The 50,901-nt window shown below is 40.8% G+C and carries 55 protein-coding genes, 2 pseudogenes and 2 riboswitches; of the genes and pseudogenes, 13 read left to right on the plus strand and 44 right to left on the minus strand.

The features are described 5' to 3' along the window. Positions 1 to 106: 106 nt before the first annotated feature. Genes gcvPB through gcvT form a run of 3 tightly spaced genes read right to left on the minus strand, consistent with a single transcriptional unit; the run spans position 107 to position 4,036 of the window. Positions 107 to 1,582: an aminomethyl-transferring glycine dehydrogenase subunit GcvPB gene (gene gcvPB / locus KP77_RS11330; RefSeq protein ID WP_041122858.1), complete on the minus strand. Its 1,476-nt coding sequence runs from the start codon at positions 1,580 to 1,582 to the stop codon at positions 107 to 109. Further along, positions 1,575 to 2,918 carry an aminomethyl-transferring glycine dehydrogenase subunit GcvPA gene (gene gcvPA, locus KP77_RS11335; protein ID WP_041122859.1) on the minus strand — a complete coding sequence of 448 codons (1,344 nt, stop codon included), beginning with the start codon at positions 2,916 to 2,918 and terminating at the stop codon, positions 1,575 to 1,577. The genes gcvPB and gcvPA overlap by 8 nt, the downstream gene beginning before the upstream one ends. 20 nt (positions 2,919 to 2,938) lie before the next feature. Next, on the minus strand, positions 2,939 to 4,036 hold the full coding sequence (gene gcvT, locus KP77_RS11340) for a glycine cleavage system aminomethyltransferase GcvT (RefSeq protein WP_041122860.1): 1,098 nt from the start codon (positions 4,034 to 4,036) through the stop codon (positions 2,939 to 2,941). A gap of 71 nt (positions 4,037 to 4,107) precedes the next feature. Further along, a riboswitch (glycine riboswitch) is annotated at positions 4,108 to 4,183 on the minus strand. Positions 4,184 to 4,186: 3 nt separating this feature from the next. Continuing rightward, a riboswitch (glycine riboswitch) is annotated at positions 4,187 to 4,276 on the minus strand. Positions 4,277 to 4,416: 140 nt separating this feature from the next. Here gcvT and KP77_RS11345 point away from each other — a divergent pair. Beyond that, positions 4,417 to 6,054, plus strand: coding sequence for a DEAD/DEAH box helicase (locus KP77_RS11345; protein ID WP_052474119.1), 1,638 nt, complete (start codon positions 4,417 to 4,419; stop codon positions 6,052 to 6,054). Then, positions 6,023 to 6,676: a YqhG family protein gene (locus tag KP77_RS11350; RefSeq protein WP_041122861.1), complete on the plus strand. Its 654-nt coding sequence runs from the start codon at positions 6,023 to 6,025 to the stop codon at positions 6,674 to 6,676. Before KP77_RS11345 ends, KP77_RS11350 begins: the two co-directional genes overlap by 32 nt. Here KP77_RS11350 and KP77_RS11355 read toward each other — a convergent pair. The 8 genes from KP77_RS11355 to KP77_RS11390 form a co-directional block, all read right to left on the minus strand. After that, positions 6,660 to 7,151 (minus strand): shikimate kinase, encoded by a 492-nt coding sequence (locus KP77_RS11355; RefSeq protein WP_041122862.1) that lies wholly within the window; start codon positions 7,149 to 7,151, stop codon positions 6,660 to 6,662. The genes KP77_RS11350 and KP77_RS11355 overlap by 17 nt on opposite strands. Positions 7,152 to 7,363: 212 nt before the next feature. Beyond that, on the minus strand, positions 7,364 to 7,873 hold the full coding sequence (gene comGF, locus KP77_RS11360; RefSeq protein WP_327063118.1) for a competence type IV pilus minor pilin ComGF: 510 nt from the start codon (positions 7,871 to 7,873) through the stop codon (positions 7,364 to 7,366). After that, positions 7,773 to 8,069, minus strand: a complete 297-nt coding sequence (locus tag KP77_RS18150; protein ID WP_041122864.1) for a type II secretion system protein — start codon at positions 8,067 to 8,069, stop codon at positions 7,773 to 7,775. The genes comGF and KP77_RS18150 overlap by 101 nt, the downstream gene beginning before the upstream one ends. Beyond that, a complete protein-coding gene (locus tag KP77_RS11370) occupies positions 8,053 to 8,499 on the minus strand; it encodes a prepilin-type N-terminal cleavage/methylation domain-containing protein (RefSeq protein ID WP_407637926.1) in 447 nt (148 codons plus the stop codon). The genes KP77_RS18150 and KP77_RS11370 overlap by 17 nt, the downstream gene beginning before the upstream one ends. Next, positions 8,486 to 8,821: a competence type IV pilus major pilin ComGC gene (gene comGC, locus KP77_RS11375; RefSeq protein ID WP_041122866.1), complete on the minus strand. Its 336-nt coding sequence runs from the start codon at positions 8,819 to 8,821 to the stop codon at positions 8,486 to 8,488. Before comGC ends, KP77_RS11370 begins: the two co-directional genes overlap by 14 nt. Positions 8,822 to 8,838: 17 nt before the next feature. After that, positions 8,839 to 9,897, minus strand: coding sequence for a competence type IV pilus assembly protein ComGB (comGB, locus tag KP77_RS11380; RefSeq protein ID WP_235420712.1), 1,059 nt, complete (start codon positions 9,895 to 9,897; stop codon positions 8,839 to 8,841). Beyond that, on the minus strand, positions 9,806 to 10,873 hold the full coding sequence (gene comGA / locus KP77_RS11385; protein WP_052474122.1) for a competence type IV pilus ATPase ComGA: 1,068 nt from the start codon (positions 10,871 to 10,873) through the stop codon (positions 9,806 to 9,808). Before comGA ends, comGB begins: the two co-directional genes overlap by 92 nt. Before the next feature lie 159 nt (positions 10,874 to 11,032). Beyond that, on the minus strand, positions 11,033 to 11,413 hold the full coding sequence (locus KP77_RS11390; RefSeq protein ID WP_041122868.1) for a Spx/MgsR family RNA polymerase-binding regulatory protein: 381 nt from the start codon (positions 11,411 to 11,413) through the stop codon (positions 11,033 to 11,035). A gap of 366 nt (positions 11,414 to 11,779) precedes the next feature. On the opposite strand from KP77_RS11390, the gene KP77_RS11395 reads away from it, so the two are divergent. Then, positions 11,780 to 12,022: a DUF2626 domain-containing protein gene (locus tag KP77_RS11395; RefSeq protein WP_041122869.1), complete on the plus strand. Its 243-nt coding sequence runs from the start codon at positions 11,780 to 11,782 to the stop codon at positions 12,020 to 12,022. Positions 12,023 to 12,104: 82 nt separating this feature from the next. On the opposite strand, the gene KP77_RS11400 is transcribed toward KP77_RS11395, so the two are convergent. Beyond that, a complete protein-coding gene (locus KP77_RS11400) occupies positions 12,105 to 12,731 on the minus strand; it encodes an MBL fold metallo-hydrolase (RefSeq protein ID WP_041122870.1) in 627 nt (208 codons plus the stop codon). 178 nt (positions 12,732 to 12,909) lie between these two features. Between KP77_RS11400 and KP77_RS17855 the strand changes: the two genes are divergently transcribed. Then, the gene (locus KP77_RS17855; RefSeq protein ID WP_041122871.1) at positions 12,910 to 13,080 is read left to right on the plus strand and encodes a DUF2759 domain-containing protein; all 171 of its coding nucleotides are present in this window, start codon (positions 12,910 to 12,912) and stop codon (positions 13,078 to 13,080) included. 17 nt (positions 13,081 to 13,097) lie between these two features. Here the strand turns inward: KP77_RS17855 and KP77_RS11410 are convergent, their stop codons facing one another. From KP77_RS11410 to rpmG, 6 genes are all read right to left on the minus strand, one after another. Then, complete coding sequence (locus KP77_RS11410; protein WP_041122872.1) at positions 13,098 to 13,424, minus strand: MTH1187 family thiamine-binding protein; 327 nt, start codon at positions 13,422 to 13,424, stop codon at positions 13,098 to 13,100. A gap of 59 nt (positions 13,425 to 13,483) precedes the next feature. Then, entirely contained in the window at positions 13,484 to 15,391 is a 1,908-nt protein-coding gene (locus KP77_RS11415; protein WP_041122873.1) for an LTA synthase family protein, read from the minus strand. Between the two features lie 335 nt (positions 15,392 to 15,726). Further along, a complete protein-coding gene (locus KP77_RS11420; protein ID WP_041122874.1) occupies positions 15,727 to 16,695 on the minus strand; it encodes an ROK family glucokinase in 969 nt (322 codons plus the stop codon). Between the two features lie 4 nt (positions 16,696 to 16,699). Then, entirely contained in the window at positions 16,700 to 16,906 is a 207-nt protein-coding gene (locus KP77_RS11425; protein WP_041122875.1) for a YqgQ family protein, read from the minus strand. A gap of 32 nt (positions 16,907 to 16,938) precedes the next feature. Then, positions 16,939 to 17,481 carry a 5-formyltetrahydrofolate cyclo-ligase gene (locus KP77_RS11430; protein WP_160289519.1) on the minus strand — a complete coding sequence of 181 codons (543 nt, stop codon included), beginning with the start codon at positions 17,479 to 17,481 and terminating at the stop codon, positions 16,939 to 16,941. A 65-nt stretch (positions 17,482 to 17,546) separates the two neighbouring features. Next, a complete protein-coding gene (gene rpmG, locus KP77_RS11435; RefSeq protein ID WP_039809691.1) occupies positions 17,547 to 17,696 on the minus strand; it encodes a 50S ribosomal protein L33 in 150 nt (49 codons plus the stop codon). 167 nt (positions 17,697 to 17,863) lie between these two features. Here rpmG and KP77_RS11440 point away from each other — a divergent pair, with 167 nt between their 5' ends. Both KP77_RS11440 and KP77_RS11445 read left to right on the plus strand, forming a co-directional pair. After that, positions 17,864 to 18,208: a hypothetical protein gene (locus KP77_RS11440; protein ID WP_041122876.1), complete on the plus strand. Its 345-nt coding sequence runs from the start codon at positions 17,864 to 17,866 to the stop codon at positions 18,206 to 18,208. Positions 18,209 to 18,217: 9 nt separating this feature from the next. Beyond that, complete coding sequence (locus tag KP77_RS11445) at positions 18,218 to 18,682, plus strand: endolytic transglycosylase MltG (protein WP_041122877.1); 465 nt, start codon at positions 18,218 to 18,220, stop codon at positions 18,680 to 18,682. A gap of 244 nt (positions 18,683 to 18,926) precedes the next feature. On the opposite strand, the gene phoU is transcribed toward KP77_RS11445, so the two are convergent. The 9 genes from phoU to KP77_RS11490 all read right to left on the minus strand — a co-directional run bounded on the left by phoU (position 18,927) and on the right by KP77_RS11490 (position 28,745). Next, the gene (gene phoU, locus KP77_RS11450; protein ID WP_041122878.1) at positions 18,927 to 19,586 is read right to left on the minus strand and encodes a phosphate signaling complex protein PhoU; all 660 of its coding nucleotides are present in this window, start codon (positions 19,584 to 19,586) and stop codon (positions 18,927 to 18,929) included. Between the two features lie 12 nt (positions 19,587 to 19,598). Further along, positions 19,599 to 20,414, minus strand: a complete 816-nt coding sequence (gene pstB, locus KP77_RS11455; RefSeq protein ID WP_041122879.1) for a phosphate ABC transporter ATP-binding protein PstB — start codon at positions 20,412 to 20,414, stop codon at positions 19,599 to 19,601. Positions 20,415 to 20,441: 27 nt separating this feature from the next. Continuing rightward, entirely contained in the window at positions 20,442 to 21,320 is an 879-nt protein-coding gene (pstA, locus tag KP77_RS11460) for a phosphate ABC transporter permease PstA (RefSeq protein WP_041122880.1), read from the minus strand. Between the two features lies 1 nt (position 21,321). Continuing rightward, positions 21,322 to 22,266, minus strand: coding sequence for a phosphate ABC transporter permease subunit PstC (gene pstC / locus KP77_RS11465; protein ID WP_041122881.1), 945 nt, complete (start codon positions 22,264 to 22,266; stop codon positions 21,322 to 21,324). Between the two features lie 76 nt (positions 22,267 to 22,342). Continuing rightward, positions 22,343 to 23,311 (minus strand): PstS family phosphate ABC transporter substrate-binding protein, encoded by a 969-nt coding sequence (locus tag KP77_RS11470; RefSeq protein ID WP_041122882.1) that lies wholly within the window; start codon positions 23,309 to 23,311, stop codon positions 22,343 to 22,345. Between the two features lie 150 nt (positions 23,312 to 23,461). After that, positions 23,462 to 25,645, minus strand: a complete 2,184-nt coding sequence (locus KP77_RS11475; RefSeq protein ID WP_041122883.1) for a penicillin-binding transpeptidase domain-containing protein — start codon at positions 25,643 to 25,645, stop codon at positions 23,462 to 23,464. Between the two features lie 164 nt (positions 25,646 to 25,809). After that, complete coding sequence (locus tag KP77_RS11480) at positions 25,810 to 26,418, minus strand: superoxide dismutase (RefSeq protein WP_041122884.1); 609 nt, start codon at positions 26,416 to 26,418, stop codon at positions 25,810 to 25,812. A 132-nt stretch (positions 26,419 to 26,550) separates the two neighbouring features. Then, complete coding sequence (locus tag KP77_RS11485; RefSeq protein ID WP_041122912.1) at positions 26,551 to 27,030, minus strand: DUF456 domain-containing protein; 480 nt, start codon at positions 27,028 to 27,030, stop codon at positions 26,551 to 26,553. Between the two features lie 83 nt (positions 27,031 to 27,113). Continuing rightward, positions 27,114 to 28,745: a Na/Pi cotransporter family protein gene (locus KP77_RS11490; RefSeq protein WP_041122885.1), complete on the minus strand. Its 1,632-nt coding sequence runs from the start codon at positions 28,743 to 28,745 to the stop codon at positions 27,114 to 27,116. A 245-nt stretch (positions 28,746 to 28,990) separates the two neighbouring features. Here KP77_RS11490 and KP77_RS11495 point away from each other — a divergent pair, with 245 nt between their 5' ends. Next, positions 28,991 to 29,770, plus strand: a complete 780-nt coding sequence (locus KP77_RS11495; RefSeq protein ID WP_041122886.1) for a DUF1189 domain-containing protein — start codon at positions 28,991 to 28,993, stop codon at positions 29,768 to 29,770. 160 nt (positions 29,771 to 29,930) lie between these two features. Continuing rightward, positions 29,931 to 31,040: a flavodoxin-dependent (E)-4-hydroxy-3-methylbut-2-enyl-diphosphate synthase gene (gene ispG / locus KP77_RS11500; protein WP_041122887.1), complete on the plus strand. Its 1,110-nt coding sequence runs from the start codon at positions 29,931 to 29,933 to the stop codon at positions 31,038 to 31,040. A gap of 30 nt (positions 31,041 to 31,070) precedes the next feature. Here the strand turns inward: ispG and KP77_RS11505 are convergent, their stop codons facing one another. Next, the gene (locus tag KP77_RS11505) at positions 31,071 to 31,418 is read right to left on the minus strand and encodes a DUF4190 domain-containing protein (protein WP_041122888.1); all 348 of its coding nucleotides are present in this window, start codon (positions 31,416 to 31,418) and stop codon (positions 31,071 to 31,073) included. Between the two features lie 114 nt (positions 31,419 to 31,532). Between KP77_RS11505 and KP77_RS11510 the strand changes: the two genes are divergently transcribed. Continuing rightward, complete coding sequence (locus KP77_RS11510) at positions 31,533 to 32,111, plus strand: 5' nucleotidase, NT5C type (RefSeq protein WP_041122889.1); 579 nt, start codon at positions 31,533 to 31,535, stop codon at positions 32,109 to 32,111. Between the two features lie 14 nt (positions 32,112 to 32,125). Here KP77_RS11510 and KP77_RS11515 read toward each other — a convergent pair whose 3' ends face one another. Genes KP77_RS11515 through KP77_RS11525 form a run of 3 tightly spaced genes read right to left on the minus strand, consistent with a single transcriptional unit; the run spans position 32,126 to position 34,163 of the window. Then, the gene (locus KP77_RS11515) at positions 32,126 to 32,536 is read right to left on the minus strand and encodes a Fur family transcriptional regulator (protein WP_041122890.1); all 411 of its coding nucleotides are present in this window, start codon (positions 32,534 to 32,536) and stop codon (positions 32,126 to 32,128) included. Between the two features lie 13 nt (positions 32,537 to 32,549). Beyond that, complete coding sequence (locus KP77_RS11520; RefSeq protein ID WP_041122891.1) at positions 32,550 to 33,392, minus strand: metal ABC transporter permease; 843 nt, start codon at positions 33,390 to 33,392, stop codon at positions 32,550 to 32,552. Further along, positions 33,393 to 34,163, minus strand: coding sequence for a metal ABC transporter ATP-binding protein (locus KP77_RS11525; protein WP_041122892.1), 771 nt, complete (start codon positions 34,161 to 34,163; stop codon positions 33,393 to 33,395). 137 nt (positions 34,164 to 34,300) lie between these two features. On the opposite strand from KP77_RS11525, the gene KP77_RS11530 reads away from it, so the two are divergent. Next, positions 34,301 to 34,540: a hypothetical protein gene (locus KP77_RS11530; protein WP_041122893.1), complete on the plus strand. Its 240-nt coding sequence runs from the start codon at positions 34,301 to 34,303 to the stop codon at positions 34,538 to 34,540. Between the two features lie 571 nt (positions 34,541 to 35,111). On the opposite strand, the gene KP77_RS11535 is transcribed toward KP77_RS11530, so the two are convergent. Together KP77_RS11535 and KP77_RS11540 are read right to left on the minus strand one after the other, a co-directional pair. After that, positions 35,112 to 36,005 carry a deoxyribonuclease IV gene (locus tag KP77_RS11535; protein ID WP_041122894.1) on the minus strand — a complete coding sequence of 298 codons (894 nt, stop codon included), beginning with the start codon at positions 36,003 to 36,005 and terminating at the stop codon, positions 35,112 to 35,114. A gap of 16 nt (positions 36,006 to 36,021) precedes the next feature. Next, on the minus strand, positions 36,022 to 37,323 hold the full coding sequence (locus KP77_RS11540; RefSeq protein ID WP_041122895.1) for a DEAD/DEAH box helicase: 1,302 nt from the start codon (positions 37,321 to 37,323) through the stop codon (positions 36,022 to 36,024). 144 nt (positions 37,324 to 37,467) lie between these two features. Between KP77_RS11540 and vrrA the strand changes: the two genes are divergently transcribed. Beyond that, positions 37,468 to 37,794 carry a VrrA/YqfQ family protein gene (gene vrrA, locus KP77_RS11545; protein ID WP_041122896.1) on the plus strand — a complete coding sequence of 109 codons (327 nt, stop codon included), beginning with the start codon at positions 37,468 to 37,470 and terminating at the stop codon, positions 37,792 to 37,794. A gap of 70 nt (positions 37,795 to 37,864) precedes the next feature. Then, positions 37,865 to 38,839: a 4-hydroxy-3-methylbut-2-enyl diphosphate reductase gene (locus tag KP77_RS11550; RefSeq protein WP_041122897.1), complete on the plus strand. Its 975-nt coding sequence runs from the start codon at positions 37,865 to 37,867 to the stop codon at positions 38,837 to 38,839. A 26-nt stretch (positions 38,840 to 38,865) separates the two neighbouring features. Here KP77_RS11550 and KP77_RS11555 read toward each other — a convergent pair whose 3' ends face one another. The 10 genes and pseudogenes from KP77_RS11555 to KP77_RS11600 all read right to left on the minus strand — a co-directional run bounded on the left by KP77_RS11555 (position 38,866) and on the right by KP77_RS11600 (position 48,523). Then, a complete protein-coding gene (locus KP77_RS11555) occupies positions 38,866 to 39,984 on the minus strand; it encodes a Nif3-like dinuclear metal center hexameric protein (RefSeq protein WP_041122898.1) in 1,119 nt (372 codons plus the stop codon). Continuing rightward, positions 39,981 to 40,679, minus strand: a complete 699-nt coding sequence (locus KP77_RS11560) for a tRNA (adenine(22)-N(1))-methyltransferase (protein ID WP_041122899.1) — start codon at positions 40,677 to 40,679, stop codon at positions 39,981 to 39,983. Before KP77_RS11560 ends, KP77_RS11555 begins: the two co-directional genes overlap by 4 nt. A 269-nt stretch (positions 40,680 to 40,948) precedes the next feature. Then, positions 40,949 to 41,320 (minus strand): annotated as a pseudogene (gene cccA / locus KP77_RS11565) (cytochrome c550); the annotation flags it as partial. 156 nt (positions 41,321 to 41,476) lie between these two features. Beyond that, complete coding sequence (locus tag KP77_RS11570) at positions 41,477 to 42,619, minus strand: acyl-CoA dehydrogenase family protein (protein ID WP_041122900.1); 1,143 nt, start codon at positions 42,617 to 42,619, stop codon at positions 41,477 to 41,479. A gap of 85 nt (positions 42,620 to 42,704) precedes the next feature. Continuing rightward, positions 42,705 to 43,241: a hypothetical protein gene (locus KP77_RS11575; RefSeq protein ID WP_041122901.1), complete on the minus strand. Its 537-nt coding sequence runs from the start codon at positions 43,239 to 43,241 to the stop codon at positions 42,705 to 42,707. 90 nt (positions 43,242 to 43,331) lie between these two features. Then, positions 43,332 to 44,462 (minus strand): RNA polymerase sigma factor RpoD, encoded by a 1,131-nt coding sequence (rpoD, locus tag KP77_RS11580; RefSeq protein ID WP_041122902.1) that lies wholly within the window; start codon positions 44,460 to 44,462, stop codon positions 43,332 to 43,334. A gap of 22 nt (positions 44,463 to 44,484) precedes the next feature. Further along, the gene (gene dnaG, locus KP77_RS11585; protein ID WP_041122903.1) at positions 44,485 to 46,287 is read right to left on the minus strand and encodes a DNA primase; all 1,803 of its coding nucleotides are present in this window, start codon (positions 46,285 to 46,287) and stop codon (positions 44,485 to 44,487) included. A gap of 66 nt (positions 46,288 to 46,353) precedes the next feature. Then, positions 46,354 to 46,803 (minus strand): YaiI/YqxD family protein, encoded by a 450-nt coding sequence (locus KP77_RS11590; protein ID WP_041122904.1) that lies wholly within the window; start codon positions 46,801 to 46,803, stop codon positions 46,354 to 46,356. A 259-nt stretch (positions 46,804 to 47,062) separates the two neighbouring features. After that, entirely contained in the window at positions 47,063 to 47,872 is an 810-nt protein-coding gene (locus KP77_RS11595) for a pyruvate, water dikinase regulatory protein (RefSeq protein WP_041122905.1), read from the minus strand. A 12-nt stretch (positions 47,873 to 47,884) separates the two neighbouring features. Further along, positions 47,885 to 48,523, minus strand: a complete 639-nt coding sequence (locus KP77_RS11600; protein ID WP_041122906.1) for a helix-turn-helix transcriptional regulator — start codon at positions 48,521 to 48,523, stop codon at positions 47,885 to 47,887. Positions 48,524 to 48,909: 386 nt separating this feature from the next. Between KP77_RS11600 and KP77_RS11605 the strand changes: the two genes are divergently transcribed. Beyond that, entirely contained in the window at positions 48,910 to 50,277 is a 1,368-nt protein-coding gene (locus KP77_RS11605; protein ID WP_407637927.1) for a glycine--tRNA ligase, read from the plus strand. Positions 50,278 to 50,645: 368 nt separating this feature from the next. On the opposite strand, the pseudogene KP77_RS18410 reads toward KP77_RS11605, so the two are convergent. Further along, a pseudogene (locus tag KP77_RS18410) lies at positions 50,646 to 50,901 on the minus strand (IS30 family transposase); the annotation flags it as partial.

Genomic DNA, 50,901 nt, shown 5'->3' on the forward strand with positions numbered 1-50,901 from the left:
TACTAAAATTTACGTTCATTATAAAAAAATGTCCGTGGGAAGGTTGCACCTTCCCGCGGACATTTTCAATTATTCACTGGTTTTGTCCCAGCCTCTTTTCGCTGTTTTATACTTCCACAGCTTCTTTCTTTTGATATCTCAGCACAGGTTTTCTAGCTGCCTGTGTTTCATCAAGTCTGCTGATCACTGTCGTATGCGGTGCTTCCTGAACGATTTCAGGATTTTCTTCCGCTTCTTTTGCGATCTGGATCATCGCTTCAATGAACGAATCCAGTGTTTCTTTAGACTCTGTTTCCGTCGGTTCAATCATCATACATTCCTCAACATTAATCGGGAAGTAGATGGTTGGCGGGTGGAAGCCGAAATCTAGCAGGCGTTTTGCTATATCAAGCGTCCGGACGCCGAGCTTTTTCTGACGTTTGCCGCTGATAACAAATTCGTGCTTACAGTGTCTGTCATATGGCAGATCAAAATACTCAGCGAGTCTTCTCATCATATAATTCGCATTTATCACGGCATTTTCACTGACCGCTTTCAGCCCGTCAGGACCCATTGTTCTGATATAGGTATAAGCACGAACATTAATTCCGAAGTTACCGTAATAAGGCTTTACTCTTCCGATAGATTCCGGACGGTTATAATCAAATGTAAATCCTTCTTCAGTTTTTACTAATACTGGCTTAGGCAAATAAGGAATCAGGTCTTTTTTAACACCAACCGGACCGGATCCCGGACCACCGCCGCCGTGTGGACCTGTAAACGTTTTATGCAGGTTCAGGTGAACAACGTCAAATCCCATATCGCCAGGCCGTGCCTTTGCAAGTACTGCATTCAGGTTTGCACCATCATAGTAAAGTTTACCGCCAGCATCATGAATAATTGCAGCCATTTCGAGAATATCTTCTTCAAACAGCCCAAGTGTATTCGGATTTGTCAGCATAAGAGCAGCTGTCTGACCGTCCACTACTCTTTTTAAATCCTCTAAATCAACCAGTCCGTTTTCATTGGATTTTACTGTAACAGTTTCAAATCCTGCAACCGTTGCTGATGCGGGATTTGTACCATGAGCAGAATCAGGCACAATAACCTTTGTGCGGTTAAAATCACCATTAGCCTCATGAAAAGCTCTGATCATCATCAGACCCGTCCACTCTCCGTGTGCACCTGCAGCCGGCTGGAGTGTGACTTCATCCATTCCTGTAATCTCCACAAGGTGCTCCTGCAGATCATACATCATCTCCAAAGCTCCCTGAACTGTGCTCTCATCCTGAAGCGGATGGATATGAGCAAATCCTGCATAGCGGGCAACCGCTTCATTTACTTTAGGATTATACTTCATCGTACAGCTGCCAAGCGGATAGAATCCTGAGTCCACCCCATGGTTTCTTTTTGATAGAGCAGTATAATGACGCATAATATCCAGTTCTGAAACTTCCGGCAGTTCCGGAGCCTCCTGGCGGACAAATCCTGACGGGAGCAGCTCTTCAGTATCCATTTCCGGTACATCAAGTTCCGGCAGGCTGTATCCGATCCTTCCTTCACGTGACAATTCAAAGATTAACGGCTGGTTTTCATTACGCATATTGCTTCAGCTCCTCTGCGAGTAAGTCAATTTCTTCTTTTGTACGCTGTTCAGTCACTGCAATCAGCATTTGATTACTGCGACTTTCAAAGTCTCTGCCAAGATCATAACCGCCAATGATTTGTTTTTTCATCAGCTCTTTATTAACTTCAGATACCGGTTTATTCAGCTCTATTACAAATTCATTAAATGTATAGCCGCCGTTTATCACTTTTACACCTGCAGCCTGAAGCTGCTTTTTCGCATAAGCTGCTTTCTGGAGATTCTGATGTGCAATATCCTGGATGCCCTGCTTACCGAGTGCTGTCATTGTCACTGATGACGCTAATGCATTAAGCGCCTGATTGGAACAAATATTTGAAGTCGCTTTATCACGTCTGATATGCTGTTCACGCGCCTGCAGTGTCAGTACATACCCGCGCTGACCTTCTTCATCATTTGTTTCGCCTACAAGACGGCCCGGTACTTTACGCATCAGCTTCTTTGTAACAGCAAAATATCCGCAGTGCGGTCCACCAAAGGACTGAGGAAGGCCGAATGGCTGCGCGTCACCGACAACGATATCAGCACCAAATGCTCCTGGAGGTGTCAGTGCACCAAGTGACAACGGGTTAGAAGAAACGACAAACATTGCTTTATTTGCATGAGTCAGTTTTTCAATTTCATCGAGTCTTTCAATTTGACCGAAGAAGTTAGGATATTGCACCATAACAGCTGCAATCTCATCAGACATTAATGATGCTAACTGTTCAAGATCTGTTCTGCCGTCCTTTTCAGGAATCGTCACAACTTCAATATGCTGACCAGCTGCATAAGTCTTCAAAACGGCTTTAGATTCAGGATGAACAGCGCCGGATACTAATACTTTTTTGCGTTTTGTCTGACCTGCTGACAGCATTGCAGCTTCTGCAAATGAAGTCCCTCCGTCATACATGGATGAGTTTGCTACATCCATGCCAGTCAGCTCAGCAATCATCGTTTGAAATTCAAAGATTGCCTGAAGTTCACCCTGTGAAATTTCAGGCTGATACGGCGTATATGCTGTATAAAATTCAGATCTTGAAATGACATGGTCCATGATGACTGGTGAATAATGATCATATACACCTGCGCCAAGAAATGAAGTGTTTTTCTGTGTATCAGCATTTTTGCCGGCAAGTTGTGCAAGTTCCTTCATCAACGCTGACTCCGTTTTGGCAGGCTTAATATTCAGTTCGCCTTTAAAACGGACTTTTTCCGGAATATCTTCAAACAGTTCCTCAACTGAAGAAACTCCGATTGTTTTTAGCATTTCTTTCTGGTCCTGTTCTGTCATTGGTAAGTAACGATGCATCATTTTTGCTGCTCCCTTCTTAATTACCTTTTATAAAATGGAGATTTCACGACTTCAGCTTTTAGTTTCTTTTTACGTACTTCAACAAATACTTCCTGACCGATCGAAGAATAATCTTTATCAATCAGGATATAACCTACATTCTTTCCAAGCGTCGGTGATTGGGTACCGGTAGTGACAAATCCAATTTCTTTTTCATCAGCAAAAACTTTATAGCCGTGACGCGGGATGCCTTTATCAATCATTTCAATTCCGACCAGTTTACGCGGTGCACCATGGTCTTTTTGTTCTTTTAATACTTCCTGGCCAATAAATGCCGCTTCTTTATCCGGCTTCACAGCAAAACCGATACCTGCTTCAATCGGTGTAATATCAGCTGTCAATTCCTGACCGTAAAGTGCCAGTTTCGCTTCAAACCTTAATGTATCACGCGCTCCAAGCCCACATGGAAGCAGCCCTTCCTCTTTACCTGCTTCATGTAATTGACCCCATAATTTTTTGGCATCTTCAGGACTGCAGTACAGCTCAAACCCATCTTCTCCTGTATATCCTGTTCTAGATACAAGTACAGATGAACCGCTGATGTTTACATCATCTTTAAACTTGAAAAAAGTAATCTGGCTTAAATCTTCTTCTGTGCATTTTTGAAGAATTTCTTCAGCACGCGGTCCCTGTATTGCAAGCTGCGCTACCTGGTCAGAAATATTTACAATTTCCACACCATCCATTTGGTGACTTAAAAGCCATTCAGTATCTTTGTCATTATTTGAAGCATTAATCACTAATAAATAATCATTTTCATCTTTTTTGTACACGAGCAGATCATCAACCGTACCGCCATTCTCATAACACATAGCTGTATATTGAGCCTGACCGGTTTTAATTTTACTAATATCATTTGTCATCATCTTCTGAAGGTAAGCAAGACTTGAAGGTCCTTTAACAGTCACTTCACCCATATGGGAAACATCAAATAATCCTGCATGATTTCTGACTGCGTGATGTTCTTCTTTGATACTTGAAAACTGCACTGGTAATGCCCAGCCGCCAAAATCAATTACTTTTCCGCCTAACGCTTTGTAGCTGTCATAAAGCGGTGTTTTTTTCAAAGTGTCATTCATCAGGCTTTCCTCCTCATAATCGTCCATTTACACACAAAAAAGGACAGGGATACCCCTTTTTAAAAACGGGTCCCTGTCCTTTTCACCTGAAAGTTTACCTTACGGCTTTCCCCTTTGGTGGTTTCGTCATTGAAACACTCTCCAGAGTTGCGTCCAGCAGAAGTCTTTTTGCCTGAGAGATTCACAAATATGTTTGCTCCTTCGGCGCTCTTATAAAAGAGTCTCTCCCTCTGCTATCATTCGCTTATATTTGTTTAATAAATGGACACAATAACAATATGTTTACTATTTTCTATAAAGCTTGATTCTAAAATCACCTTTATCGTACCATCATCTTTGTTTTTCAACAATCATTAATTGTAGTGAAGGAGAGAATTGATGTGAAATTTTCAGTTACACCCGGGGAAGAGAATTGGAAAGAGAGATTTTTACAAACTCTTCACTCTGACTATTCTTCCTGCTTTCATATGAATCAGTATGTACAGCAATTACAGTCATGCTTTACTGCTTCACATAGAGAGCTGCTATCACTTAAAGCTCTTCCTTCATTTAAACCGCTGGCCCACCAGATCAAAGCAGTTGAAAAAGCAGTATTTGATATGAACTGCTCTGCGATACTTGCTGATGAAGTAGGACTTGGAAAAACGGCTGAAGCTGCAATGATAATGAAAGAACTTCAACTCAGACATCTGGCCCGTTCAATCCTGATACTGGTTCCATCTTCACTCGCAGGTCAATGGCAGACTGAGTTATTTCAACTAGGAATACCTTGTATTATTCATAGAGGAAAAAAAGAATGGAGAAATCACCCTGTTATCATTGCATCTATTGACCTTTTAAAGAGAGAACCATTGAAATCCCAGTTCAACAGCCTTTCATTTGATCTGGTCATTATTGATGAAGCACACAGACTCTCAAACCCGAAAACGTTGAACTATCAATTTGTTTCTTCGTTGGATAAAACTTATATACTTCTGCTGACTGCTACACCTGTTCAAAACAAACCGGAAGAACTGTATACACTATCTACATTGATTAATCCTGCATTATTTAAAGATAAAAGAGAATTTAAAAAGATGGTCAATGAAAACAGCCGGGAATTTCATGGTCGCATTGATGCAATCATGATCAGAACGAGAAAAAAAGAAACTGATATTAAGTGGACTAAACGAAATATCAGCGTCAGATGGCTTGATCAATCCGGTTATGAAAAGCAGCTGTATATATCTGTTGAAAAAGCTTTCAGAGAACTAAAAAGATTAAACACCCACCGCTTTACTCACCTGACACTATTAAAACAGGGCTGCAGTTCAAGTATCGCACTCTTAAAAGCACTGCGAAGGGAACAGCACAATGATATCTGTCATATTTTAGGACCGATGCTTGAAGTGAATCCACAACAGCTGGAGACGTCAAAAGGAAAAGAGATTTTGAAAATTATCAGAGAACGGAAAGATAAGGTGCTTATTTTCACACAATATCGTGCAACTCAGCTGTATCTGCAGTGGTATCTGAAGCAGCATAATGTCTCATCCGTTATGTTCAGAGGAGGCTTTAAAAAAGGAAAGAAAAAGTGGATGACAGATCTATTCAGGGATCATGCGGATGTAATGATCGCTACAGAAGCAGGATCAGAAGGCTTAAACCTTCAATTCTGCCACTGTATCGTACACGCGGATTTACCATGGAATCCTATGAAACTAGAACAGAGAATCGGGAGGGTACACAGGTTAGGTCAGAAAGAGGATGTAGAAATTATTTATCTGTTGAACCGGACAACGATCGAAGAAAGAATCTGGCAGCTGCTTGAGAGTAAAGTTCATTTATTTAAAACAATTATTGGAGAACATGAACAGGTGTTATCAACTGTAAAAGCTGAAACTGAAAAATATCTGAAAGACGCATTATTAAACTCTAAATCCGAAGAAGAAATGAAGATAAAATTGAATTTGCTCGAAGATTATCTGGAAAATGAGGGTGTTAACCATGATGAAGGAAGCGTACAAGCTGGTCATTGAGTATTTGAAATATAATGGAGCCGTTGTGACTGAGTCTGCAGATAAAGCATTAGTCCAGCTGACTGAACAGCTGGACAGAAAATTTATGAACAGACCATTTTACTGGCATTACAGGGACTCCGTGAATCAGTCCGGCGAGCCGATGCACCTCATCATCCAGGAAACACCCGGACAACTGAAGGCGAATGATTTGCTGTCAATTCATTATGACCATCACATATTTCAAAGTATATTGGGATCGGCACAGCAGGAAAATCAATTCTACACTGCATATGAGCAGTCTGAAACATCATGTATGCTTTATCCCTGGATTACAATTCAATTAACAGCGTCATTCAATCCTCCAGGTTTAGCGGATATCAGAATGAACAGCAGAATTTCATTAATATCAGGAATAAAGTATATTTCAGGCAGCCATACATGTGACAATCTGTCACTCTCCGGAACCCGGCCAAATGGGAGCATTATTCAATCTAACCGGCTTCCGTTTGCAACAGCGATATCAATTCTTTATAGCGGGATCGAACATTATGTTTCAGATCAAATAAATGACGACGAGACAGTGCAAGTCTGCTTTAAGCATATATCTGCCGGACTGATTTATCTCAGGAGTTTTGAATAATCGATATGATCTCTTTTACAGTTGATTCCGGCGTACGGTTAGAAACCGAAACCACGTGATGTGCAACTTCTTTATATGCTGTATTTCTCTTGTTAAAGAGTGCTTCGAGTTCCTTATAAGGTTTTGCAGCAACAGGTCTTGTCTGATCTCCTTTAATCCTGGCGTAGAGCTCTTTAAATGGAGCATGCAGATAAATGACGATTCCATTCTGCCTCATCCATTGACCTGTTTCATCAAAATATAAAATACCGCCGCCTGTTGAAATGATTGTAGCCTCTGCTGCTTTAAGTGTGGACACTTCAATTTCTCTGAAAGAAGCTTCCCCATCTTCCTGGAAAATCGTACTGATTTTTTTACCGGCTTTTTCTTCTATCCGACTGTCAAGATCGCTGTAAGGTTCACCGGTTTTACTGCTTAACAGCCTTGAAACTGTAGATTTACCCGCTCCCATGAATCCGATTAAATAAACTTTCATTGCAGATCCCCTCTTTTATGAATCATTTATTCCCATTCTACTCCTCGTCACGTATGATCGCGAGTGAAAACAGATCACTTGCTGCTCTTGAGTAATAATCGCTCATCATCTCAGCATGCCTTACCTTCTCAATTGAAAGCGTTGTGATAACAACAGCTGCAGAGGTGAGTAGGATAAAAAATAATATAATAGGTAATAGAATTGAACCCTTTTCATTTTGGAGATAATGTATAAAAGATTGCCTCTTTTTGAACCCCATCTAAAAACTTCACCTCCATTGAGATCAGATTTTCTTCGGCGGTAAACCTGATCGTATCTATTCCGGTCAGAAAAATCTCATACCCCTGCCCATCTACAGTTCTTCTAAGGAGTGAACTCTGTCTGGAAAATTTAATTGATGCTTCTCCATTTTTTAGAGTAACCGTTTCTGATGAGTAGGATTCAATCTTGAGCCGCTCAACTTCCTTTTGAAATTGTATCGTAAATAGATCCCACTCTCTTGATAAGTCCTGTTGATTCATCAATTGTCCAAAACTGAAAATCAGCATCGCAAATAAAGGAGCAATAATTGTTAGCACACTGATACTTACGATCACTTCAAGCATTGTAAATCCTCTTTGATTATGGTTCAACACAGACCCGGTCACTCTCTGCGTTAGACACACATAATCGATTCTCTGATAATTCAACTGAATATCTTCCCCCATCCTTTTGAATATCATGCTCAATTGTTTCTTTAGCATAGAACACCTTTACCTGATCATACGCAATACCATACATTCTGTAACGTTCTTCGGCTTCCTCTGCTTTTATCATAATTGTGACGGCTAAAGGCAGAATAAACAGACAGAAAATGATACAGACATATAACCCAATGATTGATTCTATCAGCGTGAATCCATTATGGTTTTTCAACATAAAATCTGCCCCTTGCCAGATAAAAATGAATATTTAATGGTTCATGATCGACTATAAATTTTACAACTCCGAACGTATTCGTATTCCCGGAGGGGTTATATCTGAATAATGTCAGTGAACTGGTACCCAGAAGTTCCACGTTTTCAGGGAGTTTTACTTCAGACAAGACCTTTTCATTAGGGACGTAACCTGAGACCATTGAGTAAGATTGATTTCCGGTATCAAAATAAACAGTTACCTGCTTATTACCTGATACTGCGGTTAACTGGGCATTGTGAAGATCCTGAATTAGCCGGGATTCGAAAGAGATTGAGGCTTCTTTTGAACGGGGAAAAAACGAAGCGGAAATGGCAATTAGAATACCAAGCACCAACAGTACCATGATCACTTCAATCATCGTAAATCCACTGTTATGTTTAAGGCTCTTCAATAATCGTCACATGCCCATCGGCGCCGATCGTCAGTTCTCTTCCATCTGGACAAGTCGTTTCATGCTGATTCAAATAACCACCCGTCTGCAATTCACTGATATCAGCCGGCAGCTTTTTCTCAGACATTCTGAATGACTCAACCTGGGCTTGGACCATCTGCTCAAATGCCTCACAGCCCTTACTGTTAATCTCTTTACTTTGTGAAGAAATATTCGGCAGACTGACAATCAGCAGTACTGATATAACCAATAATACGATGACCATTTCAATCAGTGTAAAAGCCTGATTGTTCTTAAGCGTCTTAAATAGTTTTTCTCTCATTTTAATTCCTCCATCATTTATATATTTTGCAGCAAATTAAAAACAGGTAATAGAATGATCAGATAAGCTCCGACTACTGCGAAACCAATAAAAGTAAAAATGACCGGCTGCAGAAAATTAAAATACCTGCCTGATTTCTCTTCTAAAGCTGTAAGACAATATTTACTGTAAAAACCCCACTCTTTTTCTAGGTTTCCATTCATTTCACCATGCTGAGTGATCCGCAGCATGTCTTCGGTAAAATAAGGTAATGAAAGCAGCGTATGATAAATACTTTGGCCTCTTTCAAGTTCGTCATTTAGAAACCGGCCAATTTCTTTAAAGAGTGGTCTATATGGCTGTTCAATAAAGGTCTGAAGCATTTGCTGAAAGGAACAACCGCTTTTCAGCAGCATAGAGGCTTCTCTTGAGAAAAGGTAACTGTGGTAGTGTCTGAAGTAAAAACCCGCACCAGGAAGGGCGGACAACACTTTCCACCTCTCTAGCGGCTGCTTTTTTATGAGGATAAAACCAGTGATGATGGTGATACTGAAAGTCACAGCGATGAGGATTAAACTTAAAACAGGTATGATCCTGAATGCAGATTGTGCAATTATGATCATCTCAGACTGCTCATTGCCGACCGCTTCATATAAACGCGTCATTCTTGGCAGCAGGTATAAGTTTAAGATCGCAGATACGAAAAGAAATAGAAGGATTAAAAAAAGTGGGTATTGAAGGATCGTCAATAATTTTTTCTTCTGGTTTTCCCGATGCTTCATCAAAGATGCTGTTTCAGAGAGGGCTTGTCCAATCTCGCCTGACTGCTCTGCAAAAAACAAATGCATACAGACGTATGAAGGATAACCGAGGCGTTTTAATGTTTCACTTAAAGTGGAGCCATTTATCAGGAGTTTGATGAGTTCTTCCCTTCCTGATAGTGATGGAAATTGAAGAAACAAGAAACTGAAGGATTGATCAAGCGGATAACCATTTTCACGCAATTCACTTAAGCGGTGAAGGAAAACGGGCTGATCTTTTTTGGGGATATAAAGTTGCCGGTGTGATCCACCTGTTATACTCCTGAGCAGATACATAACCAAGGGCCGCTCCTTTCCTGAATAGCTGTTCAAGCGTCTGGTACGGTTGCACAGGCAATTCATTCAGATAATCACATATCGCCTCAGAAGTCATAATTTCATAGATTGAGGTACGCGACTGCGCCTCACCGTTTATCTGTACTTTCACCAGCCTTTGACCGGTAGCACCAATTAACGATTGTTTTAAGTCTTCTTTTCGAATGCCCAGGTCTATCATCCTTCTGATCGCTCCTTTTGTATCTTTAGCGTGAAGCGTCGATAGGACAAGATGGCCGCTTAATGCAGCTTTTACTGCAATATCTGCTGTCTCTTCATCACGTATTTCCCCTATAATAATCATATCCGGGTCATGTCTGAGAACAGCTTTTAATCCTTGCGCATAGGTCACCCCGGCTTTTTCATTAATCTGAACCTGCAGCACGTGATCTTCATTTCTTTCGACAGGATCTTCAAGCGTGATAATGTTTCTATGAAGTTCAGTAGAGCAGTAATGAATGAGAGAATAGAGAGTGGTTGATTTGCCGCTTCCGGTTGGTCCTGAGAACAGAATCAGTCCCTGTGGCTGACGGACTAGTGATGATAATGTTTTTGCGGAGTTAGAAAATAGTGAGAGTTTTTCAATAGGTACTGCAAATGATTGTGGTAACAGTCTGATGACAAGACTTTCTTTACCTTCTGAAGAAGGAAGTGTGGATATTCTAAGGGAAATCTTCTCACCATCAATGATGGTCATTGTTGCGCCGCTTTGAGGTTTTCTTTTTTCACCGATATCAAGAGATGCCCTGTACTTAAAGTGCGATATCAGTCGTTCACCCTGATTTAAAGATATGGTTCTGAGTATAGACAGATCTCCGAGTGCTCTGATATGAACCACCATGTGCTGTGATTCAGGCAAAAAATGAATATCAGATCCTCTGCTTTCAAATGCTTCTTTTAGTAGATTTTGTGCTAATAATTCTGTGCCATATGGCATTTTTTCACATCCTTTCATAAAGTTATTTACACTATACAACATTTTTCCATCTATGTCTTTAAATATTTTCAATAATTTGAATCAATAAAAATGTCGGTTCAGCAATCATTACAACCTGTGTAATGATTGCTGAACCGACATGAGTATGATCGTTATTGCTCAGCCAGACATTTTGTACATCTGTTTTTTATTTGAAAGACTTCTAAGCCCTTCAGGATTGTATCCTACGATCAGTGACTTACCATCAGTCAGAATCGGGCGCTTTAACAGCTTTGGATCTTCAATAATCATCTTAACTACTTCAGATAGGGGCAGATCTTCAACGTCCTGATCCAGTGCTTTGAATGATTGGCTTCTTGTAGCAAGAAGTTCATCTAAACCTTCAGTTGTTAAAGACAGCAGATTCATTAACTCATCATAATCAGGTGTATCTCTGAAGATATGACGCTCATTCACATTTACTTCATTTTCTTTCAACCATTTTTTTGTCTTTCTGCAAGACGTACAACTTGGATAAGTGAAAAATGTGATCTGGTTCATGTTATTACCTCCACTTGTTTATATTTTGTATAACCTTTGGAATAGTTTCATTTAAGTTATATTCATTGTATACCACGTGTATAACAATTGTACACCTATAAAACTTATAAATATAAAATTATTTTTAATTGTTCACAATTTTGTTTCATAGTAGAGTAGTATCAGGGTATTTAACTATTGTAGAAAAATACATGAACTGTTTGATCACTCTATTTCACCTGGAAAACATGATCTGTTTACTACTTGTATAATCGTTATGACAAAAATCACTCAATCGTCACATTTAATCATATGGGATATTTACTTTATAATATGGTATCCTATATAATAGGTTCGATGGATTGTTTGCGTAAAGGAGGGATTCGGATGGATAAAATGTATCGCGTTATGGGGTTTTGGACTGGAATTTTTTCTGTATTATTTTACTTGGGACATATGCCAAAAACTTCATTGCTTTTCCTGGCCCAGACAGGCTTTTTCATCCTTTTAGGGTACATGAAATTATCTGAGCGCATGTATGTGTATGTATTCTTTGTATACTTAACTATTTTCTTTGCTGGATTTACTTACTGGACAACATTTATGATGCCGCTTAAAGGTCCGCTTTAAATCTCTTCTTTTCATCTGAAGAAATGACGAGCAGATACTGACAAAAGAGACGCTTTTCCTCCTGGGGAAAGCGTCTCTTTTGTTATTGTAAAAATGGATTCTGACGATTCTCATCAGCAAGTGTTGTAACTGGTCCGTGTCCCGGAAGCACATATGTATCAGCATCAAGCGTAAGTAACTTTTTAATGCTTTTCATAAGGATACCCATATCTCCACCAGGAAGATCTGTTCTCCCTATACTCCCCTGAAACAGTACATCACCGGATATCAGGAGTGATGATTCCCTGAAGTAAAAACTGATACTTCCAGGTGAGTGTCCAGGCGTGTGCATCAGCTCAAAACGAAAATTTCCGATCTGCGAAGTTTCTTCTCTCTCCCACAGATTTTCAGCAGGAGAAGCAGTGATCGGTGTAATTCCCTGAAACAGACCGGAGCCGTTTTTGTCGGGATCCTGCAGCCAGCTTTTTTCCTGTATATGCATATACACATCGATTTTATAATGAGATCTTATTGCTTCTAAGGCCCCAATGTGGTCAAAGTGAGCATGTGTCAGTAAAATCGCAATCGGTTTCAGTTCTTTTTTAGAAATAAACTTCTTTATTTTCTCCGGCTCTTCTCCGGGATCGATGACCAGACATTCCTGTCGATCATTATATAAAATATAAGCATTTGTTTGCATAGGACCAAGCGGCAGTTGAACCCATTCCATTATTATCACCTCAGACAAAGTTTAGCATGATTTAATATAAAAGACGAATACTCACGAAAGTGTCACGAATTACACTCGACATTATTAACATTTAACTATAAAATATATTAAGAGTACGCTTATATATGCACTAATCTCGTTTTATTTATGAACCGACGTATGGAAAGGGGTGCTTTTGATGAATGGATTAACAATTATCCTTGCACTGGTAACGATCCTGTCAGTAATCGGTACAATTACATCCTTCAAGGAAAAGAACATTATGGGTATTTTCTTTGCACTTGCTTCATTAGGTGTATTTGGCTGGTTTACTGTTATGACAATTGTATTTGACGGGTATCCTCACTAAAAAAAAGCTGACCGCGGTCAGCTTTTTTTATTTGATAAATGCTTTTCAACAGACTTAAGCTTATTCTGCATAGAATGGTCGCTCCTGTCTTTTCTTTCATCAATTCTAATATTTGTAGCCACTCGTTGTATCTCCTCTGAAAAGACCGATTCATGCAGTTCCTGTATCACGTTAAACAGCTCAGAAAGTTCTCCTTCGATTAAAGTACTCATCGGTGTTAACTGATAGGTAATGTTACCTTCTGCTGCCCGTTTTTCGAGTACCTCCTGTATCCCTGCGACATATTTACTTACGCTGGGTGTTTCTGTACCTATCGGAATAATTGTAATATCTGCAATTGCCATGTCTATCCCTCCATTTGGTCTCATGATAAGATAAAAAGCTCCCTCAGGAGCTTTTTATCTTATTCAATATTTAAGCTTGGATCTTCTAAGAGGCGACCAGTTTCTGAGTCATAGAATCTGAGAAGGTCCCCATATATAATTTCATCATTGAATGCAAGTTCTTCTGTTGCTTTATCAATCATAGGCTGACAGCTTTCAGTTTCGACAGGTTCACCTGTCTCTTTATCCCAACAGGTTTCTCCAGCATACACAAGATCTTCAGTAATGACACGGCCATCGCGTAAAATTGCAGTGTTATCATTTTCATCTGAGAAAATGTCCTGACCGAACTGAATACTGTTACTGCCTTCAATTCCCATGATGCTTTGAATTGTCGGTTTCAGGTCAATTTGACCAGCAATCTTACTGTTTGTATCGCCAATATCTTCACCGGGAATATGAATAAACATAGGAACGCGCTGCAATTGCGCCGAATCAAACGCAGTAATCTCTTCCTGTTCCAGATATTGAGCCATTGCAGCATTATGATTTTCAGAAATTCCGTAATGGTCTCCATACATCACAATGACAGAATTTTCATAGATCCCTGCTTCTTTCAGGTAATTGAAAAACTGTTCAATTGCTTCATCCTGATATCTGACTGTCTGGAAATAACGGTTAAGCGTTCCTGAATTTGAATCAAATTCACTAATAAATTTATCTTCTTCATCAAGATAGAATGGGTGGTGGTTTGTCAGTGTAATCATTTTAGAATAAAACGGCTGTTCCATTTCTTTCATATGTTCAACTGACTGTTCAAAAAACGGAATATCTTTCATACCCCAGTTGACTGCCTCACCTTCACCAACTGTATAGTCAGTGAGTGAGTAATATCGGTCATACCCGAAGTTCTGATAGACGATATCACGGTTCCAGAAACTTTTATTATTCGCATGCATCGCATTTGTATAATAGCCGGCTTCATTAAGGCTGTCAGTCAGTGTATTGAACTCATTCCCGCTGTGTGTAAAGAACACAGCACCACGGCCTAATGGATATAGAGAATTATCAAGCAGAAACTCTGAATCTGATGTTTTACCCTGTTCAGTCTGATGATAGAAATTATCCATATACACTGTGTTTTCATCTTCTGTTAATGAATTTAAAAACGGTGTGATCACTTCGCCATTCATTTCGTTATTAATTACAAAATTCTGCATGGATTCAAGCTTAACAACGATCAGGTTTCTACCTTCACCAATGCCATGCATGTCATTGTTCACATCGGCCTTATTCGCCTGTACGTAATTACTTACATCAACAAGTGCGTCACTGTCAGCGAGTGCACGCTGAGCTGACTGTTTTGATTGCAGGTAGACATCATAGAGATGGTAATTATTGATTCCAATATTTTTTACCAGCATCTCACGGTCAAATGTTCTCGTTAAAAGCTGTGGACGTTCTGTCTCAGCTAACCCGAGGTTTAAGAAAAAAGTTGCAATTGCAACAAGAAAGAACGCTCTTCTGCTTACTTTGGTAGGTGCTTTAAACGACATATATGACGGCTTATATTTTGCCAGTAAAATAAGAACCAGCACATCAATAAAATATAAAGCATCTGTCATATAAATATTTTCCATTGCGCTTCCGCCAAGATCACCGAAGTTGTTCGTCTGGAATAACACCGGAAGAGTGATGAAATCATTAAAGAAACGATAGAAAACCATGTTTGCAAACAAAATGGCTGTCAGTATGAAACTTGTAATAATCACATAGTTGTTCCGCGTCTTTTCCTTTTTAAAAAGTAATCCAACACCAAATATTAATAACAGGAAGCTGAGCGGATTAATAAATAGTATCAGATCCTGCATAAAGTTTTCGGTGTCTACATTAAAGCTCGCATGATATGCAATAAACGTTTTGATCCAAAGGAACGCAATGGCAATAATGACAAGCGACAGCTTAGGCATTGACCATTTTTTGTTCATAAAATTTCCTCCTACACTTTCATTTACAATTTGTGGATATTACCTTATCTTTAAATAATGATACTCCTGAATGTAAATAAAATCAAACGTGTCATTTACACTTTTAAAATCTTATTTACAATTCCACCTTTATAGACGTTTTAAACACTGAAAAGTTCCCGAATTCATTGTTCAAGTTGAAAATCAGCCTATAGTCACATGTGGTGAAAGCTGGATTAAACCTTAATTTTAACGGATTTTCGGGAAATGTAAAGTAATAACCTTGAAATTGTAAAAGCCCGACAATTCGCACAAAAAATAAAAAGATCTCCTGTCAAACAGGAGATTCGGAAGATTTAATGTTTATATTTTATCAGCCAGGCAGCACCTATTACACCTGCATCATTTCCAAGTGTCGCTACCTTGATCTCAGTAGATTCAGCAACTGTAGGAAATGCAAATTCTCTAAATCTTTCATTGATCCCATCAAGCAATATATCACCGGCTCTGGAAACGCCACCGCCTATTACGATTCTTTCAGGGTTCAGTGCACTTCCCAGGTTAGCAAGTGCCAGTCCAAGATAAAACGTCAGTCTGTTAACAGCAGAGGCAGCTGCTGTATCACCGTTTTTCGCTTCATCAAATACATCTTTCGCTGTGATCGCATTATGTTCATCCATTATTTTATGAAGAGCAGTGTGGCCTTCTGCACGTTCCATCTCTTCTTTTGCAAGCCGGACCACCCCAGTTGCAGATGCTACCGTTTCAAGACAGCCTTTTTTACCGCAGTTACACTGATATCCGCCTTCAGGTACTGCTGTTATATGACCAATCTCACCAGCTGCACCTTTAATCCCGTGAGCGATGTCACCGTTAACAATAACGCCTCCGCCAACTCCGGTTCCAAGTGTTACACATACGACGTCTCTTGCTCCACCACCGGCACCTTTCCACATTTCACCTAATGCTGCAGCATTTGCGTCATTCTCTATTACAACAGGTAAGCCGGTCTGAGATGACAGTTCGTCTCTTAATGCAACAGGCTTATCCCAGCCTATATTTACACCGGTATATAAGATACCAGTCTGCATATTTACCGGGCCAGGTGCACCAACACCAATGCCGATTACATGTTCTTTAGTCAATTCCATCTGGGTCATCTTCAGTTTAACAGCTGCGGCAATGTCAGGAATAATACTCACACCATGATTAGAAGTATTCGTCGGGATTTCCCACTTCTGAACAATTTGGCCTTCATCTGTAATTACCGCAAGTTTAGTTGTCGTTCCACCAATATCTACTCCGAAAATATATTCAGCCCTCATCAATTCATCCACCTTTACTTTCTTTTCTGATTTCACCTTTTAAGACCAGCAGTGCCTGTAGATATTCTTCTCTGCCGATCATGCCGGCGTCATAAAGATCTTTTATTTCTATTTCCATTAATTCAAGTGTTGCCAGTCTGCCGGGCCCGTAAATATATTGGCCATAGCGCTTTAATAGCAGCTGTACATCATGCATGCTGTTTAGGGCCATATTCCGCCACTCCCTGATCTGTTCTGCTTAATCTATTGCTCAGTCATAATTTTCTTAACCGGAATATCATATTCCTCAGCAAACCACTCAGCAATCAACTGAAAGCTGTAAGCCATCGAGATGGTGTCTCCACTGTAGTCTGAAAGAAAACGATCATAATATCCACCACCGAAGCCAATCCGGTACCCGTCATTTGAATAAGCAAGCCCTGGTACAATAATCAGATCTATTTCATGTTTTTGTGCAACCTGTAAATGAGGCTCAGGTTCCAGAAGTCCATAAAATGAAGGAACTGCATCATTTATTGATTGTATGTAATGAAAAACTAATTTTTTATTTTCAGGCTCACATCTCGGAACACATACTTTTTTTCCGTCATCAAGTGCCTGATTGATCAAATGATGGGTATCAATTTCATCGCCTCTGGATATTGTGAGTGCAACCACTTCAGATTGCCGCCATTCAGCTGATGAAGTGAGCTTTTTGTGTATGCGATCAGTATAATCTATTTTCTTATTTTCAGGAAGATTCTTGAGCTGCTCAAGCATGAATTGCCGAACCTCTTTTTTTCTCAATTGACATGCTCCCTCCTTATGATAAAAAAACCGAAAATGCACTATACATTTTCGGTTTTTTTTCATTATTTTGTCTCGCGGTGAAGCGTCACTTTCTTCAGGCGCGGACTGTATTTTTTAAGTTCAATACGATCTGGATTGTTACGCTTGTTCTTAGTAGTGATGTAGTTACGATCACCAGTTTCAGTGCAAGCAAGAGTAATGTTTACACGCATCTTTATCCCTCCAAACATTCAAATGCTGTTTGTTACATACTTCGATTCATACGACTTATTTATAATATCATTAACATTGAAAAAAATCTACTATCTTTTTTAACTGTTTGTGATTCTTCTTATATTGAACATGATACAATAATTCATAGTAAACAGGAGGTGTAGACATGGATTGGATTATGCTCTCCATAGGTGGGGCAGGACTTATATTATTTATAATATCCTTCTTTTTAAAGGACCGGTCAAGTGATACTGCTGATGAGCTTCAGGAACTTTCAATGAGCCTGTATCAGGAACTGTCACAGCTTAAAAAGAGAACAAAATTACTTGAAGAGGAACTGATGATTGATTCATCTTCTTCAAATAAACCGGTCAAACCAAAACAGATTAATGAAATACTCGTCAACCAGGTCCTTTCTCTTCACAAGCAGGGAATGAGTCCTGAACAAATATCAAATCTATCTTCATTACATATAAGTGATGTATTACATTTAATTAAAAGCAGATCGTGAGGAATTGATATGTTAGACCGAAGATCCATCCGGGCAACCGGTCTTGGAATGATGGCAAGTGCACTCGTTTTGTATAGTGCAGTATATTTTTTCAATAGCGCCCCCGACTCTGAAGCTGCTGATACAAACGAAAATGAAGTCATCCTTTCTTCCGAGGAATATAACACTCTGCAACAGGAGCTGGTTGAATGGGAAGAACGTGTTCATTCACTTGAGCGGGAAGCAGCAGAACTTTCCGAACCTGAAGAAGAAGGTGAAGGTGAGCAGATCACCCGCATGATTTTAACGATCGAATCCGGTATGACGTCTCCTGAGATCAGTGAGCAATTATTTTCCTACGGTTTAATTGATAATGAAGACTCATTTAATGAATATCTTGCCGATCAGTCACTTACAGATAACATTCAAATTGGGCAATACGACCTTAATTCAACGATGACTGTTGAGCAAATCGCAAAATTAATCACAAATTAAAAAGAGGCTGGGACATTATAAAAATTGTCTCAGCCTCTAATCGTTTCACTGCGCTTCAGGCGGAAGCTTTCCGGACGGTGGATCGTTTTGTGGTCCGATATGGCCTCCTCGCCTTCGGCTGTGGGGTCTCAGCTGTCCCGCTAATCGTCCCGGAGTCACCGCCTTACGCTCCGTTGCACTAAGATTTATTTCAATAAAAAAGTAATTCAAACAACAAATTTCTTCGTTTTGTCTCACGCTCTTTTTATTTGTTCAGATCGTACCTTTTACCTTTCACCAGGTAGAAGATATTTTCAGATATATTGGTTACATGATCTGCTGCACGTTCTAAATAACGGCAGACAAATGAAAGCTGTGTGATTTGACCGATTTTTTCCGGTTGAGCTGCACTTGTAGAAAGCAGATTCTTGATCGTTTCACCGTAGAGCTCATCCACTCCATCATCGAGTTCGGCAATTCTTTTCGCTTTTACCACATCTTCATCATTATATGCCTCTAAAACGAGCTCAATCATTTCTTCTGTAATGTCATACATTTTATGAACATTGTCAATTGAACTGACAAAGCTGTCATTACCGATTCTGATTGTAGACTTTGCAATGTTAACAGCAAAATCCGCAATTCTCTCAAGGTCTGCAGCGATTTTGATTGCTACAATAATTCTTCTCAGATCAGTTGCGACCGGCTGCTGCTTAGCGATTAATAATATCGCGAGGTCGTTGATCTCCTCTTCGATCCTATTCGCTTTGATATCCTCATCCATGATCAGCAATGACTTTTCAATATCCCGGTTATCAAGTGCTGTTAATGAATCTCTAAGTGCAGATTGTGCAAACTGTCCAAGTTCCACAATTTTATTATTTAACGTTGCTAATTCCGTATCGTACCGCTCTCTGACTGACAATGTCTTCACTCCTTATCCGAATCTTCCAGAGATATAATCCTCTGTTCTTTCATCTGACGGGTTGGAAAAGATTTTATCTGTTTCATCAAACTCAACTACTTCCCCGTTAAGGAAAAAAGCAGTCTTATCTGAAATACGTGCTGCCTGCTGCATGTTGTGTGTCACAATAATAATGCTGTAGTCTTTTTTCAGATCCTGTACAAGCTCTTCTACTTTTAATGTAGAAATCGGATCAAGTGCAGAAGTAGGTTCGTCCATTAAAATAACATCCGGTTCAATTGCCAGACAGCGTGCGATACAAATACGCTGCTGCTGACCACCTGAAAGGCCATAAGCATTTTCACCAAGACGATCTTTTACTTCGTCCCAGATCGCCGCTCCGCGAAGACTTTTTTCTACGATCTGATCAAGAATTTTCTTGTTTTTAATGCCATGAATACGTGGTCCATATGCAATATTGTCGTAGATTGACTTCGGGAATGGATTTGGCTTTTGGAAAACCATTCCGACTTTTGTACGGAGTTCTTCCACCTGGTATTCTTTATCAAAGATATTTTTATCGCGGTAATTTATGACTCCGGATGTTTTAACTGACGGAATCGTTTCGATCATTCTGTTAAGGGTTTTAATATATGTTGATTTACCGCACCCTGAAGGTCCAATAATCGCCGTTACTTCATTTTCTTTGATATCCAGGTCGATATTTTTTAGCGCATGATTTGATCCATACCATAGATTAAGCTGTTCAGTTTTATATACTGATGATTTATTCTTTTTTACTGTTTCTTTTTCAGCTGTTTTTACTTCCGGCTTTACAATCGTTGTCATGTTGAAAAGCTCCCTTCATCCTTAAAATTAATAACGCTTCTGGTATTTATTTCTGATAAATACAGCGATTGAATTCATAATAATCAGCAGCCCCATCAGTACGATGATCCCCGCGGCTGCTACATCATGGAACTCAACCTGAGGGCGCTTCGTCCAGTCAAATATCTGCATAGGAAGCGCTGTGAATGTGCTCATGATTCCATCTGGTGTGAACATTAAGATTGTTGGAATACCAATGACGACAAGTGGTGCTGTTTCTCCGATCGCACGGGATAATGCCAGGATGCTTCCTGTCAGGATTCCCGGTATTGACGCAGGAAGAACAACTCTTAAAATGGTTTGCCACCTTGTCGCACCCATTGCAAATGATGCCTCTCTCAATTCATTCGGCACTGCACGGATCGCTTCCTGAGAAGCAACAATAATAATTGGTAAGATCAGCAGACTCATTGTCAGTCCGGCTGCCAGAATTGAAATGCCCAAATCAAAAAAGCGGACAAATATCGTAAGACCCAATAGACCAAATACGACTGAAGGAACACCTGCAAGATTTGAGATGTTAACTTTAATGAAATTTGTAAATTTGTTTCTCTTTGCATATTCCTCAAGATAAATCGCTGTCCCTACACCAAGAAACATTGATACCGGTGCGACAACAAGCATTAAATAGACGGAGCCAAGAATCGCTGCCTTTATCCCTGAATTCTCAGGAATACGGGATGCAAAACTTGTAAAAAACTCAAAACTTAAATAGTCACTTCCTTGAGTCACAATGCGATACAATAAAATCGCAAGAACGACTAAACCAAACCCTGTAGCCGCAGCAAATACACCTTTTAGCAAAGTATTTTTTGTTAATCTGGTTTTTGTCTTTGCTGCCACTTCTTCATGATTCACGAACTTCATATTAATATTCCTCCCTGAATCGCTTAGAGATGAACTGTGCCAGCATATTCATTGCCAGCGTAAACAGGAATAATGTAAAACCAACCGCATAGATACTGTAATAAATTGTTGTACCGTATCCTGCATCACCTGTTGTAACCTGTACAATATAAGCTGTCATTGTCTGAATAGAGCCTGTTACATCCCAATTAAAGCCAGGAGTTGAACCGGCTGCTACTGCTACGATCATCGTCTCCCCAATTGCACGTGATATGGCAAGTACAGTCGATGCAACGATACCTGATAGTGCAGCCGGCAGAACAATTTTTACAGCTACTTCAAGTTTAGTCGCACCAAGTGCATAAGCACCGTCACGCATCGCATTTGGTACAGAAGACATTGCATCTTCTGACAGTGAAGCAATCATTGGGATAATCATGATTCCCACAACAATCCCCGGACTGAGCGCGTTAAAAATCGCAATGTCAGGGTAAATCGAGCGGAGAATCGGTGTAACAAATGTTAACGCGAAAAATCCGTAAACAATCGTTGGCACACCGGCAAGAACTTCAAGAATTGGTTTGATAAAACGTCTTACTCTGTCACTCGCATACTCACTCAAAAAAATGGCAGTGGCGATTCCAATTGGTACTGCCACTAATATAGCAATTCCAGTAATTTTCAAAGTCCCTACAACCAGTGGAAGAATTCCGTAGGTAGGTGTTGAATTCGCAAATGGATACCACTCAGTTCCTGTCAAAAAGCCGAAAATATTTACTTCAGTAAAAAATGTAACTGTCTCGAAAATTAAAGTGAACACAATTCCAATTGTAGTAAGCACTGAAACCGATGCAATTAAAAACAAAATTTTTGGTATCAGCTTTTCAGTAAACGCCAGAAGACCCCTGTTACTTTTCTGGGCGATCAATTCCTGAACCGAAATCTGCTGTGGCTCATTCATTGCCATGATGAAAACCTCCTCATTTATCCAAAGAACATAATGATTCGGGAAGCGCGTCAAACACGCTTCCCGCTGTGTTTATTTATTCACCTGCAAGTTCTTCAATTGTTGCCATATCTTCGTCATAAACTTCCTGTGGCGCACTTACATATCCAACAGCTTCAGCAAGTTCACCTGCGTTTTCAATCGCAAACATGATGAAATCCGCTACTGCCGGATCTTCAGCTACTGTATCATTTCTTACATAAGTGAATAGTGGACGTGATAATGGTGCATATTCACCAGACTCAATTGTTTCATTATTCGGCTCAACCGGACCATCTCCGTTATCAATCGGAACAACTTTGATTGTATCCTGGTTCTCAAGGTAGTAAGCGTAACCGAAGTATCCGATTGCGTTAGGAGATCCCATTACACCTTGTACTAGAACGTTATCATCCTCTGATAGTGTTGCTGAACGAACGATATCTTCTTCTTCAAGAATGACTTCATTAAAGTAATCGTATGTTCCTGAGTCCGTTCCAGGCGAATAAAATTCGATCGGCTCTTCAGGCCATCCTTCGCGAATGTCAGCCCATGTCTTTTCTTCTCCAGATTCAACCCACATTTCTTTCAGCTCTTCAACTGTCAGGTAGTCAACCCAATCATTTTCCTGGTTAACTACTACTGATAAACCATCATAACCAAGTTCAACTTCTGTATATTCAACACCCTGCTCTTCAAGGCCGGCTGCTTCTTCTTCTTTAATTGGACGGGATGCATTTGAGAATGAAGTTTCTCCTGCAATAAACTTTTCAAAACCGCCGCCTGTACCGGATACGCCAGATGATACCTGAACGCCCGGCTGTGCAGCTGCATATTCTTCAACAATGGCTTCCATAATAGGCGCAACAGTCGATGAACCGTCACCCTGAACCTGTCCGCTCAGTTCTTCTCCAGAACCTTCAGATCCATTATCTGAACCATTAGCTTCATCTTCTCCGCTGCAAGCAGCTAAAAATACTGCTGACCCTAAGATGGTTGACATTGCTAAATATTTTGCGCTTTTCATTCTGTAATTCCCCCTGTGGTTTGTGTGATTTGTCCTACAGCTAATACAATACACCCCTTCTATTAATCTCATATAAATGAAATGTAAAGGTTTTGTAAATACATAAAAAAACTGAGTACTGCAATATGCAGTACTCAGTTTGATAGTTTTTTATTGTCCTTCTTCTGCTTCTTCAGCTGTTACTTCAACCTGCTGTTCCTGATCCGTACTTTGTTCATTCATTCTTTGCTCTCTAATATCAAAATAAACTTCGAGAGCAGCAGTACCTAGATTTTCATTGACATCTTCACGAAGTGGGGAGTTTGCAACGTTTGGATATACCCATGGCGCCATAACAGAAAACGCAACTTCAGGTTTATCATATGGCGCAAATCCGACTAGAGTAGAATTCGTTGTCTCAGGTGGAGCTATTCCCTTAGAACGATATAGTTCGTCATACTTCGGTCCGAAGTAAACAACTTCGGCTGTTCCGGTTTTACCACCCGCAACATAACCGTTTCCTTTAAAGTCCTGACCTGTTCCTTTAGAACCGTTGAAGGAGAGATAAAAACCTTGTTTTACCCAATCGAGCTCCCGTTGTGTGTTATCAAGTCTGTTAAGAACCTTCGGCTTCATTGCCTTAACAAGCGGGCCCGGCGAATCATTATTTGCACTTGGTTCACGGATTTCTTTTACAATCGTCGGCGCTACCCGATTACCTCCATTAATAATAGTCGATACATACTGAGCCATTTGCATTGGTGTATAAGTATCAAACTGACCAATTGATAAATCGAGCAGTTTACCAGGGTTCAGATCTGCTGGGTTATTCGTCTGATACCCCACACTTTCACCTGGAAGATCGATTCCTGTTTCGCTGCCAAGACCAAATTGTCCAAAGTAATTGCGCATTTTAGTGAATGTGCTCGCTCCAATATCAATTGGCTCATTTCTTACATAAGTAGCTCCAGCCATTTTGATCGCGATTTTGAACATATAACCGTTAGATGACCGCTCCAAAGCATAGTGATCATTAATGGAAATAGGCAGATCACCTAAATACCAGGAAGCTTTATCAGGTGTTTGAGCAATACTGACCACTTCATCCCATAAATAAGACCCGGGCTGAATCACACCATCCTGATACCCTGAAAGTACTGTTGCTCCTTTAATAGAAGATCCTGCTTCATAAGCACTTGTAAACGTACCAATATTATAATCCTGAATTTCAGGACCATCATCTGTTTCGATATACTGCTTCCCTGCCATTGCCAGCAGCTCACCGGTATTTGGATCCATCATGACAAGGAATAGACGATCCATCAGGTTACGGCCATAATCCTGTTTAAGCCTTCTCAGTTCATCTTCTACAACCTGCTCAAGCGCCTGCTGCAGTTCAATATCAATTGACAGAACAAGGTCTTTACCGCGTTCACCCTGCTGAATCAGCTGGGAGTCAATCACATTCCCAGCTTTATCAGTAATGGTGCGGACTTTTGACTTTTGTCCCTGCAGTACTTCTTCATATTGAAGTTCCAGATAACTTGTTCCCACTCTGTCATTGCGGGAATAGTCACGTGCCAGATAATATTCAATCTTATCTTCAGGGATGGATCTGACACTTCCAAGCACAGATCTAAGCACTTCACCGTATGGGTATTCGCGCTGCCAGTCAACAGTGGTGTTGACTCCTGGTAATGAGCTTAGCTGCTCACTCACTGCAGCGAATTCCTCATCAGTCACATTTTCATTTTTAATAATCTGCGGAGACAGGTTGTATCCGGTTTGCATCTGTCTATAAATAGCAAGGATCTCCATCTCCTGCTCTGTGATTTCTGCAATTTCTTCTTCTGTAATCCTCTCACGGATGAGTTTATCGTAATCAGATTGTGACAGTTCACCTTCATCATAGAGCGCACGTTCTTTGTCTGTAATTTTTGCATCTGCCTGTTTTTTATTTTCTCTGATCCAGTAATCCTGGATATCACGTTCAGTTACTTTATCAGCAGATAATTCAATCATGGACGAAAGCTTTGTTGCAACATCCATCATTTCATCCTGGGAAGTCTGCTGTGTTTTTGTATAAGTAATCGCATTTACTGGCTTATTGTCTACGATGACCTTCCCGTTACGGTCAAATATTTTCCCGCGGGGCACACTCGCATTTACTACGACTTCTTCCGTTCGTTCAAGCTGCCTTTTAAAATCTTCACCATTCACAATCTGCAGGACGCCCAGTCTTAAAATTAATGCTGAAAACAGCAGAAATACTGCAAAAAACAGTATATTCATTCGTGCAGCAAGAAAATTCTTTTTAATTTTATCCTTTTTCGTGCGAGACTGATTTTTTTTCAACAAAAGTCTCCCTTTCTATACAAAGTTCTATTAAATAATCTTAAAGGTTTTTTTCAATTATTACTAGAGGATGACACTCTTTTTCAATAAAAGGTCAAATCCTCCCATTATAATAAAAAAGCTGACGTCCATGAAAGACGTCAGCCGGATATTATCAGTATACATTATTTTGCTGAAGTATAAAGCTTTTCAACAGCATTCCAGTCAACAACGCTCCAGAAAGCGTTGATGTAGTCAGGACGCTTGTTCTGATACTTCAGGTAGTATGCATGCTCCCATACATCCAGGCCAAGCACTGGTGTTTTACCATCAGTAAGTGGTGAGTCCTGGTTAGGAGTGCTTGTGATTTCAAGTTCTCCGTTATTTACCACAAGCCATGCCCAGCCTGATCCGAAGCGGCCTGCGCCTGCTGCTGCAAATTCTTCTTTGAACTTGTCAAAGCTGCCGAACTTGCTGTTAATCGCTGATGCAAGATCGCCAGAAGGCTCGCCGCCACCGTTTGGAGATAGAATCTTCCAGAAGAATGAGTGGTTAGCATGTCCACCGCCGTTATTGCGGACAGCTGTGCGGATTGATTCCGGTACGCTGTTCAGATCAGCTACAAGCTCATCAATTGATTTTGACTGAAGATCATCGTGTCCTTCCAGTGCATCATTCAATTTAGTCACGTAAGTGTTGTGGTGCTTAGTGTGGTGGATATTCATTGTTTCCTTGTCAAAATGCGGTTCAAGTGCATCATAAGAGTAAGGTAGTTCTGGTAAAGTGTAAGCCATGATTGAATTCCTCCTTGTATGTAGTGTGATTTTCCGCTTGATGCGGAATCAACTGTTTTCAGATTATCAGAATAGATAAATCTATTCAATTAATACGCTTTGCAAACGCTTATTTCAGTCTAAAGACCGAAATCACACATAAATAAAGAAGATAATAATCATGACTGCCTGAATGGTACCTTTTGTGATGACTGAAGTAATAAAACCGATCAGAGAACCAAACCCGATTTTTAACGCCTGCTTAAATGGAGTCCGGTTAACAACCAGTTCACCGATTACTGCACCTGCCAGGGGGCCGATAAGAATACCTATAACCGGAATAACAATGGGCCCGATTAAAAGACCAATCGTACTTCCCCAAATGCCTGCTTTTGAGCCGCCAAACCTTTTAACACCAAAAAGATTTGCTGCATAGTCAGCGCCAAACAGTAATATGATGAATAATATCTGAATGGTCCAAAATAGCCAGCTGAAATCATCAAAAGTGAAAAACAGTCCGTAAAGAATGAATCCCAGCAATATGAACAGCACACTGGGAATGATCGGATAAATTAATCCTGCAAATGCGATGCCAAAACTTAAAATAATAAACGTCCAGAATACGAATTCTATGACCCTCACCCTTTCCCCTATCAATTCCATGTCTATTAAGTATATCAAAGAAAGCCGGCTGAATGTTCAGCCGGCTTTACGATTTACTTGCGGATACCCAGAACAGCTTCTGCGATATTCACAGAGTGATCGCCAATACGTTCAAGGTTAGAAATAATATCTACAAACACAATTCCGGCCTGTCCGCTGCAGGCACCTTCGTTAAGGCGTAAAATATGCTTTTTACGGAATTTGCGTTCCATTTTATCAATAAGATCTTCTTTTTCAGCTACACTGCGTGCTTTATCGTGATCGTTTGTATCAAGAGAATCAATTGATTGAGATACAGCTTCAATTGTCAGTGTAAACATTTCATTCAGATCAGCCATTGCTTCATCAGTCATTTTTACTTTATTCGCCTGCTGATAATCAACAAGCTCAATTACATTTTCAAAATGATCACCGATCCGTTCAATATCACGGACTGTATCCATCAGCACTGAATGACGCTCGGATTCCTGTGCAGAAAGTGAAGTGCTTGATAGCTTAATTAAATAATCAGTAATTTTTGTATCAAGGTTATTAATCGCATCTTCCACCTGATAGCCAAGCTCAGCGTTCTTTTTATTTTTCGTCTTCAGGTACTCAAATGATTCGTTAAGACCCTGAACGGCGAATTGACCCATACGCAGTATTTCTTCTTTAGCCTGTCCAAGCGCAATAGAAGGTGACTGTTCGATAAAGTTAGGATCAAGATGTTTAGGTTTAAATTCCACAATTACATCGTTTCCTGGAACAACTTTTGTTACAACCCAGGCAAGAGCAGCGATGAACGGGAATTGAATAATTGTATTTGAAACGTTAAATGTTCCGTGTGCAAATGCGATCTGCATCTCAGGATTAAGATTCATAAACTGATCGATCCATACAATAAAAGCAGTGAATGGAATCAGCAATATTAAGAACAGCAAGGAACCGATCACATTGAACATAACGTGTACCATTGCAGCTCTTTTTGCAGCTACTGAAGCACCGATTGAAGCCAGAACAGCAGTAATGGTTGTACCGATATTATCACCAAACAGAACCGGCAGCGCTGCCTGCAGTGTAATCAGATCTTCTGAATAAAGCCCCTGCAAGATACCAATTGTAGCACTTGAACTTTGAACAACTACTGTAAAGATCGTACCTACGACTACTCCTAAGATTGGAATTTCACTCATGCTCTGAGTCAGGTCAATAAATGCCTGAAGCTCACGGAGCGGTTTCATTCCTTCTCCCATTAATTCAAGACCGTAGAATAGCCCACCAAATCCAAACACAACCATACCAAGATTGTTGATCTGCGGTTTTTTCACAAAGAACAATAAGAAGGCACCAACTGCGATGATTGGAAGCGCATAAGCACCAATATCAAAACCGATGATGAAGGCTGTGACAGTTGTACCAATATTCGCACCCATGATGACACCTATTGCCTGCCTTAGCGTCATGAAACCTGCGCTGACAAGTCCGATTACAATAACAGTTGTACCGGAACTGGACTGAATAAGAATCGTAACAACAATACCCGCAAGGACCCCCATAAACGGATTTGTTGTAAAGCGGTCTAAAATCGCTCTCAGCCTGTCACCAGCTGATTTTTGAAGACCGTCTCCCATATACTTTAAACCAAATAGAAATATCCCAAGTCCCCCGATAAATGTAAAGAAGACTTCCTGCCAATTCACTTCCATGTTTTCAACCCCTGTAAACAAATTTAGACATACTTCTTGAAAACCCTCTACAATTATTAATTCTTTATCGGATATAAGTAAAGGGGTTAACGTTAATCTTTACAATCGGTTAATAATAGACGCTAATTATTACATTTGTGTTACAAAAACAAACGCTTACTTTTTCACTATTCGTTCATTTGCTCTTATGTATCAGGTAAAAGTACAATGTGTTAGTAGATATATAAAATCGGAGGTTTAGCATCTTGAATATTTTTAAGCAACTGATTAAAAGTTTATACTCTCCCCGGGATATAGCAAAATTCCGGTTTCAGGGTATCGGAAAAACGATTATGTTTGTATTTCTACTGGCATTCCTTTCCATGATTCCTGCTGTGGTTCAGGTAGCCACAATCGGTGAAAGTCTTTTTTCAGATGGAGAGGAGCTTCTGTTGAATGAACTTCCTGCATTTGAAGTGGTAAATGGGGAACTGCAGTCTGAATCAGGTACCACTGAGTCAGCCGACAGCAGCGGTATTACTTTTTATGTGGATGGATCTGATAGTCTGACAACTGATGATTTATTAATTGATGAGGCTGCTGTAGCATTTTTATCTGATCGCATTGCTGTATCAACAGGTGGCGGCGTGCAGGAATATGAGTATTCGACGTTTGAAGGAGTCAAAATCAGCAGTGAAGGAATTGCTTCACTGTTAAGCTCTCTCGAGGGTGCCAAGTTTATTATTTACTTCTTTATACTGGCATTCATTTTTATTCTACTTGCAGGTATGCTGTTTATTAAAGCGACTGTTTTTGGATGGATAGGGACAAAGTTTGCAGCTTCTCTTGAAAGAAAGCTGACATTCCGTCACAGTTTTAGAATGGCTGCTTACAGTTCAGCTCTCCCGGCGGTATTTTTCCTTATTACAGATCTTGCCGGGTCACTTATTCCGTTTCCAACTCTGATCAGCTGGTTTGTCACCGGACTAATGCTGTATCTTTCTATTAAAGAAATACCTAAGCCGAAAAAGCGGGCTCAGTCTTGATTTCTTAGAATAAATGAATATGGCTGCACGCGAAGGCGTTACTTATACCCTAAGCACACTAACTGCGCTTTCGCCGGTCATTTAGTTGTAAATGTGATTTCAACACTGTTAGAATAAGAAGGAATACAATTTGAGTAAATGATAAAGGAGCGAATGACTGGTGGGAGACATTACACATCGTTCGAATACGCGCCCTGTTAAAGTCGGGGATTTAACTATAGGTGGAAATAATGAACTTGTCATTCAAAGTATGACAACGACTAAAACACATGATGTAGAAGCAACTGTTGCAGAAATTATGCGTCTTGAAGAAGCAGGCTGTCAGATTGTACGTGTTGCATGCCCTGATGAAAGAGCTGCTGATGCAATTCCTGAAATAAAAAAAAGAATTAATATACCCTTAGTAGTTGATATTCACTTTGACTATAAGCTTGCATTAAAGGCCATTGAAGGCGGTGCTGATAAGATCAGAATCAACCCTGGTAATATCGGGCGCCGTGAAAAAGTGGAAGCAGTCGTTAAAGCTGCTAAGGAAAAAAATATTCCAATCCGGATCGGTGTAAATGCCGGAAGTTTGGAGAGAAAAATTCTTGAGAAATACGGCTATCCGACAGCGGACGGTATGGTTGAAAGTGCACTTCACCATATCAAAATTCTCGAAGACCTGGACTTTCACGATATTATCGTCTCCATGAAAGCATCTGATGTAAACCTTGCGATTGAAGCGTATGAAAAAGCCGCCAAAGCATTTGATTACCCGCTTCACCTTGGTATTACTGAATCAGGTACGCTATTTGCAGGGACAGTAAAGAGTGCTGCAGGGCTGGGCGCGATATTGAGTAAAGGAATCGGTAACACGCTGAGAATTTCATTAAGTGCTGACCCAGTTGAGGAAGTAAAAGTGGCAAGAGAATTGCTAAAATCATTTGGTCTTGCATCAAATGCAGCAACGCTGATCTCATGTCCAACCTGCGGAAGAATTGAAATTGACCTTATTTCAATTGCAAATGAAGTTGAAGAATATATCTCAACCATTAAAGCGCCGTTAAAAGTTGCAGTTCTTGGATGCGCTGTTAATGGCCCGGGTGAAGCCCGTGAAGCTGATATTGGCATCGCGGGTGCCCGCGGAGAAGGTCTTCTCTTTATGAAAGGCAAGACCGTCCGTAAAGTACCTGAAGAAACAATGGTTGAAGAGCTTAAAGTAGAGATTGATAAACTCGCTGAAGAGCACTACAGAAAGCAGGCTGAAGAAGCAGCATTGCAGAAATAATGCAAATCCCGGCCACCTGGCCGGGATTTTTTATAATAACGGGTAAATTAAAATTCCAAGCAACATTGCAATCAGTCCGATTGCAATTCCAATGCCGCCCGCTTTAGCTTCTTTAGACCTTCTTGCCAGAATCCCTAAAATAATTGCTGCAGCACCAAAAATGACCGGAGCTGTAAAGAAGGCGATGATCCCGAGAATGATCGATGCATACGCAAGCCAGATTCCTTTATTTGAATTCTCAATTACACCGTCTCTCTTCCGTTCGGTATCTGCATACCATGAAGGACTGAACTGAGAAAGCTCGTTACCTACCTCTTCATTATATTGCTCCTTTTCAGGAACTTCTTTACTTTTTTCTTCATTTTTCTCATCATACATTTTGCCTCCCTCGCTTTCTGTCTATAGCTTTAGCAGTACGCCTAAATGTATGTATGGAAAAATGTATGAATGTGTTATTGTATTGTTAAAGAAACGAAAAGGGGTCATTAGCACATGCGTTTAGGAATTGATATTGACGGTACAGTTACCTGCCCATCTTCACTCATTCCACACATTAACGAGGCTTTTAATACAGAGCTAAAACTTGATGATATAAAGGAATACGATTTAACGAAAGCATTGCCTGAAATTGAACCTGAGGATTTTGCGAAATGGTTTGAATCTGCAGAAGCAGACATTTATTCACAGTCACCTTTAAGCGAAAAAGCGGATATTGTTCTTAATCACCTTCAGCACATGCACGAACTCTTTTATATCAGTGCACGCGGTACTGAACACCAGCACCTGACGAAGGAATGGTTTAATCGGCATGATATTCATTTTGACCGGATTATACTCACAGGCTCCCATGATAAGCTTGAAGCAGTGAAAGAACATAGAATTGAATTGTTTATTGAAGATAAGCACGACAATGCAGTGGATATACATGAAACAACGGAAATTCCAGTCCTGCTGTTTGACACTCCCTATAACCGGAAGCCTCACCCTGAAGGAGTCATCAGAATTTTTTCATGGGAAGAAGCAAGATGGCATGTCAATCAGATCGAAAAAAAACTCAGTTCGCAAAGATAAGCGAACTGAGTTTTTTATTGGCATGCAGGACACGTCCCATAAATTTCGAACTTATGCCCTGATATATCATAACCACTCAGATTTTCATTCAGAGCAGACATCGGACATGTATGGATCTGTCTGGTTTTCCCGCAGTCAAGGCAGATAAAATGATGATGGTGATGCCCGCTGTCACAGACAAAACGGAAGTGCTTTTCTCCTGACAGCTCTGTTTCTTCAAGGATATTTAATGACACGAATGTTGAAAGGTTTCTGTATATTGTATCAAAGCTGAGACCTTTAAATTCCCGGCTCATCTCCTCGAGCACTTCTTTGGCAGTCATATATCTGTCATGTCTGTCAAACAGCTCAAGCATCATTTTTCTTTTACCGGTTTGCTTATACCCTTCAGTTTTTAATAATCCGATTGCTTCTTCCAGGTTCACATCTTTCACCCCATTATGATTTCTTTACAGCGAACCAATTCCGATAACCGATTGCAGCGAGTAAAATAATGATTGATGACACGACAATTGTGCCACCAGGTGCCAGGTCCAGATAAAATGCACTGATTAAACCAACAATGACTGCAATCTCGCCAAACAGAACTGATAATCCGATTGTCTGTTTGAATCCCTTTGCAAGCCTCATAGCAGCGGCAACAGGTAACGTCATTAGTGATGACACTAATAATATACCAACTATCCGCATTGAAGCTGCAATCACAAGTGCTGTCATCACCATAAAAATCAAATGCAGCGCTTTTGTTGATAATCCGGATGCTTTTCCAAACTCTTCATCAAATGATAACAGAAATAATTCTTTATATAAAAGAAAGACAATCAGCAATACAATCACTGCGATTCCTGTAATCAGATACAGATCACTCCTGCCTACTGCACTGACACTGCCAAATAAATAGCTGAACAAATCAGTATTAAAGCCATCCGCAAGAGAGATAAAGATGACGCCTACTCCAATACCCCCTGAGAGCAGAATTGGTATAGCCAGTTCCTGATAATGTTTATATACAGCTCTGAGTCTTTCAATCAGCAGCGATCCTGCTACTGAAAAACCCATTCCAAGCCATAGTGGATTCAGCCCATTGAACATCACAAACGTTTTACTCAAAAACAGACTGGCTGCGATACCTGACAGTGTAACGTGACTTAATGCATCAGCAATCAGCGACAGCCTTCTGACGACGATAAAAGCACCAAGAAGCGGTGCAATCAGCCCGATTAATATCCCTGCTGCGAATGCGTTTTGCAGAAATTCATATGTGATAATTGCTTCTAACATTTAATGCACCCCATGACTGTGGTTATGATGGATTGTCTGAATGTCATGACCGTAAAACGCGGACAAGTCCTGATCTTTTACCTGCTCGAAATCTTCTGCACTTCCATGGAAGTGAAGGGTGTTATTCAGGCAGGCCACATGCGTGATTTTATTTGAAACTGTACCGGTGTCGTGTGTAACAAGAACTAATGTAATCCCAAGTTCAACATTCAGGCGTTCAAGCATATCATAGAATGTCTGAACATTTTTAGCATCAACTCCAACAGTCGGCTCATCTAAAATCAGCACCTGTGGACGGCTGACAATGGCTCTGGCGATAAAGACACGCTGCTGCTGTCCTCCTGAAAGTTCACCAATATTTCTATTTGAGAAGTCCTGCATACCGACTGCCTGTATCGCATCTATGATTTCACTTTTATATTTTCTTTCAACCCGACTAAACAGTCCTGCTTTTTTCGTCAGACCGCTGGCTACCACTTCATAGACAGTTGCCGGAAAACCGGTATTAAATGCGTTTGCTTTTTGTGAAACGTAACCGATTTTCTCCCATTCCCTGAATTTGCTGATCGGCTTTCCAAACAGCTTTACTTCGCCGCCTTTCGACTTGAGCAGACCGAGTATCAGCTTGAGCATAGTCGATTTACCGGACCCGTTAGGACCTACAACTGCAAGAAAAGCGCCTTCAGGTACAGCAAGGTTAATATCAGTCAGTACCTGCTCTTTATCATAACGGTAATTTACATTAATCAGTTCAATTACATGATGACTCATCGTGTCACCTCTTCCAAATTAGAATCCTTACGATTTAACAATTCATTAGTATACACCTGAAGGGATCATATGTAAATGGATTCAGCCTGAAAAGTGATTCCCCGGCCATCGTGAATACTGATTAATCAGGAGGTACAATGAAAAACCAGTCTTTTAACCTTGAATCTCTCCTTACGCTGTCACCATCCAGGCTTCAGCTGCTTCTCTTAGCATCAGGTGTCTCTCTGTCTGTTCAGGAATGTGCAAGGCTTCAACAGATTGCTAAGCTGCATAAAAACACTCTGCAATCTCTTCCGCTCCTCTACAAAGAAACTGAACAGGTTCTTGGTAAAAAGAAAATAAAAGAGCTACTCAGTAAATCTTCATTATTTCTATAAAAATAAAAACGGACTGTCCGGAGGCAAAGCGCAATTTATAGCTTCAAGTTTAAGCCCTTTTGTTTCAAAATTATGTATTTATGCGTCTTCAATTCATTACGATTATTAAAAATAAAAGCTCTGTTAAAGGTGGCTGTTGATTTCCGCTCCAGGGGGAACGCTTTCCGCAGGGCGTGCGGTGAGCCTCCTCGACGCGTTGCGTCTGCGGGGTCTCACCTGTCACGCTTCTCCTGCTGGAGTCGTCCCCCTTCCACTGAAATCAACAGCTGTGCTAAAACAACATTGGACATTAACAAAGCCAAAATAAAAAGAAAGATGGCACTCTGTTTCTTAGGCGTCATCTTTCTTTCAAACGTAAAAAAATTATTGAGTACTTAGGTTCATTGAAGCGGAAGGCGTGGACTCCGGGACGATTAGCGGGATAGCTGAGACCCCGCAAGCGAAGCTGAGGAGGCCTGGGATGGGGCCAAAAAACGGCCCACGTCCGGAAAGCCTAGGCCTGGAGCGTAAATGAACCCTCCCCCTTTTAGATACTTTTTCAGTGCCATCTTTGTAGACAGTCCGTTTTTATTCACCCTTTTTCAATCTCTTCAATTAACTTTTCGTTAAACGATCTGTTTTGAAGCATAATGATTTCATGCTTGTAAGGTGGCTTCTTATTCTTTTTGTCTTCTCCAACATAAGGTGTTTCAAGGATCTTTGGGATATCCTTAAACACTTCATGATGGACAATCCGGTCAATCGCTTCATATCCAATGTGACCGAACCCGATATTTTCGTGACGGTCTTTTGAAGCACCTCTTGGATTTTTACTGTCATTCACATGAACCACTTTAATCCGGTCAAGTCCAACAATTCTATCAAACTCTTCAAGTACGCCGTCAAAATCCTGCACAATATCATATCCTGCATCATGGACGTGGCAGGTATCAAAGCAGACTGACAGCTTATCGTTGTGAGTAACACCATCAATGATCTTAGCCAGTTCATCAAATGAACGGCCGCATTCTGAACCTTTACCAGCCATTGTCTCAAGCGCTACCTGAACAGTCTGGTCCTGTGTCAGCACTTCATTTAATCCTTCGATAATTCTTTCGATTCCTCTGTCAGCACCGGCACCAACGTGCGCACCCGGGTGCAGGACGATCTGTTTAGCACCAAGAGCAGCTGTACGCTCAGTTTCAGAGCGGAGAAAGTTTACGCCCAGCTCAAATGTTTCAGGCTTTGTTGTATTTGCGATATTAATAATATAAGGCGCATGGACAACAATATCTTTCATGCCATGTTCTTTCATGTGAGCGAGACCCGCTTCAATATTTAATTCTTCAATCGGTTTTCTTCTTGTATTCTGAGGTGCTCCTGTATAGATCATAAATGTGGATGAACCATATGATAATGCCTCTTCACTGGCACCAAGCAGCATCTTCTTACCACCCATTGATACATGTGATCCGATCTTCAGCATATTGATATCCCCCATTTTAATGATTGTTTCTTCTGTTTTTTCTGCGTTCTTTCTTCTTAATCTGTTCCATTTTATAATTCATTTTCTTCTTATAGCCGGGCTTAACCTTTTTAGGTTTACGGATCAGGGATTTTGCTTTCTTATCAATCTCATTTTCACCCTTCGGACGGCTTAGACGTTTATGACGGTCATTCAATTCAACCCATTCGCCTGCCTTCACTTCCTGATGGCTGAATTTGATGCCCTTCTTCTCAATTTGAGCAAGTGCATCTTCATCTGACGGTTCATAGATTGTAATGGCTGTACCTGAGTGTCCTGCACGCGCCGTTCTTCCTACACGGTGAATAAAGAAATCTAGATCCTTTGGCAGCTCAAAGTTAATGACATGGCTGACACCTGGAATATCAATTCCTCTGGCAGCCAGATCAGTTGCAACAATATACTGATACTCAAGGTCTCTGATCTGCTTCATCATCTTGTTACGTTCACGAGGTGTTAATCCCCCGTGCACACGGCCTGTTTTCAGTCCTTTATTCAACAGGTAATCTGCTACTTCATCCGCTTTTGATTTTGTATTTGTAAATACAATCGCCAAATAAGGGTTGATGGCATTCAAAGTATCCAGAAGCACTGCTTCACGGGAGCGGCTCTTTTGTGGAACTAAGATAAATTCAATATTTTCAGCCTGAACCTGCTTAGGTTCAATATGAGCGTATTGCGGATTTTCCATATACTTTTTAAGAAAAGGCTTCAGTTTCTCAGGAATTGTTGCTGAGAATACATAAATCTGAAGGTCTTCTTTCATACGGGATGCAATCTGATCCACATCTTCAATAAAGCCCATCTCAAGCATCAGGTCTGCTTCATCAATAACAATTGCCTGGGCAGTATATACCTGCAGTGCCTGCTCATTGACAAGATCATTGATTCTTCCAGGTGTTCCTACCACAATATGAGGCTGCTGTTTCAGCTTTTCAATCGCTCTTTGCTTATCAGTCCCGCCTACAAACACTTTACTTGTGATTGATGTTTCTTCAGTAATGACTTTTACTTCATGGTGTAATTGCTTTGCAAGCTCTCTTGTCGGGGCAGTAATTACTACCTGAACCTGCTGACGTTCTTCATCCACCTGGTTGATCAGTGGCAGCAGATAGGAATGTGTTTTCCCTGTACCTGTCTGAGACTGCCCGATCGCACTTTGACCTCTGTTGATCATTGGAATCATCTTTTCCTGGATCGCAGTAGGTGCATGGAATCCAAGCCTTTCAATCGCTTCCATGATGAATGGTTTAAAATTATATTGTTTAAATGATGACATAACCGTCACTCCTTTTATTCGCATCAAAACTTTATTATAGTCTTTTTTTCATTAAAAAGCTATGTAAATCTGAACAGCCGCTTTTCAGGTATCCCGTATCTATCAATCTGTGCATATGATATGAGTGTACAGGAGGTGTTTTTCATGTATGGTTACAGACCTTATTATCCAACGATGTTTACCCAGTCAGTGCCAAAAACTTCATCCACACTATCGTTAGCTTCAATTCAAAAGTGGACCGGAACAGCACAGCAGTTTATCAAAACGGCCAATTCGTTTTTACCCTACGTTCAGCAATATGGACCGCTTGTAAAAAACCTGCCGGTGATGTGGAAGCTTTATAAAGCGTTTAATGAAAGTGAGACCGATACTGAAAAAGAGGTGAATGATGATCAGGTTGCACATGCCCAGTCAGAGCCGGTTGCGGAACCAGTTAAAACGTATGAATCCATTCCAAAGCTTTACTTATAGCTTTTAATTGTTCCATGAGTCCAACTGCTTTATACTGATGGTATAAAGTCTTACGTGCAGGAGGATTCTGATGAAGACATTAAAAATAACACCGCGCGGATATTGCTATGGTGTAGTAGATGCAATGGTGATCGCAAGAAATGCAGCAATGGATAAATCTCTGCCCCGTCCTATCTATATTCTGGGCATGATCGTTCATAATAAACATGTGACAGACGCATTTGAAGAAGAAGGCATTATTACCCTTGATGGAGAGAATAGAAAAGATATTCTCGAAAAAGTAACTGAGGGTACTGTTATTTTCACTGCGCATGGTGTATCTCCGGAGGTTCGTGAAATCGCCCGTCAGAAAGGGTTAATTTCAATCGATGCTACGTGTCCTGATGTAACGAGAACGCACGATCTGATCCGTCAGAAGAAAGCTGAGGGGTATCATATCGTCTATATCGGTAAAAAGGGACACCCTGAGCCTGAAGGTGCTGTGGGCGTTGCACCTGACGTTGTACACCTTGTGGAAAAACCTGAAGATGTGGAACACCTGACGATTGATAACGATAAAATTATTGTCACAAATCAGACGACAATGAGTCAGTGGGATGTTGCAGATGTAATGGTTAAAGTGAAAGAAAAATACCCGCAGACTGAAGAACACAAAGAAATTTGCATGGCTACACAGGTGCGACAGGAAGCTGTAGCCGAACAAGCAGGAGCAGCAGACCTGCTGATTGTTGTTGGTGATCCGATGAGTAACAACTCTAACAGACTTGCGCAGGTTTCTGAAGAGATTGCAGGAACACCTGCACACAGAGTAGCCGATGTATCTGAAATTAAACACGAATGGCTGCTAGGCTGCGAGACGGTAGCAGTCACTGCAGGTGCTTCCACTCCTACACCAATTGTAAAAGAAGTCATGAATTACATTGGACAGTTTGATCCGGAAAATCCGGAGACATGGCTCGGAGAAAAAAATGTACCGCTAGCAAAAATACTGCCGAAAATCAAAACACCGACTAAACCTGAAACAATCATGCCATATTCAAAATAAAAAAGAGCTGCTCCGGCAGCTCTTTTTTATATGAACTTAAATGGTTCAGTAGTAAGGGCTGATGCAACAAACTCTACTTTAAGTCTTTCATTTTCTGCCCTCACAGTAAGTTCAGATGCTAATCCTGTTTTCATAATTTCTTCAACATGGTGCCCAGGGTCAATAATCGAAATGCCGGCTGCCTCTGCATCCTGGGCAGTATGAAAATCAACATCACCGGTTACATACACATCAGCACCTGCAAACTTTGCTGTCTGGTAGTATTTACTTCCCATTCCGCCGAGAACAGCAGCTTTCTTGATTATCTTTTCCGGATCTCCGGTCATTCTGAGTGCCGGCACCCCAAGCTTGCGCTTAACAACTTCCGCGAAGTCACGCAGTGTCATCTGAGCAGACAGCTTCCCAACGCGTCCAAGCCCATATTTTTCACCCGGTAGTGACTCTGTAAAAATATCATAAGCCGGCTCTTCATATGGATGTGCTGACTTCATTGCTTTTATAACTTCTCTTTCCTTTGAACTGAGAAAAATACTTTCAATTTTTACTTCAGCTGCCGCTTCAGGCTTTCCCTGCTCTCCTAAAAATGGATTGGACTCATCACCAGGCGTAAATCTGCCGGTACCATTTGAAGTAAATGTGCAGTCTGAGTAATCCCCGATCTGCCCTGCTCCTGCAGCTGTTACTGCTTTGCGGACTTCGTCAGCATGACTTTCCGGCACAAAAACAATCAACTTTTTATATTCATCTTCATATGTTTTAACAAGCACTTCGGTCTCCTTAAGATCAAGCGCTTCAGCCAGCATATCATTGACCCCGCCCTTTGCCACATCAAGATTCGTGTGAGCGGCATAGACAGTGATATCATTTTTAATACACTTTTCGATCAGTTTTCCTGCATTAGTTTCAAGGTTAATTGATTTTAAAGGTCTGAACAAAAGGGGGTGATGTGCAATAATAAAATTCGCGCCTTTTTCAATTGCTTCATCCACTACTTCATTTGTTACGTCAAGCGTGGTCATCACTTTGGATACTTTCCGATTTAACGCCCCGCTTTGCAGACCAATCGGGTCACCCTCCATCGCAAGAGATTTAGGGGAAAACTGCTCTAACAGCCCGACTATCTGATGACCATTTGGCTGTTTCATTGGATCGCCTCCTCTATCATCTTAATCTTCTGTTCGATATCCTGTTTCTTTTGATTAAGTGAACCCTGCTGTCCGGCCATTTGCATCTGCTTTAGGATTTTTTTATATTGATTCAATTCCTGTTCCCATTTTAATTTGAAAATAGCAGACTGATTTTTAATCAGCACTGGGCCAAGGAGCAATTCAGATGGCGACAGATCCATCTGTTCTTTAGTACGCTCAGCTAGTAAGACTTCATAGATTTTCTTATCTTCCTCAAGAATTCTTTCATCACTGATCTGCCACCCATTCTCCTGAAGCCAGCTTCTGATTGAAATTGCACTGATATTAGGCTGAAGGATGAGTTTTTTTACACCTTCGAGCCGATCTTTACCGTTTTCAAGTATTTCACTGATCAATGGGCCTCCCATACCGGCAATCGTCACGGTTGTTACTTCCCCCGGCACGATCACTGTTAGACCATTTCCCTTTCTGACATCAATATAATCACCTAATTGGTCCTGTTTGACCTGATTGATAGCAGACTGATAAGGGCCTTCAACCACTTCTCCTGCAATTGCTTTTTTGATTTTATTTTTTTTCACAAGGTAACACGGCAAATAAGCGTGATCTGAACCGATGTCAGCTACAATTTCATCCGGACCGACATAGTCTGCCACTGCCAGAAGCCTTTGTGATAATTGACTGCTATTCATTTGAACACATCCTTTTACTGATCTTTCACTTTCAAATAAACAACTTGAAAAAAGAGCGGTCCGTTAACGGCCGCTCTTTTTACTTTAATGATATATGCAGATTATGCCGCGTCTTCTTCAGAAGATTCTTCTCCTGAGCCTTCTTCAGCGTCTCCGCCATCTTCAGAACCTTCTTCTGATGAACCTTCTTCAGATCCCTCTTCAGAACCCTCTTCTGCGCCTTCTTCAGATCCTTCTTCAGAACCTTCTTCTCCGCCGCCTTCTGCTCCAATTTGAGATACCCATTCAGCCATTGCCTGAGCGTTACTTTCTTCTACAAGACCTGAAGGCATGTTGCCACGGCCATTCACAACGACATCAGCAATTTCATCAACTGACAGTCTGTCTCCAACACCAACTAGTGATGGACCAGCGCCGCCACCTTCATAGTTTTCACCATGACAGCTGATACATGCATTCTGATAGTGTGATTCAGGATCGAAGTCTCCTCCATCAGCACCACCTTCTGCTTCACCTTCGCCGCCTTCTCCTTCTTCCGCCATTTCTTCAGAATCACTAAGACCCTGAACAGACATAAAGAAAACAACACCGAAGCCAAGTACCATAATCAGTAAAAACGGTATAATCGGATTCTTATTCATGTATAACCCTCCCTTTTAAGAAAAACTATGTAATTATCAACCTATAATAGCAGGTATGAACACTACATATTTTACTTTACTTTATGGGAATCGGAAAGACCCAATACTCAACTTTTCCCCTTTTGTCGCATTTTAGACACAAACAATAAAAATTTTTTAAAAAGCACCTATTTCTCTTGATATCACCATTCTTTGAATTTCTGACGTTCCTTCACCAATTTCCAGCAATTTAGCATCACGTAAGTATCTTTCAACGTGGTATTCCTTCATGTATCCATAGCCACCGTGGATCTGAATGGCTTCATCGCAGACTTCCATACAGATTTCTGAAGCATACAATTTTGCCATTGAAGCTTCTTTCGTGAATTTTCTTTCCTGGTCCTTTAACCACGCTGCTTTATACGTCATATTTCTTGCCAGTTCAATTTTCATTGCCATATCCGCCAGTTTAAACTGAGTTGCCTGAAAAGAGGAAATGCTCTTGCCGAACTGTTTGCGTTCTTTTGAGTAACTGAGCGCTCGCTCGTAAGCAGCCTGAGCAATTCCGACTGCCATTGCAGCAATACCGATTCTGCCTCCATCGAGCGTCATCAGAAACTGTCTGAAGCCCTCACCCTTCTTTCCAAGCAGGTTTTCTGTCGGAACTTTAACTTCATCAAGTACCAGCTCAGTCGTATTAGAAGAATGCAGCCCCATTTTTTCATAGTTGTCTATGACTGTGAAACCATCAGCATCGGTTGGAACGATGATTGCACTGATTTCTTTTTTTCCATCATGATTTCCTGTTACTGCTGTCAATGCAAGAAATTTGGCATAACTTGCGTTTGTTATATAACTTTTGTTTCCACTGATTGTATATGTCCCATCAGATTCTTTTGCTGTTGTCTGAGTGCCTCCTGCATCTGATCCCGCATTAGGTTCAGTCAGACCGAATGAACCAAAAGATTCTCCTGAACAGATTTTTGTTAAGTATTTTTCTTTCTGCTCCTGAGTACCAAACATGTTGATTGGTGCTCCACCGAGCGATATGTGGGCAGAATACGTGATTCCTGTAGAGCCGCACGCTCTGCTTAATTCTTCTGTCACAATTGCGAAGCTTGTCGTATCCCCTCCTGCTCCTCCGAATTCTTCCGGAAAAGGCAGTCCCATCATCCCTAATGAGGAAAGTTCTTTAAAAATATCTTGTGGAAATGCTTTGTTGCGGTCCCGATCAAGTGCACCGGGTGCAACTCTGTCCTGTGAAAACTCCCTGATTGTACGTTGAATCATCTGCTGTTCCTGTGTCAAATCAAAATTCATGTTGATCCCCCTTGTTTGAATGCGCTTACATAGTCATTATAAAAGAAAAGACTGAAAAGTCACAGTCTTTATTTTATTCTATCTGTTATATGTATAAAATAATGAGTACAATTACACCCAGAACACCGGAAACTGTAAAGTAGTGCTGTTTTGAAGAAAGCCCTGCGACTGCCCAGATCAGACACTGGATACCAATGATCAGATAAAGCATATTTGTGTCACCGTCATACATGAAGCGCCACAGTTCGATTGAAAATAATAAAATGATAAAGGCAGCTGCGATTCTGCTGAAAATTTTCACAGCAGGTGATGCTCCAGGCCTGAAACTGACGATCATAATTCCGGCACTTACGAGTATCGAAATGATTGCCTGCAGTGCAAGCGCAAGATCTCCAAATAGTAATGCAATAATTGTCAGTAAACTTCCTGCAAGTGAAAAACCGGCCACAAAGATATTCGCCTTTCTATCAGGTTTTTCCACCGCTTTCGTTTCATCCGTTTCTTCATATTCACCGCTAGTGTATAGATTGATTAAGTAGTCACAATAAGACTCAGGAAGCAGTCTGTTTTGTTTCCAGTACTGAATTTCATTAACAATGACCTCTTTCCTTTTCTTATCCATCCAGATCCCCCCATAGCCTGTTAAGTATGACTATACTCGAAGCGGCACAGGAAAAAAAGAAAAAAAAAGCTGGCAGCCGCCAGCTTTTTTTTATTCAAGAAAATCTTTCAGTCGTTTACTTCTGCTTGGATGACGCAGTTTTCTTAATGCTTTCGCTTCAATCTGACGGATACGCTCTCTTGTAACTCCGAACACTTTTCCAACTTCTTCAAGCGTGCGCGTACGGCCGTCATCTAGACCAAATCTGAGTCTCAAAACATTCTCTTCACGGTCAGTCAGCGTGTCTAATACATCTTCAAGCTGTTCTTTGAGCAGCTCATATGCAGCATGATCAGACGGTGACTGCGCTTCTGAGTCTTCAATAAAATCTCCCAGATGTGAATCATCTTCTTCCCCAATCGGTGTTTCGAGGGAAACAGGCTCCTGGGCAATTTTTAGAATTTCTCTGACTTTTTCAGGAGTCAGATCCATTTCTTCTGAAATTTCTTCCGGCGAAGGCTCGCGGCCAAGATCCTGAAGAAGCTGACGCTGCACACGGATCAGTTTATTAATCGTTTCCACCATATGAACCGGGATACGGATTGTTCTGGCCTGGTCAGCAATTGCGCGCGCGATGGCCTGTCTGATCCACCATGTCGCATACGTACTGAACTTGAACCCTTTTCTGTGGTCAAATTTTTCTACTGCTTTAATCAGACCCATATTACCTTCCTGGATCAGGTCAAGAAACAGCATTCCCCGGCCGACATAACGTTTAGCGATACTGACTACCAGACGCAGGTTAGCTTCAGCCAGACGTCTTTTGGCTTCTTCATCGCCTTCTTCAATTCTTGTCGCAAGGTTAATTTCCTCCTGTGCAGAAAGAAGATCTACCCGTCCGATTTCCTTTAGATACATTCTCACAGGGTCATTAATTTTAACGCCGGGAGGAACACTCAGATCATTCAGATCAAATTCCTCTTCTGCTTCTTTTCCAAGCTCTGTCACAGATGGATCGGCATCAGCGTTTTCTTTCAGTACTTCGACACCCTGCTCACCAATCTGCTCGTAAAACTCTTCGATTTGTTCTGTATCTAATTCAAATCCGGCAAGCTTTTCAGCTATGTCCTCATAGGTAATTTCACCATTCTTTTTTGCTGCTTCGAGTAATTGTGCTTTAATTTGTTCTAATGTTGCTGTTTCAGGTTCTGTCTGCTTGGAACGTGTTGACTTCTCAGCCATTTGTCCCCCTCCTTCCAACTTCCTAACGATGTTGCCCTTTTAGAGCTTTCCACAGTTGAAAAATTTCCATTCCCAGGGCTGTGGCTGACTTCATATCATTTGCTTGTTCAGCATGTCTCAGTTCAGCTTCCTTTTGTCTGATCATTGTCAGCTGAGTTTGCTTTTTCATCTCATTTATATAATCTGCTATTTCTGCTTTTGTTACTTCAGCATTTAATTCCAGCATTGTTAACTCTGTTGCTTTTGATCTCAGATGCCTGTCCGGTAAATACTCGATAAATGCGCCGGGTTCAAGCGATTTTCCTTCTTCAATATACGTAAGAAGATATGTGAAAATAGCCTGATAATCATCTGATTGAAACGCGAGACCCCCGAGTTGATCCTGAATTGTATAAGCAGTATCATTTCCGGTCATCATATAAGCAAGGAGGTAACGCTCTGCTCTTTGATGCGCCTTCATAATTGCCTGTTTTTTTGGCGGCGGAAGTGGTTCCGGCTTTACCTCTGCTGCTTTTACAGGCATAAAAATTTTCAGCTGTTCCTCTAAAGACGAAAAAGAAACACCCGTATCGTCTGACAGCTGTTTTAAATAAAGCTCTTTTTCCACTGCACTGCGGAGCGATGAAATTTCAGGCAATACAGCATTAATATAAGACAATCTGCCATCTTCAGACTGCAGATTCTTGCCTGACCGTAAATACCACATTTTATATGCCATCAATGATGACGCGTGTTGAATAATATCTGTTTTAAATTTCTCCGGCCCGAATTTTTGAATATAGTCGTCAGGATCTGTATCAGCTGGTAGCCTGCTTACTTTAACAGTCATCCCGCTTGAAGCTAATTCTTTTGCAGCTTTATAGGCTGCTTCGGTTCCGGCATTATCTCCATCGTAGCAGATAATGACAGTATCAGTCAGTCGTTTGATCTGCTGGATGTGCTGTTTAGTCAATGCTGTACCCATTGTAGCGATTGCATTGGATACTGTTTCTGATGCAGCAATTACATCTGCAAACCCTTCAAATAATACCGCATATTTTTGTTTCCGGATTGCTCCTCTTGCCTTGTGCAGGTTGAAAAGGAGTGTATTCTTCTGGAAAAGCGGCGTTTCGGGGCTGTTCAGATATTTCGGCTCATTTTTGTCTGGATGAATAATTCGGCCTGAAAATCCTACAGTCCGCCCTTTTGAATCTTCAATTGGAAACATGACACGATTTCTGAAACGGTCAAAATATGAACCGTTATCGCGCTTAATCAAAATACCCGCATCTTCCATTAATGAAAGATTGAAACCTTTTTTCTCAAGCAGTTTTGCAGCTGTTTCCCAGCCCGGTAATGCCCAGCCAACTTTGTATTGAGCCAGTTGCGCTTCAGTAAATCCACGGTTAAGCATGTACTCCAACGCTTCCTGACCGTCTTCTGTATTCATCAGAAGGTGATGAAACAGTTTTTCAAGGAGACTGATCCCTTCAAGCTGTGATTTTTCCTCCTGGTTTGTTTCAACCGGAGCGGCTTCCCCGGTATCACTGAAATCAAATTGTATATCTGATTTTTCGCCAAGAGCAGCGACTGCCTCCTGAAATGGCATTCCATTATGATCCATTAAAAATGTAAAAACATTTCCTCCTGCCCCACAGCCAAAGCAATGAAAAATCTGCTTTTCAGGTGACACAGAAAAAGAAGGAGAATTCTCCCCATGGAATGGACAGAGACCAAAATAATTCCGACCCTGTTTTTTCAGTTGTACATACTCACTGATTACTTCTACAATATCAGTATTTAACCTGACTTGATCTACAACTTCTTCAGGTATTCTCTCTGGCACTTACTCACCACCAACTTAACTTTGTGATACTGTACTTTTCGTCAAAAATCTTCATTTTCCTGCATTTCATGTCAAAAACTTTGAAAGCAGATTTGAAAATGACTTCAGATCCTCTTCTGTTACTTTTTTAGGGCCTCCATGGAACCTGCCTTTTTTTCTTTCCTGCTGATATAAATATCTGAAAGAAAGGCTGGTTTCGATCGTGTCTTGATTGTACTCTTTTCCCCTGGGTGAAATGACATAAACCCCTTTTGCCAGTAGCATGGATGCCAGGCCAATATCCTGAGTTATCACCAGGTCTCCCTGCTTTGCTTTATTTAAAATAAACAGGTCGCAGGCTTCACTCCCATCATCAATAAAAGTCCATAATGACTGATCAGCATCAGCACTGTAATGATTATAGGTAGCAACAAATCTGATCTTAACCTGGTCTGTATATCTGATGATTTCATCTCTTACTGCTCCGGGACAAGCATCAGCATCTACATATACAAAGACATGATTTATATTTTCCATAGTGGTACCATTCTGCGTTATGCCGCAAAAATCCTTTATTAATGTATCTTTTTATCACAATTTTTTATTATAGTACATTTCCGAGCCTGCCGCCATTCTTTTTCACAAATATATTCTGCGGATATCGGAAGCTGTTCTATTTACAAACAGTTGTTTTATATCACTCTTGTTTATTGGAACGGAAATGAATGATTTCTTATAGCAGCGTCATACATCATTCTTCAGCAAGTAAAAACAGATGCCTGTATCGACATCTGTTTTATACATTCATAAGATCATTTAAAATAACATTTGCTGTTTCTTCAACGGCTTTATTTGTCACATCTATAACCGGACATTTCATACGGCTGATCACATGATCAAAATGTTTCAGCTCTTCTGCGATTCTCTCCATTTTTGCATACGTTGCATCATCTTTCAGCCCGAGTGCAATTAATCTTTCTTTTCTAATGTGATTTAGTTTGTCTGAACTGATTTTGAGACCGTAGCATTTTTTAGGATCGACCATAAAAAGTTCTTCTGGCGGTTCGATCTCCGGAACGAGCGGCACATTGGCGACCTTCAGTCTTTTATGTGCGAGGTACTGTGATAATGGTGTTTTAGATGTTCTGGAGACACCGACTAACACAATATCAGCTTTTAGAATCCCCCGTGGATCCCTGCCGTCATCATACTTTACAGCAAATTCGATTGCTTCAATTTTCCTGAAGTAATCTTCATCAAGGTCGTGAACCATGCCAGGCTCATTAATAGGCGACTCCTCACATATTTCCTGCAGAGACTGTACAATCGGTCCCATCACATCGTGGGCAGTAAGCTGATGTTTTTTGACTTCCTGCTCTATGTAGGAACGGACATGAGGTTTGACAAGCGTATAGACAATGATTGCCTGATTCTCTTTTGCGAGTGTAATGACTTCATCCACATGACCTTTATCTTCAATATACGGAAAACGTTTGATTGTAATTGCTTTTCTTGACTGCCGGAACTGACTGACACTGGCTTTAGCTACCAGTTCAGCTGTTTCCCCGACTGAGTCTGATACGACATATACATGCACTTCGTTCATGACTCCACCATCCTATTCTTCATCCTTTGAAAGGCTGACAAATGCTTTTGTAATATTTGTTTTAGTAATTCTGCCCGAGACTTCATATCCTGCTTCTGTTTTTTTCACCACAGGCAGCGAGTCAATCTGTTTACTGATTAACTTTGAAGCCACTGTTACCAGTAAATCCTCCGGTTCGCAGTAGGTAACATTCGGCATCCTTGTCATAATAACATTGATAGGCAGACTCGTTAAGTCCTGCTGACCGATACTTGCTCTTAAGAGGTCTTTTCTTGATACGACTCCTGCCAGCAGACCTTTTTGATCCAGTACGAATAAAGTTCCCACATCTTCAAGGAACATATGGCATATTGCATCATATACTGATACATGATCCTGTACGGCTACCGGCATTGACTGATATTCTTTTACGTGAAGCTTTTTCAGATTTTCAGTCAAAAGCTGCGTGCCTGATTTTCCTGTATAAAAATATCCGACTCTTGGACGGGCATCTAAAAATCCGGCCATTGTCAGAATCGCTAAATCCGGTCTCAGTGTTGCTCTTGTTAAATTCAGTCTGTCAGCAATCTGTTCCCCGGTGATTGGGCCATCCGCTTTTACGATTTTTAAAATCTCGGATTGTCTTTTATTCAGTTCGATGTTGTTCACCACCCAGAAAATTCAATAGTGTTATACTGTTTCCCAATATTATATACTAAATGAAAGGCCCGTCATAGTAAATGATTTATACCTGAAACAAATTTTTATTGAGTATTCATTCGAGAAGTGATAGGATTGTCTAAAGATAAATGATGTGCGCAATGAAGGAGATATAAGTACCTTTCATGAGCGACCGGGGATAGTGAAAGCCCGGGATAAAGGGAAACGGCACTCCGGAGCAATGCAGGAATCAAGGTGGATGCGTGAGTGCATCAACCAGGGTGGAACCGCGGTCAAGAAGCACCGTCCCTGGACTAGAATGATCTAGTCCAGGGACGGTGCTTTTTTATGCACAGTAAACATTCACTTTAAAGGAGTGGTAAAGCATGACTAAAAATATGGACGATATTGTACACATTGCAAAACACAGAGGGTTTGTATTCCCGGGTTCTGAAATTTACGGAGGACTTGCAAACACATGGGATTACGGCCCGCTAGGTATTGAATTAAAGAATAATATCAAAAAAGCATGGTGGAAAAAGTTTATTCAGGAGTCTCCTCATAATGTAGGACTAGACGCTTCAATCCTGATGAACCCGAAAACGTGGGAAGCTTCAGGTCACATTGGTAACTTTAATGATCCGATGATTGACTGTAAGAGCTGTAAAGCAAGACACCGCGCAGATAAACTGATCGAAGCGGCAATTGAGGAAAAAGGTGAAGAAATCATTGTTGATGGCCTCCCATTCAGCAGAATGGCTGAATTGATTGAAGAATATGATGTTGCCTGCCCTACTTGCGGAGCAAAAGACTTTACTGACATCAGACAATTTAACCTGATGTTCAAAACGCACCAGGGTGTAACAGAAGGCTCAACGAACGAAATCTTCCTTCGTCCTGAGACTGCCCAGGGGATCTTTGTTAACTTTAAAAACGTTCAGCGTACAATGAGAAAGCGGGTCCCGTTTGGTATTGGACAAATCGGTAAAAGTTTCAGAAACGAAATCACACCTGGTAACTTTACTTTCCGTACGCGTGAATTTGAACAGATGGAACTTGAATTCTTCTGTAAGCCGGGTGAGGACCTTGAATGGTTTGGTTACTGGAGAGAATTCTGTAAAAACTGGCTGTTAAACCTTGGTATGAAAGAAGACAGCATGCGTCTGCGTGACCATGATGAAGATGAACTTTCACACTACAGTAACGCTACGACTGATATTGAATTCAAATTCCCATTTGGCTGGGGAGAACTGTGGGGTATTGCGGACCGTACAGACTTTGACCTGAAGCAGCATATGGAACATTCGAATGAAGATTTTACTTATCTTGATCAGCAGACGAATGAGAAATATGTACCTTACTGCATTGAGCCTTCACTTGGTGCGGACCGTGTGACACTTGCATTCCTGTGTGATGCATATGAAGAGGAAGAGCTTGAGAACGATAAGAGAACTGTGCTGCGATTCCATCCGGCTTTAGCACCTTATAAAGCAGCAGTACTTCCTTTATCTAAGAAACTGGGATCAGAAGCAATTAAAGTGTTTGAACAGCTTTCACAGCATTTTATGGTTGATTATGATGAGTCTCAGTCTATTGGTAAGCGATACAGAAGACAAGATGAGATTGGTACACCTTATTGTATTACATTTGACTTTGATTCTTTAGAAGATCAGCAGGTGACTGTCCGTAACCGTGACACGATGGAGCAGATTCGTATGCCGATTGCTGAAGTACAGTCGTTCATTGAAGATAAAATTACATTCTGATTCATATAAAAAAGCGTGCTGATTAAATATCCGCCTTTGAAAAAGTCAGTTAACAAAGGCCGGTTCATTTACGCTTCAGGCGTAGGCTTTCCGGACGTGGGCCGTTTTTTGGCCCCATCCCAAGCCTCCTCACCTTCGGTTGCGGGGTCTCAGCTATCCCGCTAATCGTCCCGGAGTCCACGCCTTCCGCTTCAATGCATCTAAGCACTTAAGAAAATGTTTAGAATCAAAAAAGATGACGCTGAATAAAAAAGCGTCATCTTTTTTTATAATAAAATAGTAACTCAGAACTAAACGTAAATTGCAATATTAAATGCAACACCCTAATAAAGCATAGGGGGACCTCCCCGGTGTGTAGCTTTGTTGGCCTAGGCCAACAAAGCTACACACCGGTCGAACATTTCTGCCGGGGTCTCATAGTTTAAAATTTTTCTCGGAAGCTCGTTCATCCAGGTTTCTACTTCTTCAAGCAAGTCATCGGAATAAGAATGGATGGGCTGTCCCTTTTTGATAAACCGCCTTATCATGCCATTGTGACGTTCATTTGTGCCACGCTCGAAGGAGGCGTACGGGTGAGAGAAGTAAATGGCGATATTTTCCTTTTCGAACGCTGCGAGCTCGCTG

This window comes from Jeotgalibacillus alimentarius (assembly GCF_000829445.1).
Classification (GTDB): Bacteria; Bacillota; Bacilli; order Bacillales; family Jeotgalibacillaceae; genus Jeotgalibacillus; species Jeotgalibacillus alimentarius.

Excerpts from the sequence above, each read along its gene's own strand:
- gcvPB (WP_041122858.1), bottom strand. The coding sequence starts at position 1,582 with ATGCGTAATGAAAACCAGCCGTTAATCTTTGAATTGTCACGTGAAGGA.
- gcvPA (WP_041122859.1), bottom strand. The coding sequence starts at position 2,918 with ATGATGCATCGTTACTTACCAATGACAGAACAGGACCAGAAAGAAATG.
- gcvT (WP_041122860.1), bottom strand. The coding sequence starts at position 4,036 with ATGAATGACACTTTGAAAAAAACACCGCTTTATGACAGCTACAAAGCG.
- KP77_RS11350 (WP_041122861.1), top strand. The coding sequence starts at position 6,023 with ATGATGAAGGAAGCGTACAAGCTGGTCATTGAGTATTTGAAATATAAT.
- KP77_RS11355 (WP_041122862.1), bottom strand. The coding sequence starts at position 7,151 with ATGAAAGTTTATTTAATCGGATTCATGGGAGCGGGTAAATCTACAGTT.
- comGF (WP_327063118.1), bottom strand. The coding sequence starts at position 7,873 with ATGATATTCAAAAGGATGGGGGAAGATATTCAGTTGAATTATCAGAGA.
- KP77_RS18150 (WP_041122864.1), bottom strand. The coding sequence starts at position 8,069 with ATGTTGAAAAACCATAATGGATTCACGCTGATAGAATCAATCATTGGG.
- comGC (WP_041122866.1), bottom strand. The coding sequence starts at position 8,821 with ATGAGAGAAAAACTATTTAAGACGCTTAAGAACAATCAGGCTTTTACA.
- comGB (WP_235420712.1), bottom strand. The coding sequence starts at position 9,897 with ATGTATCTGCTCAGGAGTATAACAGGTGGATCACACCGGCAACTTTAT.
- comGA (WP_052474122.1), bottom strand. The coding sequence starts at position 10,873 with ATGCCATATGGCACAGAATTATTAGCACAAAATCTACTAAAAGAAGCA.
- KP77_RS11390 (WP_041122868.1), bottom strand. The coding sequence starts at position 11,413 with ATGAACCAGATCACATTTTTCACTTATCCAAGTTGTACGTCTTGCAGA.
- KP77_RS11395 (WP_041122869.1), top strand. The coding sequence starts at position 11,780 with ATGGATAAAATGTATCGCGTTATGGGGTTTTGGACTGGAATTTTTTCT.
- KP77_RS11400 (WP_041122870.1), bottom strand. The coding sequence starts at position 12,731 with ATGGAATGGGTTCAACTGCCGCTTGGTCCTATGCAAACAAATGCTTAT.
- KP77_RS17855 (WP_041122871.1), top strand. The coding sequence starts at position 12,910 with ATGAATGGATTAACAATTATCCTTGCACTGGTAACGATCCTGTCAGTA.
- KP77_RS11410 (WP_041122872.1), bottom strand. The coding sequence starts at position 13,424 with ATGGCAATTGCAGATATTACAATTATTCCGATAGGTACAGAAACACCC.
- KP77_RS11415 (WP_041122873.1), bottom strand. The coding sequence starts at position 15,391 with ATGAACAAAAAATGGTCAATGCCTAAGCTGTCGCTTGTCATTATTGCC.
- KP77_RS11420 (WP_041122874.1), bottom strand. The coding sequence starts at position 16,695 with ATGAGGGCTGAATATATTTTCGGAGTAGATATTGGTGGAACGACAACT.
- KP77_RS11425 (WP_041122875.1), bottom strand. The coding sequence starts at position 16,906 with ATGGCCCTAAACAGCATGCATGATGTACAGCTGCTATTAAAGCGCTAT.
- rpmG (WP_039809691.1), bottom strand. The coding sequence starts at position 17,696 with ATGCGTGTAAACATTACTCTTGCTTGCACTGAAACTGGTGATCGTAAC.
- KP77_RS11440 (WP_041122876.1), top strand. The coding sequence starts at position 17,864 with ATGGATTGGATTATGCTCTCCATAGGTGGGGCAGGACTTATATTATTT.
- KP77_RS11445 (WP_041122877.1), top strand. The coding sequence starts at position 18,218 with ATGTTAGACCGAAGATCCATCCGGGCAACCGGTCTTGGAATGATGGCA.
- pstB (WP_041122879.1), bottom strand. The coding sequence starts at position 20,414 with ATGACAACGATTGTAAAGCCGGAAGTAAAAACAGCTGAAAAAGAAACA.
- pstA (WP_041122880.1), bottom strand. The coding sequence starts at position 21,320 with ATGAAGTTCGTGAATCATGAAGAAGTGGCAGCAAAGACAAAAACCAGA.
- pstC (WP_041122881.1), bottom strand. The coding sequence starts at position 22,266 with ATGGCAATGAATGAGCCACAGCAGATTTCGGTTCAGGAATTGATCGCC.
- KP77_RS11470 (WP_041122882.1), bottom strand. The coding sequence starts at position 23,311 with ATGAAAAGCGCAAAATATTTAGCAATGTCAACCATCTTAGGGTCAGCA.
- KP77_RS11480 (WP_041122884.1), bottom strand. The coding sequence starts at position 26,418 with ATGGCTTACACTTTACCAGAACTACCTTACTCTTATGATGCACTTGAA.
- KP77_RS11490 (WP_041122885.1), bottom strand. The coding sequence starts at position 28,745 with ATGGAAGTGAATTGGCAGGAAGTCTTCTTTACATTTATCGGGGGACTT.
- KP77_RS11505 (WP_041122888.1), bottom strand. The coding sequence starts at position 31,418 with ATGTATGATGAGAAAAATGAAGAAAAAAGTAAAGAAGTTCCTGAAAAG.
- KP77_RS11510 (WP_041122889.1), top strand. The coding sequence starts at position 31,533 with ATGCGTTTAGGAATTGATATTGACGGTACAGTTACCTGCCCATCTTCA.
- KP77_RS11520 (WP_041122891.1), bottom strand. The coding sequence starts at position 33,392 with ATGTTAGAAGCAATTATCACATATGAATTTCTGCAAAACGCATTCGCA.
- KP77_RS11525 (WP_041122892.1), bottom strand. The coding sequence starts at position 34,163 with ATGAGTCATCATGTAATTGAACTGATTAATGTAAATTACCGTTATGAT.
- KP77_RS11530 (WP_041122893.1), top strand. The coding sequence starts at position 34,301 with ATGAAAAACCAGTCTTTTAACCTTGAATCTCTCCTTACGCTGTCACCA.
- KP77_RS11535 (WP_041122894.1), bottom strand. The coding sequence starts at position 36,005 with ATGCTGAAGATCGGATCACATGTATCAATGGGTGGTAAGAAGATGCTG.
- KP77_RS11540 (WP_041122895.1), bottom strand. The coding sequence starts at position 37,323 with ATGTCATCATTTAAACAATATAATTTTAAACCATTCATCATGGAAGCG.
- vrrA (WP_041122896.1), top strand. The coding sequence starts at position 37,468 with ATGTATGGTTACAGACCTTATTATCCAACGATGTTTACCCAGTCAGTG.
- KP77_RS11550 (WP_041122897.1), top strand. The coding sequence starts at position 37,865 with ATGAAGACATTAAAAATAACACCGCGCGGATATTGCTATGGTGTAGTA.
- KP77_RS11555 (WP_041122898.1), bottom strand. The coding sequence starts at position 39,984 with ATGAAACAGCCAAATGGTCATCAGATAGTCGGGCTGTTAGAGCAGTTT.
- KP77_RS11560 (WP_041122899.1), bottom strand. The coding sequence starts at position 40,679 with ATGAATAGCAGTCAATTATCACAAAGGCTTCTGGCAGTGGCAGACTAT.
- KP77_RS11570 (WP_041122900.1), bottom strand. The coding sequence starts at position 42,619 with ATGAATTTTGATTTGACACAGGAACAGCAGATGATTCAACGTACAATC.
- KP77_RS11575 (WP_041122901.1), bottom strand. The coding sequence starts at position 43,241 with ATGGATAAGAAAAGGAAAGAGGTCATTGTTAATGAAATTCAGTACTGG.
- rpoD (WP_041122902.1), bottom strand. The coding sequence starts at position 44,462 with ATGGCTGAGAAGTCAACACGTTCCAAGCAGACAGAACCTGAAACAGCA.
- KP77_RS11590 (WP_041122904.1), bottom strand. The coding sequence starts at position 46,803 with ATGGAAAATATAAATCATGTCTTTGTATATGTAGATGCTGATGCTTGT.
- KP77_RS11595 (WP_041122905.1), bottom strand. The coding sequence starts at position 47,872 with ATGAACGAAGTGCATGTATATGTCGTATCAGACTCAGTCGGGGAAACA.
- KP77_RS11605 (WP_407637927.1), top strand. The coding sequence starts at position 48,910 with ATGGACGATATTGTACACATTGCAAAACACAGAGGGTTTGTATTCCCG.